Below are 57,671 nucleotides of genomic sequence, written 5' to 3'. Positions count from 1 at the left end.
AGCATAGCCATATAGCAACCTATTAGCAATTCAAAAGCTCTAGTATCTGTGCCATAATATACACGGCTAGGATCCAAACCTGGTTTATACATTATACCCATAAGTATTGCTGAACCTAAAGCTATCATAAAGACAAAGTTAGCAAACTTAAATTTATTTTTAAAGAACTTAAGACCTATTAATAAAACAACTGGCCAAATAATGTAGAATTGTTCTTCTATAGCTAAGGACCAAAGGTTTTTCAGTGGAGAAGGTGAATTAAAACTATCAAAATAAGAAACTTTGTGAAAAATGAACCACCAGTTACTTCCGTAGATAATAGAGGAGAGTCCATCTGATAAAACTGTAGTTATGAATTTCCTATTAAAAAGTGTTACCCAGATAAAGGTAGTGGTAATCATTGTGTACACGGCTGGTAGCAATCTTCTAATTCGCCTAGTCCAAAATTCTCGTAAACTAAATTTATCTCCACTTTCTAACTGTGATAGTATTTTTGAGGTTATGAGATAACCAGATATAACAAAAAACACATCCACCCCTAAGAAACCACCCATAGCAAAACTTAATTGGAAGTGGTAAGCAATAACTGCTAATACTGCAAAAGCACGAAGTCCATCTAAGCCAGGGATATACTGACCATTCTGCATATTTTTCAACATATAAACATCATCTCCTTAACTAGCTGTCTTTAAATATTATCTAAATATATATCCACAGGATTATATTTTTTTAGTTAAGTTTTAAAAATTAGCCATTTATAATATACGAAATGAGAATTGAGATTTTAGGGGGACAAATGAGTTTATTTAGCAAATCAAGTAAAATAATCCTATTGTCCAACTATTTTACTTACCACTAATATATATAATTTACTTTCTATAACTTCATATTGAAGAATAAGAACATATCTGGAATAATAAAAGAAGAAATATCAGGTTTCATGTTTATAAGGGAAGGGGAATATTAAAGATGAGTAATGAAAAGTGCGATCTGATTCACCCCAATGGTGTTAAAGAAAAGAAACTAGAAGTGATAGATGGATATACTATTAAATACCATGCAAAGGGTAACACCATTTGGTCTAAGGGTAAGATTGTAAATAATCAGCCAGAGGGATATTGGGAATGGTATCGACCTGATGGCACAATTAAACGCTCAGGATATTTTGAAAATGGAGAACCCACAGGTGAGTGGATTACCTACAATGCTAAAGGAGAAAAGCATAAGACCACTAAAATGGGAAAAAAAGAACTGTAGGTATCATAGATATAGAAGATATTTTATGTAAGATTCCTTTTTATACAAAGGTGTCTTAGTTCAAGGTAAAGCTACTTTAAATGTGCCTGAACATAATAAACGTATTAATTTAAAATACAAGTGTAAGAGGTAAAAAAATGAAACTTCGAGTACCAGATTATTTAAAAGAATTTAAATGTATAGCTTCACAGTGCGAGGATACCTGTTGTGCTGGGTGGGAAGTTGTAATTGATGAGGATTCCTATAAAAAATATAAAAAAGCAAAGGGTGAATTTGGAAAGAGGCTTCGTAGTGAGATAATCCACCGTGAGGGAGAAAACATATTCACTTTAAAAGGCGATAACTGTGCCTTTTTAAATGAAAATAAAATGTGTGATTTATATACCGAACTTGGAGAGGATAGTCTTTGCTATACCTGCAAAATGTACCCAAGACATATAGAGGAATTCGGAAATCTTCGTGAGATAGGAATATCACTATCATGTCCAGAAGCAGCAAGATTAATATTAAGACATAATAAAAAAGTGGAATTTGAAGTCAGTGAAATTCAGGAGGAAATCACTTCTTATAATGACATTGATGCTCTACTTTTTATAAATCTTCTGCAATGTAGAAAAGTAATTTTTCATATTCTTCAAAACCGTAATATTAAGCTAGAGCATAGAATTTCTTTAGTTCTTAAATTTACTAATGAAGTTCAAGAAGGAATAGATGAAGATAATTTAATGGGAATAAAACCTGTTATGGAGAAATACTTAGATATGAACTTTATAGAAGGTGTTATAAGTAACTTAGGTAAGTATAAAGGTAAAGATGAAGTTAAATATAACAATATGAAGGAGTTTCTTAAAGTCTTTAAAGAATTAAAACATATAAACCCTAATGACCCTTTGGGATTAGAGAAGGTTTTAAACTTCTTTTGGAACAGTGATAATGAAGAAGAATCCTATTTAGATAAACACAAACAGTTTAATCAGTATTATGAAGATAACTTATATAAGTTTGAAAATCTATTAGTTTATTTTGTATTTAGATACTTTATGAAAGCTGTTTTTGATTATGATGCAGCTGCTAAGGTAAACACAGCAGTGGTTAGCTACTTAATGATTAAGGAATTGTTTGTATTTAGGTGGACACAAAATGGAGAGCTTACTGAGGAAGATGCAGTAGACATAATGCATATGTACTCCAAAGACATTGAACATTTAGAAGAAAATATAGAAGCCTTAGCAGAGGTGTTTAAAACTAATCCAGTGTTTGAGTTAGAAGAACTTTTAAGTATACTTATGAATTAGAGAAAATTAAGGGGGGCATAATCATGAATAATATAATTGATATTACTTATGATGAAATTGAAGTAATTAAGGGTCTTTGGGAAAAAAATAGACAGTACCATGAGAACAGTTCAGAATACTTTAAGGAATCATATCGCTCAATGAACTTTGATGAGAGAATTAAAGCTTTTGCTGTGTTTAATAAGGATACAATGAAAATATCTGTTGCGAAAAGAAATGACGAATATATTGGGTATTGCATATCAACGGCAATCGATGGTGCGGGGGAGATACAATCACTTCACGTTGATGAAACTTACAGAGGTAATGGAATAGGAAAGAAACTTGTAGATAAACATATAGAATGGATGAATGAAAAGAAATGTAAAGTTATTGGGGTAACAGTATCACAGGAAAATGAATCCACAATAAGGTTTTACTCGAAATTTGGGTTCTTTCCGAATACCTTATATATGCAAAGAAAGTAATTACATTTTCTTATTTCATAGGACGTAACATCATATTTTATAATACTCACAAAGAAGGGTGAGAGCCTTGAAAAAAGAATAAAAAAGAAAACTTCTTAGGTGAGAGTAGTTATTGCTGTGAGAATTATGAATTACTTTAACTCAAAATAAAGGTAAATAATTTAAAATAAAAAAGTCCTAATCAATTTTGGTTAGGGCTTTCTTTTAATCATTATGAAAATAGTATCATCATGCTATGTATTTATTTGTATAGATTTAAGCGTAGCTAACTGCAAAAATAAAGTATAGCTTTGTTAGTTAATTTTAATGTATTCATTTATAGAAGCTTTTTAGTAAATAGGGTAGGCTCATATAAAAGTTAATTGCTATCATCTACATATAAATAAATCACTTTGGGGAAACCGTTGTATGGAGATTAAAGCAATTTCTCTATATGTAAAGGAGAAAATAAGTCAATTTTTATATAACATTACTTGGAAGCCAAGGCTTTAATATGTCAAAAGGTATCTTTGTATCAATAATACTTTCTCCCATTTTCACACTAGGCTTCAACTTTCCATGATAATCACTTCCACCACAGGCATAAAGGTTATGCTCCTTGCAATAATTAAGCAATTGTTTTGTTTTTTCAATAGAATGAAGGGAATGATAACATTCTACTCCATCAAGAGCATTTAAGGATATTATTGAATTTAAAAAATCTTCATAGTTATCTGCATAATATCCATAAAGGTGCGCAAGAAAAGACTTTCCACCAGCCTTTTTTATAGTAGCTGCAACTTCTTCCACTGTGAACCAATCCTTCAGCATATCAATGAAAAATGGACTTTCTACATTGTTTATACAAGTTCTATAAAATACATTCATGCTTTCATAGACTTCCGTGCCAAGATGCTTCTTATTTTCAGGATATTTTCTAAGATCATTATGAATGATTTGTGTTGCAAAATACTTTCCATCAATTGATAAATTATTGCTATATTTAAGGTTAAGATTTTTGCATATTTCAATTAATTTTTTTAGATAATCATTTTCCCTCTCATAAAAATTGGCATCTGAAATTAATCCCGATGAGGCTATTGTATCAAAATCAATACCATAACCTAGTATTTCGATTGGTTTCCCATTATGCACAGCTGAAAATTCACAGCCTGGGATAAGCTTACCTTGAAAGTAGTTATGAATATTAATATCTTTTAGCTTTTCATAAGCCCCAAGGGAGTTGTGATCTGTAATGGAAATATATTTTAAGTCAAGTTGTTGTGCTTTAATAAGGATATCTTTAGGTTCATCGGAACCATCTGAAGTTGTGGTATGTATATGTAAATCTATCATAGTTTTTGTAGCTCCTTTATTTGTAATTACATATTTAATTTTATATAACTTTAAAGGGTAATACAAGAAATAAGAAGTTTGTGAAGGTTTATTATAAGAATTTAACCAATGGTATTAAGTATGATATAATTAAGCTATTATTTGGAAAAAGTGTTTGAGGAGAGTAGTAAATGTATAAAATTCTTATAGTAGAAGATGATTTAATAATTGCTAAAACAGTAAAAAAACATATAAAGTCCTGGGGATATGAAGCAGAATGTATAACTGATTTTAAGGATGTGCTCTCTTTTTTTGCTTCCTATGATCCTCAGCTTATTCTTTTAGATATTACTCTGCCCTTTTTTAATGGCTTTCACTGGTGTAATGAAATTAGAAAGGTTTCCAAGGTACCTATTATCTTTATCTCATCTGCTTCAGACAATATGAATATAGTTATGGCTATGAATATGGGGGGAGACGATTTTATAGCAAAACCCTTTGACCTTAATGTGCTAACTGCAAAGGTCCAGGCACTATTACGCCGTACTTATGATTTTGCTGGACAGACTAATCTTCTTGAGCATAGAGGTGCAATACTTAATACCAGCGACTCCACTTTGAATTTTAAGGGGAATAAAATTGAGCTATCGAAAAATGAAAACAGGATACTGCAGATTCTTATAGAAAACAAAGGCAAGACTGTGTCAAGAGATACTATTATGACAAGGCTTTGGGAAACAGATAGTTATATAGATGACAACACCTTAACTGTCAATATAACAAGGCTGCGCAAGAAGTTGCAGGATATAGAATTATTGAATTTTATTAAAACTAAAAAGGGTGTAGGATATATGGTGGAATCATATGAAGAAAAAAGACGTTTTTAATCTTGTGCTTTTTTATTTAAAAGCTCGACTAAAAGGAAGTATTCTTTTGATTTTGTGCTGTTTAACCTTCGCACTGGTATTTTTCTTATATAATGTTCCTACAGAACCCATAGTCTATGCTAGTGTTCTCTGCGCAATTGTAGCAGTTGTTCTTCTAATTATAGATTTTCTAAGTCTATACAGGAAGCATAAACTACTTCAGGACTTAAAAAACAATATTGCTTTTAAATTTGATAATCTTCCTCAGCCTAAGGACATAATTGAAAGAGATTACTACGATTTGCTTACTATTATTTATAAGCAAAATCTTGGAATTACTCATAATGCAGAGGTAAATCAAAGTAACTTAATAGATTATTACACTTTATGGGCTCATCAAATTAAGACCCCTATTTCAGCAATACACTTAATCCTTCAGACAGAAGACAACGAATTAAGCTCAGAACTTTCTACGGAGCTATTTAAGATTGAACAGTATGTAGAATTTGTATTGCAGTACCTAAGACTTGAAAGCATGTCATCTGATCTTGTGTTAAAAAGTCAAAGTCTTGATAATATAGTAAAGCAAGCAGTGAGAAAATATGCAAGAATGTTTATAAGGAAGAGGATTAAGATGGACTTTAAAGACCTAAATTGTGAGGTTTTAACCGATGAAAAGTGGCTATTATTCGCTATTGAGCAGCTTTTATCAAATGCCTTGAAGTATACTAGGGAAGGCACTATTTCAATATATATGGATGGTGCTTCTGAAAAGACTCTTGTTATAGAAGATACGGGTATTGGTATAAAGGAAGAGGATTTAGCGCGTATATTTGAAAGAGGGTTTACAGGTTATAATGGGAGATGGGATAAGCGGTCTACGGGTCTTGGGTTATACCTCTGTAAGCAGATTCTAAATAAGCTTTCCCACGGTATAAGCATAGAATCAAGGGTTGATGAAGGCACAAAGGTAAAAATTAATTTAGAAACAATTCAGGTGGGTATAGAATAAATTTTTATTTCAACCTTACGAAGACGTAAGGTTAGGGGAAGAAGTGTAAGCCAAAGTTAAGGTAGACATTTCTTCCTTTTGTTATACTGAACAGGATAAGAATTTTGGAGGTTGAATAAATAATGTCAATATTAGAAGTAAAAAAACTTAAAAAAATATATACCAGTCGTTTTGGAGGAAATCATGTTCAAGCCTTATCTGATGTATCATTTTCAGTGGAAAAAGGTGAATATGTAGCTATCATGGGGGAGTCTGGATCAGGTAAAACTACATTGCTAAACATTATTGCAGCTCTTGATAAGCCTACAAATGGAGAGGTTGTTCTTAATGGTATAAGTAGCAGGAACATCAAGGAAAAGGAAATATCTAAATTTCGCCGTGACAATTTAGGTTTCGTATTTCAGGATTTTAATCTTCTGGATACTTTTTCATTGAAAGATAATATATTTTTGCCCCTTGTTTTATCTGGGAAAGCCTTTGATGAAATGAATGACAGGTTAAAACCTATAGCAAAGAAGCTTAGCATAGATGGTATTTTGGAAAAATATCCTTATGAAGTTTCTGGAGGTCAAAAGCAAAGAGCTGCCGTTGCTAGAGCTTTAATAACGAGTCCACAGCTTATCCTTGCAGATGAGCCTACAGGAGCATTAGATTCTCACTCTAGTGATGAGCTTTTGCGTTTATTTAATGATATAAATAAAGAAGGGCAAACTGTAATAATGGTTACTCACAGTACAAAAGCAGCCAGTCATGCAAGTCGCGTACTTTTTATTAAGGATGGAGAAGTATTTCATCAGCTCTATAGGGCTTCCATGTGTCAGGAAGAAATGTATCAAAAGATTTCTGATACCCTTACTATAATTGCTACAGGCGGTGATCGATTTGAGTAAGATGTTCTATGAAAAGTTGGCTGTAATTAATATTAAAAAGAATGGAAAGACTTACTTTCCGTATATGTTAACTTGTATCTGTATTACTGCTATGTTTTATATTATGGAGTTTATATCTGTAAATCAAGGCTTAGAAGTTATGTCTGGGGGAGACCAACTTAAAACTATACTGAAATTTGGAACTTATGTTATTGGGTTCTTCTCCGTAGTTTTTCTTTTTTATACCAACAGCTTTCTTATTAAAAGGCGTAAAAAGGAACTTGGTTTATATAATATACTAGGTATGGAGAAAAAGCATATTGCTAAAGTGTTGTTTTGGGAAAATTTTTTCGTAGCCCTTATAACTATGGCATTAGGACTTATTTTAGGAATTGCATTAAGCAAGCTTATGTTTTTAGTGCTTCTTAAGATTTTGAACTTTAAGGTACCCATGGGTTTTTTTATTTCGAATCAGTCTTTATTTAAAACCGCTGTTTTATTTGGGGTTACTTTTATCTTAATCCTTATGAATAATCTAAGACAGATCCATCTCTCAAACCCTGTAGAGCTTCTCAAAGGTGGTCAAGTTGGGGAAAAAGAGCCAAAGACAAAGTGGGTTCTTACACTAATTGGTCTTATCAGTCTTGGAACTGGTTACTATATTGCCCTAACTACAGAATCTCCTTTAGCAGCACTAAGTAGCTTTTTTATGGCTGTAATTCTTGTTATGGTAGGAACTTGGGCTCTATTTACTGCAGGAAGCATAGCTCTTTTAAAAGCACTTAGAAAGAATAAGAAATTTTATTATAAGACCAATCATTTTATAAATGTGTCTGGTATGATTTATAGAATGAAACAAAATGCAATAGGACTTGCTAACATTTGTATTCTTTCAACTACAGTTCTAGTGATGGTGTCTACTACAGTATCCCTATATATTGGTATGGAGGATGTGCTTAGAACTAGATATCCAAGAGATATTTCAATAAGTGCAAAAAACATATCAAAAGAAAGGGCAGAAGAACTTACTTCTATGATAAAAGAGCAGGCAGAAAAACAGGGCACTGCTATAAAAAATGTAGTTAAATATCGATCTTTAGATTTAGCTACAATTCAAGATAAGAATCATTTCACAGATTATCACAAAGATATAATCACAAAGGACTTGGGCTTCTTAGAATTTATACCCTTAAGTGAATATAATCACATGGAAAATAAGTCTATTACTTTAAAAGAAGATGAAGTGCTCATTTACACTTATAGAGGAGAAATAGCTGAAGATAGTATTAATATTTTAGGTAATGAGTTTAAAATTAAAGAGCGTATAAATACTATGACAGTAGATGGAATTGCTTCTTCAGTAGTTTCAAAGGGTTACTTTGTTGTGGTTCCCGACGAAAATACAATAAAAAAAATATTCAGTTCAAGTACTGAAGCTTCTAAAAATATTGGTGAGTTATCTTATTATTTTGCCTTTGATACTGATAGCAATGCTGAAGAGGAAATTGCATTGACTAAAGAGATTAATAGCAAAATAAAAGAGTTATCTGTTGATGGGAACTGTGAAGGTTTGGAAGAATCTAGAGTATCTTTCTTTTCTGTCTACGGAGGTCTTTTCTTCCTAGGTATATTCCTTGGAGCACTCTTTATTATGGCCACTGTGCTTATTATCTACTACAAACAAATTTCAGAAGGCTATGATGATAAGGAACGCTTTGAAATTATGCAAAAGGTTGGAATGAGTAAGGAGGAAATAAAGAAATCAATTAACAGCCAAGTGCTTATGGTATTTTTCCTTCCGCTTCTTACAGCTATTATTCATATTGCTTTTGCCTTTAAGGTTATAGTAAAGCTTTTGGAAGTATTAAATCTCACTAATGTTACACTGTTTGTATATTGTACAGCTGGAACAATTTGTGTCTTTACTATTTTTTATGGTATTGTGTATGTGCTTACTTCAAAAGTTTACTACAAAATTGTTAGTTGATTTATCCAGAAGCTTAAGGTCAAATGAAGAACATGGCAGAATCCCATTGTCTATGCAATACTTAGTATTAACTTCACCAAAAACTTTATTAAATTATATTAGTAGAAATTTTAAAAGTTCTAATGAATTTTCATTAGGGCTTTCTTTTTTGCAAAGTTTTTGTCTGTTAATTATATCCATGGATAAATATAATAGCGCATATGTAAGAAAAATCTTATCCTTAGGGCCTTATGTGGTGGTGAAATCTCCTGTAAGTGTGAGAAATAAGATTATTGATATGTTAAAACTTAGCCATCTGAAAATAAATAACAAGTCAAAGATGTGAAAGCTATTTTGTGTTCACAAGCAGGCTTGTGCCGACAAGGAAACAGGTTCCGCAGATAGTGGAGCTATCAAAGGGTTCTGTTGACGCAGTATAGCACAAAATAGATGAGCAGATTGACTTATTTATTTTTTGAAGATGCCTTAACTTAAAGCAGCTGAGATGAGGTATACTACAAACAATAGCATTATAATGTTTACTAGATGTATAATGGAGGTAAATTATACTTGTAAATTGTGATAACTTAAATTATGCTATATAACTAATGGATAAATATAAAGTTGGAGTTGATTAACATGAAAGAAGAATATAAAAACATAGAGAATTCTGAAGTAACACATAGTGATGCACAAGAGGTATGTATTGATACAAATGAAGAGGCATGGAATAAGGAAACTTATGATGCTTGGATACATAGGTTTGGAGAACCCTATGAAGCTGCCTCAAAAATTAAAATAAACCCTGAGAAAACTCTTTCTGTGCTTTATAGTAAATTTGTTGATGTGAAGGGCAAGAAAGTTATGAATTTAATGGGGTCAAACGGAAGTAAGGCAGTAGCACTAGCTCTTTTGGGTGCCAATGTTACTGTAGTTGATTTTTCAGAGGGTAACAAGCGTTATGCTTTGGAGTTAGCTGAAGCAGCAGGTGTAAAAATAGATTATATTTTATCTGATGTGCTAAAATTACCCCAAGACTTGTTTAGGGGTGATTATGATATAGTGTTTGCTGAAATGGGCATATTACACTACTTTACAGACCTGAAACCTTTTATGAATGTTATTTATAAGCTTTTACGTGTCAATGGAATGTTAGTAATTAGAGATTTTCATCCAGTTACAACTAAACTTATTTCTTCAAGGGGATCAACATCCAAAGTACGTAAGCATAAGGTAACTGGAGATTATTTTGATGTATCTCTACAGGAAAAGGATATATCTTACTCAAAATATTTAACTGATAATGAAGAACCAAAGAAAGTTCTTCTTCGTAAATGGAATCTGGGTGAGATAGTTACTTCTGTTGCTAAAGAAGGCTTTTTTATTAAAGGTTTAGATGAAGAACCTAACTTATCTTCAGATACTTTTGATAAGGGAATTCCAAAGACCTTTACTATAGTGGCAGAGAAGATTACTCCATAGGGAATGTTTATAGCAGCTGAACAGAAATGAGTTTAACTTAAATTAAATAAGTAGGTGTTTTTCCTATAAGATTTATTGAAAGCAAAAAAATTAAGGCTAACTTTAGTGTAACCTTATTTAAGAAAGAACTACGTTATATTAAGAAAAGCTATGTGACTACCACATAGCTTTATTTAATATAACGTAGTTATTTACTACTCAATTTTTTATTAAACTGAACTATTAAATAAGAAATTAAAAATAGTGTTGCTGCTACCATGAAAGAAATCTTTGGGTAGGTATCCATTAGGGCTCCTGAAAATAAGGAACCTCCCACCATACCCACAGAGTTTATGGAACTTTGTAGTCCCATTATTCTTCCATGCTGATTTTTACTATGCTTAGATACCATTGCTTGCAGTAAGGGGTTAAACATAGAAAGCACAAAGATAAATAATACAAACACACCTATAGTTGATTTAGCAAGTATATTTTCCTGCATACCAATGATCATAAGAGATATTCCAATTGCTAGAAAAACGTATTTTAAAGATTTCTTATCCCCAATTTTTCTAGATAGTCTTGGAGTTAGATAAATGTTTGCTATCATTCCGATGATACCTGTAAAGGCCATGTAGTAGCCTATCTGTAGTGGATTTAAGTTTAGATATTTCTTTAGGTAATAGTTTATACCATTTGAGTAAGTTGTATTTGAAAAGGAAGTTAAAAGCACTATTAAAAGTAAAACTCCTAAAGAAGTTGAAAGATAAGTTTTAAAGCTAGCTTTAAAAGATCCCTTTAAGTTTTCTTGTGAAGCTTCTTGTACCTTACTATGAACCTGACTCTTTGGTAAAAATAGCCTCATGAGTACAGCGTGAATAAGTAGTCCTGCTGCTTGAAAAGCAAAAGCATAATGATAATCCTTTGCTCCAATATAACCTCCAGTTAAATACCCTATGGATACCCCAAAACCAGTTATAGCTGTATAATTTGCAATTGCTTTGTTTCTTTCTTCAATATTTGTCTCATCTATAATATAAGCAATTGCATTTGTGAACACAGAGGAAGAGAATGCCCCTCCAAGGATTCTAAAGAAGATTATCATAGGCACTGAAGTAGAGAAACCAAAACCTAACTGAGCAAGGCCATAGCCTATGGTAGGTATGTACATAAATAGACGTCTATCTTTATATTTATCTGAAAGACTGCCCCAAATGGGTGACATAACAAAGCCAGCAATGGACATAGCAGCAAACATTACTCCATACATGAAGGAAGACATTTTTAAGCTTACTACCAGCTCAGGAGTAACAGGATGTCCCATATTAGCTAGAAGGCTCATAAGAAACATAGTACAGGTTAAGTAAATTATTTTTTTATTCAAGACAACACCTCATGTTAAATTCTAAATGAAAATTTTTTTTGTTTTAGGTTCTCAATGTTAAAATAATATGTTTTGAATTTTTACTTTTTATAGGGAAGCAAAGCCAGAACTTAACTTATACATGAGTTCTACCCTGGTTCCCTTAAGGGGTTATGAAGCTGAATAAGTTAAAATTCTATCATGGAACCCTTTAAATATCTTATTTCTTAGCTATTAAACAGAGCAAAACTGCCCACAATAGTTGAGAGCAGTACTTAATTGTTATTTATATCTATATATTAGCATTTTCAGTATACTTCAGCAACTTATATATTTATAAGACTTTATGAATAAAAATCCGTATAATCTTCATTGAAATCAATTTAGGTTTATAAATTTTAATCTATCTGTTCTAACTTGTTTGATAAATAAACTCTTCAAAGGTATCAAACAAAATTTCTGCTTATTCATCTCTTAATTTCAGAGTGAAAGCTAATTTTATTCATTTCTAAAGCATTATTGAAGCAAGAAAGCTTATAGGGTAGATATAATTGTGATTCACTACAATCAAAAAGCAACAAATTTAAGGAAGAATAAAATAATCATATAGGAAAAATCTCTGGAAAGTGCTAGAATAAACTGTGGAAATAGTAATAAATTAACATGAGGCATCTTCAAAAAATAAATGAGTCAGTATGCTTGTCTATTTTGTGTTATACTGCGTCAACAGAACCCTTAGATAGCCCAACTATCTAAGGAACCTGTTTCCTGGTCTAACTCAAAATATCCTTCGCATCTTTGACTAATTATTTATTTTCAGATGCCTAATTAAGGAGTAATAGTAAATGAGTGAGAATCAAATAGCTTATTGGCGAAATTGGATTAATAATAAACAGGAAATTCCCATCACTGAAGATGGTTATATAGTTAGGTATACCTTAGCAAATCAATACAGCAATAATTGGGTAAGACATTGGGTATGTTGCACTACTAAGAAAAATCTATATGCCTTTATTAAGTATGTGCTTATACCATCAATTATTATCTCAAAGAATATGGGGCTTAAGGATGGAGAAGTTTATATAGATGTGTGTGAATATAATGAAACCATAGGAATATTAGAGAATGCAGCACAAGAGGGCTATGAAAAAGCTGTAGAAGATTATATTAGATGGTTTGAAGAAGTGGACAACTTAGAGGATAAGGATGCAACTTTTGATGAAATTAAAAACTTTTTAAGTAAAATATCTTTGGAAAATGATTTTAGGGAAGGCTTATTTCTTGAACTTAGCGTATATGAGAATATAAGCTCTGTAGGAAGTGCTTTGATAAAGGAATATGAAGAAGATGATATGGTTGATGAGCTAGAGGATATGATGGAGCTTAGCTGTGAAGAAATAGAAACCTTATTTCATAATATTAATAGTAATAAGTTTATGCTGAGAAGGATTACAACCTTATTAAATGAGAAGTTATATTAAAAATAACAAAGATGTAAGTGTTTTCACACTCCTTTGGCTATGAAATGTGGCAGAGGTTAACTAAGCTAGTTGAGTATGTGGCAACTTCTAAAGATAGCTAAATCACCAAGGCAGGCATAAATAGAATTTGGAAATAAGGGATAGGAAAAATTGAAGCTTCTATAACAATTTAGGCTCTGATTTCATAGGATAAAATGAAAATTGACAAACTATTATAATTAAGATAAGCTTAAATTTAGTTCGAATAAAATTCATATATATGAACAAGATAGTTTATTTGTGATGTTTTCAAGATAAAAAGTCCAATAATATTTAGTTATGCTCTTATGGGTTATGATAATGTGAATTTGTTGGTTGAGGTAAGGTGAAAATGTAGCAGACAAGCTTTGGGTATATATTGTTTTAATTATTATAATTTAGAATTTGTCTAGGAGGTAGAAATGGGGAAATTTAGAAGTTTATTTACGGCTAAGGATATGACAGAAGGGACTCCTTGGAAGAGAATTGTAGAATTTTCAGTACCTATGTTAATAGGAAATATAGCACAACAGTTTTATAATACTGCTGACTCTATTATAGTAGGAAAATATGTGGGAGATAATGCTCTTGCTGCGGTGGGGAGTGCATCTCCAATACTAAATCTTTTACTAGTACTTTTCGTTGGAATAGCTACAGGAGCTGGGATTATGGTATCCCAATATTTTGGTGCAAAGGATAGGGAAAAGCTTTCTCATACTATTGGGGTATGTATTACCCTTACAGCTATTGCATCTGTAATAATTATGATTATTGGGCCTATAGTAACAAGGCCATTGCTTACTTTTCTGAATACACCAGCTTCTATAATTGATTGGTGTGCAGATTATTTAATTATTTATTTTGTAGGTATTGCAGGTTTTGCATACTATAACATTTTAGCTGGAGTTCTTAGAGGACTTGGAGACTCAGTATCTGCATTAGTATTTTTACTTGTTGCAACTGTACTTAATGTAATCCTTGATATTTGGTTTGTTGCAGGACTTAATATGGGAGTTGCAGGGGTTGCTTTAGCTACAATAATAGCCCAAGGTATATCAGCAGTACTTTGTATTATTAAACTGCTTAAGATGAGAAACATCTTTGATCTAAATTTAAAAATGCTAAAGCCTAACAAGGAATTTTCAGTTAAGCTTATAAAACTTGGACTTCCATCAGGATTTACTCAGGCAATATTTTCCCTTGCAATGATTGTGGTTCAATCTCTTACTAATAGTTTTGGAGAGATGGTTATAGCTTGTAATGTTATTGTAATGCGTGTAGATGGCTTTGCCATGATGCCAAACTTTACTTTTGGTAGTGCCATGACCACCTATGCAGGTCAAAATATAGGTGCAAAAAAGATGGACAGGGTAAATGAAGGAACTAAATCTGGAACTAAGATTGCTGTTGCAGTTTCCACTACAATAACTATTTTGATTTTAATGTTTGGTAGACCTCTTATGGGAGTATTTACTGACACAAAGGAACTAGTTGATTTAAGTATGCATATGATGCAAATCCTTGCAGTAGGCTATATTGCAATGGCAGTAACTCAAAGTTTATCTGGAGTAATGCGTGGCGCTGGTGACACCATGACACCAATGTGGATTTCCTTAATTACTACAGTTATCCTTAGGGTACCTGTGGCTTATGGTATTGCTTACTTAACTCGTAGTGATCTTTATCCTACGGGAAGGCCTGAATCCACCTTTATTTCTCTAGTGGTTTCCTGGACCCTAGGAGCCATAATAACTACCATTTTCTTTAAAAAGGGTAAGTGGAGAAAGAAAGGGTTAGTGGATTAGAATGACTCCAGTAGAAGTAGTTCAAAAACAATTAGATTTTTATAATAATCATAATTTAGAGGGTTTTGCCTCGACCTATAGCAGGGATATTAAAATTTATAATCTAGGAGAAGCTACTCCATTTTTAAGTGGTTTAGATGCCTTGCGTGAAAGATATGCTAAAAGATTTGAAACTCCAGGGTTACATGCTGATATTTCTAATAGAATTACTTTAGGTAATTATGTGATAGACCATGAAAATGTTACTGTACTTCAAGGAGAAGAAGAGGTTAAAAGTAGCGTTATAGCCATGTATGAAGTGAAAGATGATTTAATTATCAATGTTTGGTTTGCAAGAGAATAACATAGAGAAAAGGTATAAAATTCATTTTGAGTTTTATACCTTTTTACTTATAATATAATACTTAAATTTTTGTAGGGTTTCTAAAGGTTTTAGATTAATGTTAATAAGCTATATTAGAGTATTCATATTTCAGCCTAGCTATATAGGAGAAAACATCATCTCATTAAAAAACTATTGTCTTAATAAGCTAAAACACTACAAGCTAAATTAACTCTAACTCCACCACTGTATCAATTGGATTAGGAAGGGGATAAGTTGCAGTGTCAATAGGTCCGAAGTTAATAAATAAATCCTTTTCAAACTCTTTGGTGTTCCAGCCATCACAAAACTTTATTTCAGAACCATCGGATAAAAGTCTTGCCTTTTTCACTTTATTTTTTAAGCCTATAAGAGGAAGGGCACCGATATTACCTTCAAAGATATGAGCATATAACAAATTTTTATTCTGAGTGTAATAGCCCCATTCAGGTTTTTCAAATTGTGACTTCTGACAGTTGTAAATACCCTTGTTATTTGCCTTCATCCATTGACCTATTTCAGAAAGTAGTTGTGTAGCTTCTGGAGGGAATTCTCCAAGGGCGTTAGGTCCTACATTGAGAAGAACATTTCCATTTTTACTTACACATTCCACTAGTTTTCTTATTATTTGCTTTGTAGGTTTATAAAGGTTGTCTGTTGAGCAATATCCCCAGTGATTGTTCATGGTTATACAAGCTTCCCAAGGAATTGGATTTCCTACCTCATCTGTAACTCCTTCAGGAGGTATTATTTGCTCAGGAGAGGCAAAATCTCCAGAATAAATACTGGGATTTAAAGTTTTAATACTTCCATAGCTTTCACCGCTTGCTTCAAGACGATTGTCTAAAATTATTCCAGGTTGAAGTGAACGAACCATGTTTACCAGTTCTGTGGCACGCCACTTTTCACCTGCCATATCATCATAAGAAAAGTCAAACCACATAATGTCTATGTCTCCATAGTTAGTGCAAAGCTCACGGACTTGACCATGCATATAATCAAGGTACCTATGAAAATCATAAGATTTATCTTTATAAGCCTCATTACCACGCATAGGGTGGTGGCGGTCACCATAAGCAGGATAATCCTCATGATACCAATCAAGAAGTGAATAGTATAAGCCTACTTTAAGGCCCTCAGCTCTAAAGGCATCTAGGAATTCTTTTATAAAATCCCTTTTGAGTTTAGTATTAGTAGCTTTGTAATCAGTAAGCTTAGAATCGAAGAGGCAAAAGCCGTCATGATGTTTTGCGGTCATTACAGCATATTTCATCCCAGCTTCCTTTGCAGCTTTAGCCCAGAGCCTTGGATTAAAATTTACTGGATTAAATTCTTCAAAGTACTGCTGATAATCTTCTTTAGAAATTCTTTCTGAAGATCTAATCCATTCACCTCTAGCAGGAATTGAGTATAGCCCCCAATGGATGAACATGCCAAATCGTGAATTTTGAAACCACTGAATATGTTGCTTTTTATCTTTAATAATGCTCATTTTAATTCCCCCAATTAAACTAATAATCCCATGTTAATTATATAGTAATAAATATAATAGTAATGCTAGGCATTAGACTTTTCAATAGTTAAAAGTTAAAAGCTGCCATACCTTCATAAAGTTGTATAGCATACTAGGTTAATTTACTAAGAATACTAAATTAGTAATAGAAGATAAATATACTACTTTTATCCATTAATTACCAAGGTGTGATAAAAGTCACGGTGTTGCAAATTAATAATTGCTATAATACCTATAGATTAGTTAAATCTAAGTAAAGTAGGATTACATATAGGTTTCAAGGTGAAAGTTTGCTTTATTAACCATGAATTATATTTATGACGAACATAATTCGGCTTGAAAAGCTTAAGAGAACCTAGGAGTTCTTTTCATGAGGTAAGTTTTCACTTTGGTTTCCGATAAATGAGGAGGAGTAGAAATGGAAAAAACAAGAGTTGATTTTAGTAAGATGTATTATGGGTTTCCAGTCTTTCTTGTAAGCTTTTATGATGAAAAGGGTGTTCCTAACATTACTACAATATCATCTTCCTATAGCTTAATGGATATGGTAGCCTTAGGTTTTGGAAGAAAAGGTTTTGCCATAAATGAAATTAAAAAGGTTAAGGATTTTGTTATTAACATACCTGATAGAACAATGATGGAGGAAATAGATTATTGCGGCTTTGCTTCAGGGCGTAATGTGAATAAGTTTGAGGCATTAAATTTAACTCCTATAAAATCAGAGGTGGTAAATGCACCAATAATTGATGAATGTTTGGTGGCTATTGAATGTTCTTTAACAGATGTAATTGAAAATGATGAATATCCTCACATCACTAATATATTAGCAAAAGTTAAAGGTAGATGTGTTGCTAATGAACTTTTAGATGAAGAAGGACATTTAATTTATGAAAGCCTAGATCCAGTTCTTTATGTTGGAGATAGTGCAAAACGTGCATATAGATATACGGAGAAAAGAACTAAAAACTTTTCTAAAGCTTTCTTAAAGTAATTTTTTAGAATTAAGTGGCTGTTGAAGTTATTTCGCAAGTTTTTATATTACAATTAATATTAGAAGGTATAAGCTTCCTGGTAAGCTTGTACCTTTTTTATTTTATATTATGTACCTTTAAAGTGGTGTAAGTGCTAATTAATTGTAATTTATGGATTTTAAAAGGTGAAGTAATAGTGTTATAATTAACCTTGAATTTGGAAGAAACCGTAGATGTATTAAATAAAACTGAAAATTACTTTTTAGGAACAATTTAGTTTATTTATTATACCAATGATTTCTTCAAAAGGCCGTTTAGTGGAAAATGGCAATAATATAATTAAGGTGAAATTTTCACTGTAAGGCATAAGGGTTTATTGGAGGTGCAATTTTGAATCATAATATTTTAATTATAGATGATGATGTTGAACTGAGCCAGCTTCTTAAAAAGTACTTGGAGCTAGAAAACTATAAAGTTCAGGTGAAGCATGATGGGCAAGAGGGTTTAAATGAGGCTTTAAAGGATAATTATCAGTTAATTGTCCTAGACATTATGCTGCCTAAAATCAATGGCTTTGATGTGCTTTCAGAAATACGAAGGGTAAGTGGTGTACCTGTGCTTATGCTTACTGCAAAGGATAGGGAAGTGGATAAGGTTCTTGGACTTCGCCTTGGCGCAGATGATTATTTAACAAAGCCTTTTAGTACCAGTGAATTTGTGGCAAGGGTAGCATCTCTCATAAGAAGATATACCCACTTAAATTCCTTTGGCACTGAAAAACAGGAAGAAAAGTTAGTATTTGAAAATTTAGAAATTCATATACCTACAAGGGAAGTGCTAGTGAAAGGAGAAAAGGTTGATTTAACTGCTAAAGAATTTGACCTTTTAGCTTTTCTAGCAAAGAACAAGGGAAGGGTATTTACAAAAAAACAAATTTATAAAAATGTTTGGGAAGATGAGTATGCCTTTGATGATAACAATATTATGGTACATATTCGTAGACTAAGGAAGAAAATAGAGCTAAATCCTGATCAGCCTGCTTTTATAATAACAGTATGGGGTGTTGGCTATAAGTTTGGAGGAGAGTAGGGTTATGACAACAGCTATACTTGTTTTGCTACTATTATTAAACCTATATCTCATTTTCCATTCACTACAGAAAAGAAAAGAATCTAAGGAAATTTTAGCGGCTTTAAGATCTGTAAAAAAAGGTGAAAATCGCAAGGCCTTTGCTCAGGGTAGCGGAATATCTTCAGAAGTCTGCTTTGAAATCAATGAGATTTTAGCTCGTTATCAAAATCAAATTTCAAAGCTTGAAGCCGTGGAGAAATCTAATAAGGAACTATTAACAAGTCTTTCTCATGATGTGAGAACCCCTCTTACTTCTTTAATGGGATATTTAGATGCCCTAGAAAAGGACATTGTTTCTGGAGAAGAAAAGGAAAGATACATAAAGATTGCTAAAAAGAAAGCCTATGACTTGAAAAACTTTGTGGATGCACTATTTCAGTGGTTTAAGATTAACTCTAATGAAATGAAGCTTAATCTAGAGAAAATAGACATTAACGAAGTAACCAGAGAGATATTAATTGATTTTCTTCCAATGTTTGAAGCAAAGAACATAAGCCTTGAAGGAAGTATATCTGATGATGATTTGTTTGTAAGTTTAGATAAAGAAGCATATACAAGGATTTTATCCAACTTAATTCAAAATGCAATAGCTCATGGTGGGAAGCGGTTAAGCCTTTCTATAGAAAATACTAATGGCTGTGTTAGAGTAATTATTAGTGATAATGGAGAAGGCATCGATCCTGATAAACTTCCACATATATTTGACAGGCTTTACAAGTGTGATAGTGCTAGGAGTAGTGGAGGGAGTGGTCTTGGACTCTCCATTGTTAAAGGGCTTGTGGAGGCTCAAGGAGGAAATATATCTGCTGAAAGTCTTGTTGGTGAATATACAAAGTTTATAATAGAATTTCCATCAAAGGATTAGATGCTTCCAAAAATTAAGAAAAAAGTAAGAACTTCTAAAGTTATGTGTAAGTTTTCTTCTGTATAATTTAATTATGGAGGCGATGATAGTGGAATACATAATTGAAACTCAAGATCTTACAAAAGTATATGGAAATCAAATTAGTGTTGATAGAGTTAATATAAAAGTTGAAAAAGGAACCATCTATGGACTCCTTGGGAGAAACGGGGCAGGCAAAACTACTACAATAAGAATGTTATTAAGTCTTGCCAGAGCTACTGAAGGTGCGATATTATTATTTGGTGAGGATTATAGAAAAAATCCAAAACAAACTTATCGTAGAATTGGCTCAATAATTGAAACACCAGGATTTTATGAAAACTTGACAGGAGAAGAAAACTTAAGAATTATGGAGAAGCTTCGTGGGACACAAAAGAGAGGAGCAATTATGGAGGCACTAGAAACTGTTGGACTCCATAAAGAGAAGGAAAAGGTCTTTGCTAATTACTCTCTTGGTATGAAGCAGCGTCTTGGTATTGCAGCAGCAGTAATGCATGAACCAGAGCTCCTTATTTTAGATGAACCTATCAATGGACTAGATCCTGTAGGCATTAGTGAAATTCGTAATTACTTGGAGAACCTTTGTAAAGAAAAAGGAACCACCATATTAATTTCTAGTCATATTTTAAGTGAAGTTGAGCAAATTGCTGACACCATAGGGGTGATGCATGAAGGAAAGCTTCTTGAAGAAATTTCTATGGCGGAGCTACATAAAAGAAATAGGCGATATGTGGAGTTTCAGGTTTCTAATGAAAATAAGGCTGCACTACTTTTAGAAGAAAAGCATGGTTTCCATGATTATAGCGTACATGACAATGGACACCTCAGATTATATTCAGACTTTGAACTAAGAAGTAATTTCAACCGTTTATTTATAGAAAACGGAATTGAAGTTAGTAAGATTAATTTAAGTGAGGAAAAACTTGAAGATTACTTCTCAAAGCTTATAGGGGGTGGCACCATTGGCTAATATTTTGTACTGTGAATTTTTAAAGCTAAAACGTTCTAAAATGTTTTTAATCAGCATTTTAGGAGGAATGGTTGCACCAATTATGGTGTTTGCAGGACTTATTAAAGCTAGAATTAGTAAACCAGAGATGATTATAACCTATAAGGATTTATTTGATCAAACAAGCCTTTATGTGCTTTTACTTTTTGGTTTAATTGTTTATGGAGTTATTGCAGCTTATCTTTTTAGTCGTGAGTACACTGAAAACACTTTAAAAGCCATAATAACTATTCCAGTGTCTAAAACTTCCTTTATTTTAGGAAAGTTTTTAATGCTTTTCATCTGGATTATTATATTAACCTTAGTAGGGTGGGTAGGAACCTTGCTTTTAGGAGTGTTAGGAAGGGCTGAGGAATTTAGTTTTACCATTTTATTAATTTCTCTTAGGCAGTATATAGTTGGTGCAAGTCTTTTGTATTTAACTATGTCACCCTTTGTATTTATTACCTTATGGGTCAAAAATTTAGTGCCACCAATCATTGCAGTGGCTGCTGTTGCCCTAGGAAATGTGGCTTTATCCAATGAAGATTTAGCTGTGCTTTTTCCTTGGTCATCTGGGTATTTAATTGCAATGGATCTTATTGGGAATTTCAGCTATGGTATTGGCATTGCCATAACAATTATATTAATTACATTTGTAGTAGGATTTGCTGCTAGCATTTTATACTTCAAAAAACAGGATATAAAATAGGAGGAAAGAGAATGGAAATATTTGAAATATTAAAGGCCATTTTGTTTGGTATTGTGGAAGGAATAACGGAATGGCTACCAATCAGTAGTACAGGACATATGATTTTATTAGATGAGTTTGTAAAACTTAACGTATCTGAAGCTTTCATGGAAATGTTTTTAGTTGTTGTACAACTTGGTGCAATTTTGGCCGTTGTAGTGACTTACTGGAAAAAGTTATTCCCTTTTACCCTAGGTAAAGGCAAGTTACTTGTTAAAAAAGATATTATTATAATGTGGATTAAAATTGTAGTTGCTTGTATTCCAGCTGCTTTAGTTGGAGTGTTATGGGATGATAAGATTGAAGCCTTATTCTACAATTATAAAACTGTAGCTATAATGCTTATCCTGTTTGGAGTTTTATTCATAGTTGTTGAAAACAGAAATAAGGGTAAAAAGTCAAAGATTAATACAATTTCTCAGATTACTTTTAAGGCTGCTTTAATGGTTGGATTCTTCCAACTTATTGCTGCGGTATTCCCAGGAACTTCACGTTCAGGAGCAACTATCCTTGGAGGTATCTTCATAGGCATGAGCAGAACCATTGCAGCAGAGTTTACCTTCTTCATGGCAGTACCAGTAATGTTTGGTGCAAGCTTACTTAAATTATTAAAATTCGGTCTTGCCTTTACAGGATCAGAGGCAATAATTTTACTAGTAGGAATGGTTACTGCATATGTAGTGTCCGTTGTAATAATTAAATTCTTAATGCAATACATTAAAAACCGTGATTTCAAAATCTTTGGTTGGTACAGAATAGTTCTTGGAATTATAGTGCTACTATACTTTTGGATGGTATAATTTTTAAGCTTACAGAATAAAATTTTATTTTATTTATTAGAAAATAGCTTTAATGGAACCTAGGTAGGAGCAATATATTAGTTATATGCTGACTTTGTTTCCTTATATAAAGGTATAAAACTTGTGAGAGTTTTATACCTTTGTTTTTATTTATAATTATTTGTCTATAAAACTAAAGAAAATATAAATAAAATTTAATAATTTTAAAGGTTTAATTTGGCTTATATATATAAACTTCTGATTGCCACTGCTCTATCCAACCATCATAGACAAAGCCTAATTTAAGTAATAAGTTTTTTGATGGAAGGTTTTCTTTATCAGTCATAGCAACGATTTCACAATCAGCATAATCTACTCTTAGCTTTGTTAATAAGGCTTTTAAAACTTCTACCATATATCCTTTTTGAGAATAAAGAGGATTAATAGAATATCCAATTGTAATAGTTTTATCTTTTTTTGCCACATATAAGTCGCCTAAAAGATTATCTGTGGTTTTATCAGCAATGGCAAGTTGCATTCCTTTTTCAATATTTAAAGGCTTTAATAAAGCTTTTCTATATTCCTCTTTTGTTAGATTCTTAAAATCTTGATACTTCATCCACTTTTCATCATTTCTGTAAACCATGAATAAATCTAAATCTTTCTCTTCAAAATCCCTTACAATACATCTTTCAGTTTTTATCACAATGCCACCCCATTTAGAGTTATTTATTTTATTTATAATTTTTATTTTAAAATTTTCCTAGTATGATTTAATTTATGTAGAAATTCTTTAATAGCCTAAGGCTTTTCCAAGGATTATTACTTTTATTCTTCCTTTAATAAATTGACCTCGTATAATAGTGAAATCATTACAGATTCTTTCAGGACTTTTACAGTCTATACAATAACCTAATTTGGTACAAGGAGTATTTTTTCCTAATCTCTTAGCATCAATTGGAGCAGCAAAGTTTCTTGCTCTTTTTTCAGCTTCTTCTATATTCTTAACAATTTTATTTATTCCAGTTACTATAATAACTTGTTTAGGACCATAGAGCATTGGAGCAACTCTACTGCCATTGCCATCGATATTATAAAGTTCTCCTTCTTCAGTTAGGGCATTAGTACTGCACATAAAGGTATCTGCAGAAAAGTTTTCAATATAAATTTTCTTTTTATCCTCACTGGTAATACCTTCTTTATACTTATCTAAAAAGTTATAGTCTCTACTACGAAGAAAATCTATAACACCAGTTTGAAATAAGGTCATGGAATCTCCAACACCCACTACTGAGTTTTCAGCAATGAGCTGAATTAACAGTTCTTTTAGCTCATTTTCATCCTTTACGAAAAAGCCTTCCATATTACGTTTTTGCAAATTACTAATAGTTCTTTCAACTTGTTTTTCTAAGTACCATAAAACGTTGTTATCCATAAAAGTAAATATCCTTTCTAAATATTAAATTTGAAAAGCTCTAAGAAATGGTGGTAGTTTAAAAAGCTTATAGAAGGTCTTGTTCCTACCAGCAATTACTTGAGATATCAATAGATAGTATTGTATTTTTATTTGCTCAACATCAGTAAAACAATAAAATACTTCTTCCACAGCTGTAGAAGTTATTTTTCTATAATACCATGTAGTTTTGCGAGAATAAACTTATAAGTCTTTATACTTTCATCTATTTGCATTTTAGCATGTGGAATACTCAGTAACAATATAAGTTATAAGCATTATTATAGTATTTTTAATTAATGCTTTATAGTGCCTATTAAAATTCATAGGAAATTTTTACGACTTTTACAGTAAAAAGTATTTAACACCTAATCAAGAAAAACAAGAAAATGTCTATATATAAATAAACATAGTATAAAAATGTTTATTTATATATAGACAAATAATGAAATATAGCATAATATATATAATATAGATTAATTGAAAAGGTGATGAGAATTATGGAAACAAAATTGAATGAACTGTTTTGGGAAGCCTCCATAGAAGAGGTGAAAAGTGGGATTATAGAAACTGAAAAGGAGTATATATGTGTAGTTTGTGAGAAAATCTTTGAAAAAGGACGTATATATGAAATAGACTCTAATTTATATGATGCAAAAAAGGCGGCAGAACTGCATATAGCAGAGGCTCATGAGTCTATGCTTAGTTATTTACTTCAAATGAATTCAACTTTTACAGGGGTATCAGGGGTTCAAGGAGAAATTGTAAAGCTAATCTCAAAGGGACTTTCAGATAAGGAAATTGCAGCAAGTTTAGGGGTAGCTGGATCAACTATTAGAAACCATAGATATAAACTGAGAGAAAAGGAAAAACAAGCTAGGTTATTTTTAGCTATGATGGACCTACTTTCTGAAAGTTCAAGTAAGAAAATAAGTACTCTTGAAAAGGAAACTATTTGTGATCCTCACAAGTCAGCAACTGCTCTAGACGATAGGTATAACATTACAGATAAAGAGAAGGCTGACACACTAAAAACTTATATGGATGAAAGCGGAGCCTTGAAAAACTTCCCAGTTAAGGCAAAAAAGAAGATAATTGTCCTTGAGGAAATAACTAAGAGTTTTTCAAAGGGAAAGATGTATTCTGAGAAAGAAGTTAATAGGGTTTTAAAGAGAATTTATGAAGACCATGTAACCATAAGAAGAGCTCTAATTGAATACGGATTTTTTGATAGAAAAGATGACTGTAGCAGCTACTGGGTTAAGGAGTAGTAATTAAGTGGAAGGTTTAAAATAGAGAAGAGTATTCATTCTTAGCTTTGGCTATTCTGTCTATAATGCTAAAAGCATAGGAACTTTTAAGGAAGATCATAATGACATCCTTTGTTTTTAAAAAGGAACCAAGGTCAGAAAGTAACTTTTCAGTACTCCTAACTTGGTTCCATTAGAGTTTTTTTACTGAAGCAAAAAACATAGCTTTACAAAACAACATAACTAATAGAGGACCATAACTACAAGTTAATTTGTAGTTATGGTCCTGCATTAGTTATCTTAAGGCTTTTGGAAGATGAATGAGGTAGCTTTTCACTTTGTAAGCCTACAATATACTTAAATTTTTAAATTATACTTACTAGTTATTAACCTCGCAAATGTAAATGGATTATAACTCAAAGCCAAGTGAGTCAAGCCAACTTGCCACCTGTTCAGGGTCAACAATGCCATTTACAGCAATACCAGGTAAAATTATGGATTCTGAACATTCTTTAGCTATATCATCTTCAATTCTACTGAATCCACCACCTCCATGAGTACAAAAGGGGATTACTGTTTTTCCTGAAAAGTTATGTTGTCTAAGAAAACTCATAACTGGAGGAGCAAATGTTTTAAACCAGTTAGGTGATCCAATAAATATTGTTTTATAATCATCTATTGATTCATTCCCACTTAATAGTTTTGGGCAAAATCCGCGGGAAATTTCATTCCTGGCTTCTTTACAAGCAGTGTTATAGTCAAAGGAGTATTTCTTATCTGGTATAAGTTCTCTTATTGTGCCACCAGTTTGTTTTGCTATTTCTAAGGCTAAATTTTTTGTGGTTTCAAAAAGAGAATAATAAACAATTAGTGTATCTTTCATAATCTGTCACTTCCTTTTTTGCATTTCAGTTTATAAAGCTATTTATAAAGCTATTTATCAATAGGCTATTTAACATTTTTGGTATAATGCATAATTGCCTCGTAAATAAAGCTACTTAAATCTTTATCACTAAATTGATTAATATATTTTTTAAATCTATTATCATTTTTATAAGTATGTGCAATGCATTCTAGTATTTCTCTATCGCAAACCATGGACTTCTCTAGGTAACTTTTCCATTCTTCCATTAATTCTTGAATCTCACTTGATGAAGGAACCTGATTAATCCGGGAGGCTAACTTTTTAAAGATGTTTTCCATGTTTTGTGCAAATTCATCTTTAAAAACTTCTTTTTCAGCATCAGATAGTTTTTCTAGATTTTTCTCATATTCCCTATATTTTTCTGTATCACCATACACTATTTTGGCCTCGCGATTATATTGTTCTTGTAGTGGCAACACCGTTGAATTTTTAAAAATATTCAAGTTAAATATATCTTTTCCAGATATATAATCTTCTACGGCATGAATAATTGTTCCTAATCTCTGTTGTTTAAGTATTAAAGTTTGGTAATGCTGATTTAAGACTTTACGCTGCTCTTCCTTAGAAAGCCTCATAATATTCGATATTTCTTTTAAAGTTAGGTCCATTTCTTTGAAAAACAAAATGGTTTGAAGATTTTCTAGATCCTCTTTGTTGTAAACACGATAGCCATTTTCGGATTTTCCACTTGGTTTTAATAAGTTTATTTTATCGTAGTAGTGCAATGTTCTTGTGGTTACACCTGTTATCCTAACAATGTCTTTAACATTAAATGTTTGCTTTTTCATGCCAAACTCCTTTTGCCTCTTCTAGTATTAAATTTGTAGGTGCAATAACAGTCTCAATTACAGATAGTTCAAGGTTATCTGCTTTAGGAAATAGTAGAATCTTTTTATAATTTACGTAAATCATGAAAGAAGAGAATGCTTTTATATTTATTTTTGTACTTATATTTTATATTGTAAACTATGACGTAAGGTTGTAGTCAAGGAATAACTTTAAGTAAAAAGAAACTCATATAGCTTCCTTAAGTGTAATATAAAAATTCTCATAAAAAACTTATATTATTAGCATTTGCATAAAGGTTTAATTTAGTATAAAGTAAAAAGGAAAGTCTAGCTGACTTTCCTTTTATATATAAACATCTTTTATTAAGCTTATTATTCAATTCTATCCCTCACCTATATTATACCATAAATAAAATTTATTTAACAGTCTTACACTTTGATAACTTTTCCTATATTATGTTATAGTGAACCAAAATCAAGACTTTACAAAGATAGCTGACTGCTATACATAAAAATTTTTGGATAACATTTTAGTTACTATGTAAATTTATATACAAAATATATTCCAGGGAGGTTATACTTTATAAGTTTTTATTTCAAATTAAGTTATTATGGAGGTTTATATGAGTATTTCTATTGAAGAAAGAAGCTATGAAGAAGAGAGATTAAAGAAAACTATTAATACTATTAAAGAGCAACTTGCACAGGCTGAGGAAGATAAAGAAAGAGCTATAAATGAAGCTAAGGAAATTAAAAAAAGTTTCTGGGAAACACAACCTATTGTGCCTGAAAGCATGTCTGACTTAAATACCATAGTAGATATTACACAAAACATTCATGCTGTAAAAAGAGAAGAACAAAGGCAAGAAACAAAAAATGTTGCAGTTAAGAAGCTTAAAAAACTGCTATCATCACCTTATTTTGGCAGAGTGGACTTTTTAGAGCAGGGAGAAAGATCTCAAGATAATATTTATATTGGTGTTGGAACTTTAATTGATGAAGATTATGAAATGCTTATATACGACTGGAGAGCTCCAGTATGCAGCTTGTTTTATGAGAATGAAGAGGGTAAGGCTTCTTATAAATGTCCAGAAGGAACAATAGCTGGGGAAGTCACTTTGAAGAGACAGTTTGGAATTTCAAAGGGACATCTTGACTATGTGTTTAATAGCAGTCTTAAAATTGATGATGATATTCTTCAAAAAACCTTAAGCAAAAGTAGCGATGAAAAGATGAAGACCATAATAACTTCTATTCAAAAGGAACAAAACAAGGTAATTCGTGATGAAGATAACTCTGTGCTTATTGTTCAGGGACCAGCAGGTAGTGGAAAAACTTCCATAGCCCTTCATAGAGTTGCCTATATTCTTTATAAGTATGCCAACAAGAATGTAACCTCCGAGGATGTAGTGATTTTTTCTCCTAATGATATCTTTAATGATTATATTTCAGGGGTTCTGCCAGAGCTTGGAGAAAATAATGCGTACCAAACTACCTTTATGGAATATGTGAGAAATTCTTTAAAGGGAAATTTAAGAATAGAAGATTCTAATGAGCAAATGGAATATATACTTTCTGCAAAAAGAAATAGAGACTATTATTTAAGAAAAGACAATATTACCTTTAAAACCTCAGTTTTGTTTGCGGAAGTTATAAAAAGATATGTGGACTATATCGAAAGAGAGGGTGTAAAGTTTTCAGATATTAATTTCAAAGGCTTCCCAATTATTAAGGGAGAGGAAATTAAGTCCTTGTTTTACACCACTTACAGTAAGTGGCCAATGGATCACAGATTTAAGGAGATTATTCAGGATATAGAACAACGTATTAAACCTGTGGAAAAAGAAAGGCTTAAGCAAATAGAAGAAGAACTTAGTGAAAGTGATGATTTCTATGATGATATTAAGTCAATGAGCAGAGTGAAGCTTAAAAGCGAATTACAGGATTTGAAAGGTTATATTAGACGTACACTTTCAATAAACCCTTTAAGGAGCTATAAGAATCTTTTAAGTAATGAAAAGTTGTTCCTAAAGTTAGCTGAAGGCTTAGAGTTACCTGCTAATATTAGGGAAATCCTAAATCAATCCTTTAATTTTCTTCAAAGTGGCCTAATAAAGTATGAGGATATTACTCCACTGCTTTATATAAATTATGCCCTTGGCTGCGAAAGGGCAATGAATAGTATAAAATATGTAATCATAGATGAAGCTCAAGACTACTCACCTTTCCAGTATTTAATTATAAAGAAACTGTTCCCTAAAGCTGGTTTCACCATCTTAGGAGACATAAATCAGTCTATTAATCCTAATGTAAATACTTTAGATTATAATGTAATTGCTGATATTTTTGGGGATAGGAAATCCTCAATCATGAATCTTACAAAAAGCTATCGTTGTACCACGGAAATATCTAACTTTACAAGGGAAATTTTAAAGGCTTATAATTTTGAAAATACCTATCGCGAAGGGGAAAAGCCTAAAGTAATTAAGTCTTTAGATGAGGAAGGGAAGATGGAAGCTGTAATTCATGATATTGAAGCAATGAAAGCCTCTGGAATGGAATCCATAGGAATTATATGCAGAACTGCTTCCAAGGCCTCAAGGGTTTACAAACATCTAATGAAGATGGGTGGTATTGAAGAGGAAATACATTTACTTCAAAAGGATGACTCAGAGTTTAATTCGGGAATAACAGTAACACCTTCTTATTTAGCAAAGGGACTAGAGTTTGATGGGGTTATAATAGTTGATGGAGATGAAGGAGAATATAAGGAAGAAGGGGAGAGAAAATTATTTTATACTATTTGTACAAGAGCTCTTCATAGGCTTCATATTCATTTTGTTAATAAGGCATCAAGATTTATTCAGGACATAGACCCAAGATTATATACGAGTTCCAAGTCATACTAAAATGTTTAATATTACAAGAGATATAACAAAAAGATGCTTAGTAAAAGCATCTTTTTATATTTTAAAATTCTTTATCACAAAACTGTCTATAAAAGTGTACAGTTTTTGTTATTTTAAACCCTAATTTTTTATAAAGCTCTATGGCTTTTTTGTTCCAACCTAACACGGAAAGATGGACTGAATTTGGGTTTTGTGAGAAAAGTTAAATTGTTAACAATTGACATAATATTCTAAAAGGTGATACAATGAAAGTGGTTTAAAAATATGGTTAACTTGTATAGTTATTTAAAGGTTGAAAAGGGGATAAGGGGATATGTTAAATATTGATAAAAATACCGTTGATTTTTTAGTGACTGAAAACATGGTTACTGAAGTAAAAAGTTTAATGACTAATGATTTTCCTAAAATTGATGTTATTGTTAGGAAGATGATAGAAAGAAAAATAGATCGCGTTTATTTTGTAGCTTGTGGGTCACCACTTTGTGCTTGCCAAACTACAAAAATGCTATTTGAAAAATACTCGGAAATTTCCTGTGAAGCATACAGCGGTTTTGATTTCTTAGACCACCTTCCAGCAAAACTTGATGAAAGAACTTTAGTTGTTGGAGTTTCTCATTATGGAAAAACTGAAGAGGTTTATGAAGCTATAAATCGTGCTAGAGAAAAGGGAGCTTTAACCCTAGGAATTACTCGCGATGTTGCCAATACACCACTATCAGAGGCAGCAGAATTTGTAATTGGTTATGGAGCTGAATGTATTTGGGAAATTCATTTAATTTCTACTTATTACCTTGCATGCAGTTATATAAATGCTATAAAGGAAAATGCTGAGGTAACAAAGATTCTTCAAGATATGAAAAAGCTACCTGAGGTTTTAGCTGATCTTGTGGTTTCTGTTGAAGAAAAATCTAAAGAACTAGGAATGAAAGCAAGCAAGTGGCCTTTTATTTATACTGTGGCGGCAGGTCCACTTCGCCCATTAGCATATAAAGAAGGAATTATTACTATGTTAGAATTCACTTGGACTCATGGATGTATGCTTAATGCAGCAGAATTTAGACATGGTCCATTAGAAGTGGTAGAAAAAGGAGTACCCTATGTGTTTATCCTTGGCACAGATGAATCAAGACATACAACAGAAAGAACTATTAACTTTGTAAAACAACTTACTGATGACTACATAGTTTTTGATTATGCAGAGTTAAATTGTGATTTGCATCCAATGCTTTCACCTATGGTTTTATTTGTACCTTTAGAGTTTTTCTACTACTATTTATCAATTAGCAAAGATCATAATCCAGATGACAGACGCTATTATGGGGGATTAATGAAGTATTAACTTACTCGCATTTGTAATACTTTTACCTCTCTATAATTTGATATAAACTTCTGTATACCCACCTGTACAATAATATGTTGCTTTCAGGTGGGTATAATACTACAATTAATTAAAGGGTATATCTAAATTTAGGAGGCATTTATGGAGGAAAAATATAAAAATCATTTTCGAGATGAGGCTATTGAAAAAATAGAATATTATATTATTAAAAATAAAATAAGACCCCATGAAAAAATTCCATCTGAGAGAGATCTTTGTGAAATGTGGGGGTTTAATAGAACAACCCTTCGCTTTGCAATTCAAAGGTTGGTTATTGAAGGAAAACTTTATCAAAAGAAAGGTTCTGGAACTTATGTTTCTGAACCTAAGCTCATAAGAAACCTACAGAATTTAAGCTCCTTATCTGAGGAAGTTAGAGGTCATAACAAAACTCTTACTAGCAAAATATTGGACTATAGAGTAATAGAGAGCAATAAGGAAACTACTAAAAAGCTCCATTTAACTTTAGGGAGTAAAATTTTTGTGTTAACACGGCTGCGCTACATTGATGAAGAACCTGTCACTATTGAGACTTCTTTTATGGACTATGGCAGATTTTCAATGCTAACTAACCATGATTTTTCTAAGGAATCTTTATACTCTGTAATTGAGGAGGAGGGGGTTACCCTTACAAAAGGAGAAGAAAGTATAGGTATTACTTACGCTACAAATTACGAAGCAGAGCTATTAAATATTGAGCCTGGCAAAGCAGTGTTTTATGTTTCAGGAATAGTTTATGATGGTGAGGATCATCCAGTTGAGTATTTTAAGTCAATTGTTACAGCTGATAAAATTAAGTTTTCAAGTGTACTAACGTAAAAAGGGGGGAGATTATGAAGCTTGCAACTGTGGGGGATAATTGTATAGATTATTATAAATGTCTTAACAAAGGGTTTCCAGGTGGAAACCCAGTTAATGTGGGAGTTTATTTTACAAGATTAGGTGGAAAAGCTTCTTATACAGGAGTAATTGGAAATGATGAAAATGGAAAGTTAATTTTAGAGTCTTTAAGGGAAAAGAATATTGATATTTCTCATGTAAGAATATTGCCTGGGAAAACAGCAGTAGCTCAAGTAGAACTAATTAATGGAGAACGGGTATTTGGAGATTATGATGAAGGTGTTTTGGCAGAGTTTAAACTTTCAGAAGAGGATATTGAATTTTTATGTTCCCATGATATGGTGGTTACAGGAATTTGGGGAATGATAGAGGAGGACCTTCACAAGATAAAAGAAAAAGGTGCTTTAGTTGCCTTTGACTTTGCTAATAAACTGTCTCACCCTATTGTTGAGAAGGCAGTTTATCAAGTGGATTATGCCTTTTTTGCCTATGATAAAGGAGATAATGAATTTATTAGAAAATTTATGAAAGAGATTTATGAAAAAGGTCCTAAGGTTGTTACAGTAACCCTTGGAGATAAGGGGAGTTTATGTTACTGTGGAAAAAAATTCCTTACTTGTGGTATTGTGCCATGCAAAGTAAAGGATACCATGGGAGCTGGGGACTCTTACATAGCTGGCTTCTTAAAAAGCATTCTTCAAGAAGAAGATTTAAAGAAAGCTATGGAAGAAGGAGCTAAAAATGCAGCCATTACCTTGCAGTATAATGGTGCGTGGTAATACCTTAGGGGGAGGTGATATGTTGAGTAAAGAAAAAATTAATTATGAATCCCCAATATATTTACAGCTTCGAGAAGTAATTAGAAATAAGATTGAAGAAGGAGAGTTTCTTCCAGCCATGGCTATTCCTTCTGAAAATGATTTAGCTGAAACCTATGGAATAAATCGAATGACGGTGCGTAGTGGTATTGATGCCTTAGTAAATGAGGGAATATTGAAAAGAGTTAAAGGCAAGGGAGTTTACGTAGTTGGAAAGAAGGTGGAAAGGGATTTAGAAACCCTAGAAGGCTTTAGTCAAACCATGAAAAAGAAGAATTCTAAGCCACGAACTAAGGTTATAACAAAGATTTTACGCCCAGCAGGGGAGAAATACTCATTATTTTTTGAAATTAATCCCTTGGATGAAGTTTATTATATAAAACGTATGTGTTATGCGGATGAGGAACCTGTTTCCTTAGAGGAAATATTTATACCTAAATATTTGATACCAAACCTAGAGGAGATAGACTTAGGAGTGTTTTCAATCTATGACATATATGGGTTTTACGGTATAAAAGTTTCAAAGGCCTATCAAACCTTAGAATTGACTCAGCTAGATCAAAGGGATGCACGAATGCTTGGTATTGAGGGAAACTTATCTGTAATGTTGTTTGAATGTACTAGTTATGATGAAAATAATAGAGTAATTGAGTTTAGCAGAACTTACACTCGAGGAGATAAGTGTGATTTTACTGTACACTTTCAAAGAGAGAATTAAATATATAAGGATGCACATGAATAAGAGGCATAGCTAAAAATAAATCTAGCATAAAAAATAACAAACCTGAAAGTTTTTATTAGGAGAACTTTCAGGTTTTCTTTATTCAGTGATTGTAGCAATTGTTTTTAGATTTCTTACTTATACTATTGACAAAGATTCAAAATTATAATATGATATGAACATGGTTCATTTGAAAACTAATAAACTTTATAACTAATTTTATTTTATATCTCAGGATATAATTTTTTATTAAAATCAAATGAACGATGTTCATTATTAAAAATTTAAGGAGGTTTTTTTATGCAAGCTATCATGGAAACTTTATTTGATGCTATCTATCTGTCAAGTGTTATTATTTTAGGACTACAAATGATAATTAAAGGTAAGAACAATCAGTACATTAAATTGTTTGGATATATGTCAGTACTTTTAGGATTTGGTGATGCCTTTCATCTAGTTCCTAGATCCTATGCACTACTTACAACAGGCCTTGAATCTCATGCTGGAGCCCTTGGTTTTGGAAAGTTTATTACATCAATAACTATGACCATATTTTATGTGATTTTATATAGAATTTGGGAACTTCGTTTTGATATTAAGAATTCTACGAATTTAAGAGCAGTTATTGGGGTATTAGCAGCTATCAGGATAATTCTTTGTTTCTTCCCACAAAATCAATGGTTCATATATAATTCGCCAATTTCTTGGGGAATATATAGAAATATTCCTTTCGCAATAATGGGTATTATAATGATATACATTATGTATAGAGAAGCAGTGAAACACAAGGATAAGGACTATAAGTTCATGGCCTTAGCTGTATTTCTTTCCTTTGCCTTATATATACCAGTAGTACTTTGGGGAACAATTTATAGACCTGTGGGAATACTGATGATTCCAAAGACTTTGGCTTATGTTTGGATAGTATTAATAGGGTATAAACACTTTAAGAAAGAACTAAATAACTCTAAGAAAGTTACTTCTTCAGCAAATTAATAGTTCTTTGAAGCTTAAAGTAACTTATCTTAAACTGGAATAAATTTAATTATAAAAGAAGATGCTTTTCATATAGCATCTTCTTTTTTGTTTTTTAAGTATGATAGAATTAGTGCATAAGAAAACTTAGTTATTAGAAAGGACGTTGGAGTTATGTGTGGAAGATTTCTTTTAAACACCTCTTTAGAGGAATTACAGGAATATTATAATATAGTTAGGGAAGTACAATATAACAATGAACATAAATATAGTAAGGGAGAAATTTTCCCATCAAATGCCTCTCTAGTGATGTACAATAATGAATTGAAAGCTTTGAATTGGGGGTTTCCAACAAAGGATAAGCTTATGATCAATGGAAGATGTGAGACTATTTTTGAAAGGCCTATGTTTTCCTATGCCATGGAACATAGCAGATGTTTGATACCGGTGAATAGTTTTTATGAGTGGAAGAATGGAGAGAAACATTCCATTAGTATAAAAACCATGCCTATTTTCTCCTTTGGAGGTATAGTTAAAAGATTTGTAATGAAGGATGGAACATTTGAGGATAGGTTTTTAATATTAACTACAGAAGCAAATGAAGAAATAAAGTCTCTTCATCATAGAATGCCTTTGATTATTGATAGAGATTTAGAAAGAGAGTTTTTAAATTCTAAAGCTAACAAAGAATGTATTAGAACAATGTTAAAGCCTTATACCAAGAATACATTAAATATTACAGCCCTTAGTGAAGCTCAGCAGCTTTCTTTATTTTAAATTTAATCACAAAGGAAGAGTATTTAGTGAAAATCTATTCTGTTAAGATTTAATTTTTGTACAAGTAACTACAATATGAATTTCACTGGAAGGCACATTTTTTCTTTTGTAAGAAATTCTTAATAAATATAATACTTAAATCTTAGAAAGTCTATGCTATTATAAATATATAAAATGTTTATTATATGATGAATTTAGGAGTGAAGAATGCTATGTATAATATTCTTGTTGCCGAAGATGAGAAAGAAATAAATGATGCTATAGAAATATATTTAAGAAACCAAAATTATAATGTGCTTAAGGCTTTTAATGGTGAAGAAGCAGTGGAAATCTTTAAAAATGAAGAAGTTCATTTAGTACTTATGGATGTTATGATGCCAAAGTTGGATGGTATAGGGGCTATTATGAAAATAAGGGAAAAGAGCAATGTGCCTATTATAATTCTCTCTGCAAAATCAGAGGATATGGATAAAATATGGGGTCTTAATATTGGGGCAGATGACTATGTTACTAAACCTTTTAATCCCTTAGAACTACTGGCAAGAGTTAATTCAAATCTTAGAAGATGCAATAGTTATGTTAACACTGCTGCTACGGTTAAAGAAAATAGTATAAAAATTGGTGGAATTGAACTTAATGATAACAATAAGGAAGTGTTAGTAGATGGGTCTCCAGTAAAAATAACTCCCTTAGAGTATAAGATTCTTTATTTACTTATGAGCAATCCTAATAGAGTTTTTTCTATAGATGAAATTTACGAAAGAGTTTGGCAGGAGCCGGCATATGGTGGTGCTGATACAGTTACAGTTCATATTAGGAGAATTAGGGAAAAAATTGAGATAAACCCTAAGGAACCAAAATATCTAAAGGTGGTGTGGGGCATTGGATACAAATTCGAACAATAATAAAGAAAATAAGTTTATTAAATCTACCCTAGGTACCTTAATTTCAATACTACTTCTGACTTTTATTGCAGTAGGCAGTTATTTACCTTTGAAAAGTACTTTTTTACCTCATAAGGACAATACCAAGGAGTATTTAGAGAGCTATAATTTTTCAAATACTTTAGCCCAGTTAACAGCATATTTTACTAGTCCAGAGTGGTATGATAATAGATACGAAGATCTTAAAAGCATTAAGTATATTGTAAGTAAAGACAAAAGCACTAATACCTTTACCAATATGCAGGATATTTCAAAGGAAGCTGTGGATAGAGAAAAAGAGAATGGTGAGTTTTATCTTCAATTAAAAGTAGATGAAGTTGGAAATACCACAGTTGAAACTTCATCAGCTATAAAGTTTGACAAAAGTGATTTTTTAAATAACTTAGGTTTAAAAAATAAAAGTAACCTTATTAATAAAAATCTTTTCAATTTAGAAGCTACTTATATAGTTCCAAAAAACTTAGAGAGTTATAATGATTTTTTCGTTCAAAACATAAAAAGTAACAGTATTGAACCAAATATAATTTTAATTATGAGTATTGGAGCAATTGGTGTATTTATTTTAATGATTATAGCTTTTTCAGTTCCATATTCCTATCAGGAAAAGGTGGATATTTGTAATCTATATAACAAAATGTATTTAGAACTTAAGTTCTTCCTTTGGATGGTACTGGGAATAATCTTTCTTGGAGGACTAAGGGAACTAAATAATAATTTTATGGTAAATGGACCCTTAGATTTAGTTAATATAATATATAGTGGAAATCAATATTTTTATCTTATTGGTATACCAGTAACCTTTGTACTATTCTTATTAACATATCTAACCTTTGTGTATTTTAAGTATATTTATTTCAATGGCTTTAAAAATGGTTTTATTAGAAATAGTATTTTTGGCAGGTTGGCCCTTTATACCCTTAGAAAACTAAGGAGTTTAGTTAAAAGAATATTCTCTTTAGATTTAAATAAGAAAGAGGATGAAAAACTTCTTTTTGTCCTTGTTATTAATTTATTTGTTTTATGGATTATTGCTGCCACATCTTTTATGGGTGCCATAATAGCAATTGGTTATACAGCTTTCTTATTTAGATATTTGCACAATGTGATTAATAGAATTAAGGCTTTAAATGAAGGCAGTAAGCAACTGGCTCAGGGAGAGTTTGATGTGGTAGTTGATGAAAATATAGGAATTCTAAGCCCCGTAGCTACAAACCTAAATAATATTAAAAATGGGTTTAAATTAGCTATAGATAAGGAAATAACTAGCGAAAAAATGAAAACTGAACTAATTTCCAATGTTTCTCATGATCTAAAAACCCCTCTGACTTCAATTATCACTTATGTAGACCTATTAAAGAGTGAGAACCTTACGGAGGAAAATAGAAAAGAATATATTGATATTCTAGATAGAAAGTCTAAAAGATTAAAGGGTTTAATAGAAGATTTGTTTGAAGCTAGCAAGGCAAGTAGTGGGAATGTAGAATTACAGCTAGAAAAATTAGATGTAGTGGCATTGTTTAAACAAACCCTAGGAGAACTAGAAGAAAAGATAAATAATAGTACCTTGCAAATGAAAATTGCTGCACCTGAAAATAAAATCTTATGCAACTTAGATGGAAGAAGAACCTATAGAATATTTGAGAACATAATGACTAATATTTTAAAGTATTCTATGGAAAACACTAGAGTCTATATTACCATTGTAGAGGATGAGCAAGAAGTAAGTTTTACTTTTAAAAACATTTCATCTTATGAAATGAATTTTAGTCCAGAGGAAATTACAGAGCGTTTCACAAGAGGGGACAGAGCAAGGAATACTGAAGGATCAGGGCTTGGCCTAGCTATAGCTAAAAGTTTAATTGTACTTCAAAGGGGAACTTTAAATATAGAGGTGGATGGAGACTTATTTAAGCTAAAAGTCACTTTTCCAAAAGCAAAACAAATATAAATAAAAAGGTAAAAGGAGGTTGCCAAGGACTGGTAATCTCCTTTTATGCATATAAGGACAGTTTTCATTATAAAACATAAATTAAATTATGATATGAAAATTTTATTTATTGATATTCTTATATATTTCTTCAGGAATGTTTATATACAAGTAGCTATTGAATTCATCATTATTGGATAAATTACGGTTTCTAGGAATATTAATATTGCTAGTTCTGTATAATACCTCATACAATCTTTCTAGGCTCAATTTTCCAAAACCCCACTCTTGATTTGGATATATCTTGTCATCATCTTTAACTGCAGAAGCAATTAAATAATTCTTAACTCGTGGAGGGGTGAGCTCTGGGTAATTACCTTGGACTATACCCCACTGAAAAACTAATGCTACTGCTCCAGCTAATATGGCACCAGCCATAGCTGCACCACTACCAAGTATTAATGAGTCTTCCAAGCCACAGGTTAGTAAATTTAGTCCTTCAATAGTTATGGCAGGCTCAATTCTTCCATTCCTGGGATAACCCCTTCCGGAGTTTTCTGCTATAGTATTTTCTATTTGATTATAGTAAGAAGTTACCATAGCATTTATTGAGGTAGATGGAGTCAATAAAGTTGTATAAGGATCAGGATTTAAAAATCTGGTATCACCTTTTAATAATTCAGACTGTGGTATCCAGGCATCATATATACCACTTACAATATAATCTCCCAAAAGGCTTATTTTCCAGAGGCCTTCAATGGTATTCTTAATTAAAATATTTATATTTACTGCTCCAGTTAAGGTTTCTTGCGCAAAATAGTCAATCCTAATGCTATTTTCTTCAAAGGTCAAGTATTTATTTTGCTCAGCAATGGAAGGTATAGGAATTTTACTTATAGTATCTCCCTTTGGAGAAGTAATACTTATGGATATAATATCTGGTCTTCGAGTGAAAATTGATATATTTAAAGTTCTTTGTAATTCACTTATATTTACAAGGATATCCTTTGTATCTCCAGTAGAGGAAATGGTCCCACTGGTATGGGTTCTACCATTTCCCTGGTTACCTGTGTTTGTAGCCACTAGAAAGTTTCTTCTTTGTGTCAAGTTATCAATGTATCTTTCTAGTATACTTTCACCATCACGCCCTCCGAAGTTGCTACCAAGGGGTAGATATACCACCATAGGTTTTCTTAGCTTTACCTGTAAATCAGAAAGATATCTTATTGCTGAAGATATAGTAGTAGATTGGTATACATTTTTAGTAGCTTTTTCTATTCCAGCTGATTCCAATACGGATTCCTGTGCTTCCTCAAGTTTAACAATAGCAAATTCACACTTAGGAACAATGCTTTTTAAGCTATCCTCACCACCTAAATTTCTACCACCAATAATACCTGCTATTGCTGTTCCATGACCAATATCATCTTTATGGGAAACTATTTCATATGGGGATTTTCCAAGAGCACTGGTTTTAAGTGCAGTATCTATGTTTTCTTTAGTGTATTCTGTGCCATAGGGAAAAAACTCAGGACTAGGACCTGTATTTATGGTTTGATCCCATATAGATAGGATTCTACTATTCCCTGCTTCTGTAATAAATCTTGGGCTTAAGTAATCCACACCAGCACCAACAATCCCAACTACCACACCTTCACCATTGAGGGGAATACTATCTGGATAAAAAATAGACTCCTTGCTAATATCCTTATCAATTATAAGTTCAGAAAGAGTATAAGTGAAATTTTGTTGTATTGCAGTAATTTCAGGAACACTTTGAAGTAGTGTGTTAAGCATGCCTCTTTCTACAAATAGTATTGCAAAGAATTTATCAGTAATGTACACATCAGCATAGTTAATTTTAGACAAGGCAGAAGCAATATCTCCAAAGTATTCTATAAAGTAAGTCTCATAATTACCACTGGTGTAGTATTCATTAAATGCTTCTGTGGACAATACGGTTTTGTTTTCTATACCTAATTCTCTAAAGTCATTATTCGAACAATCCATGCTATGAATTTTCATGTTATTTTATCACCCTAATACATTCTTTTACTCATATTATATTAAGTTAAAGGCTAATAGTTCACGTGGGAAATATGAAAGAAAAACTTATTTTATTCATCTTCAAAAGCAGCGAGGAAATCAATGAGAATAATTTACAATTATTTTTAAATACAGCATTTAAAATCATGTGAGGAATGTAGAAATGTTTTATAATCGTTCATAATGTAAACAATTATTTAATATTTCAAAATTATTAGTCACATTACCGCAAAAAAATGTATAATTATATATGGAAACATGTCTTATTTAAGTGTCATTTAAAATACAGTTTATAAACACAATCTATTTTAAGAGAAATCACATTTGTTTGTAATTCATATATTATAAAATAATGCATTATAATAATAAATCATATTATTAAATATAAAGTTTTCATGCAAAAGCAGTCACCTTCATACAACAATATAATTACTTTAAGAAAGGAAGATGATAATGACTGAAATCTTATTACTATCAGGTATAGTATTACTAGCCTCTGTATTATCTAGTAAATTATTGTATCGATTTGGAATCCCCACTCTTTTAATTTTTCTTACCTTAGGTATGCTCCTTGGCTATGATGGTATAGGTGGTATATATTTTGACGATTCTGTACTTACCCAGCAAATCTCTAATATAGGCCTTGTGTTTATTATGTTTTATGGAGGCTTTGGAGTTAACTGGAAGTCAGCAAAATCAATAGCACCACAAGCTATACTCTTATCTACAGTGGGAGTAGTTCTAACAGCAATTTTCACTGGAGTGTTTGCTCATTTTGTTTTAAAGGTTACACTTTTAGAAGGAATGCTTCTAGGAGCTATTGTTTCTTCTACAGATGCAGCCTCAGTGTTTTCAGTTCTTAGATCAAGAAAATTGAACTTAAAAGGTGGTCTTGCACCTATGCTAGAAATAGAAAGTGGTAGCAATGATCCTGTTGCTTATATGCTTACAGTGGTGATTTTATCTCTAATTACTAGTAGTGGAGGACAATCCATATTACAGTTATTAGGGAAACAAATTTTCTTCGGGTTAATAATTGGGATTATTTTAGCAGTAATATCCGTATTTCTTTTAAGGCACATTAAGTTTGAAATTGATGGCTTATATCCAATTTTAGTTATAGCTATTGTAATTCTAGGCTATGCTCTAAGTGATTTTACGGGTGGAAATGGATTTTTAGCTGTATATATAATTGGAATTGTTATGGGGAATAATAAAATTCCTCATAAGAAAAGCATGGATCACTTTTTTGATGGTGTGTCTTGGCTTATGCAAATTATATTATTCTTCACTTTGGGATTATTAGTTTTTCCTTCTCAATTTTCATCAGTTCTTGGTAGCAGTATCCTTATTGCAATATTTTTAGTAGTAATAGCAAGACCTATTGCAGTGAGTAGCATACTTATATGGTTTAAAACTCCAATAAAGCAACAATTGTTAGTGTCTTGGGTCGGTCTTAGGGGAGCAGCATCCATCGTATTTGCAACCTATGCCTTAACTAATAAAATTCCAATTGCAAATGAAATATTTAATACTGTTTTTATAATTGCATTACTTTCTGTTAGTGTGCAAGGGGCTCTTCTTCCAAAGTTAGCAAATAAGCTAGATTTAGTGGAAGAGGAAGTATCTGAGTTTAAAGTATTCAATGACTATGAAGATGAAATTTACACTCAATTAATAGAAATGGTTATTAAAGAAGATAGTCCTTGGGTAGATAAAATGATAATGGATGCAGATATACCTGAAGAAATTTTAGTTGTAATGATAAAAAGAAAGAATGAGGTCATAACACCTAAAGGCTCCTCTGTAATTAAAAAAGGGGATACCCTTGTGCTTACTGGGAATAATTTTCAGTTGCTTAAAGATATAACTGTAATCTAAATAGTGAGAAAACCTTAGGTGGAAAAATTACTACCTAAGGTTTCTTTGTTGGAATTAAGTTTACTCTTTTTTTAGAATTAATATTATGATTGTAGTTTTATAATGGAATAATAATAGAAACAACCAGTACCAAGCATTTCTTAATCCCTAAGGCTTTTCAGCTTGAAGATTAACTTAAAGCTGTTTATCACAAAACTGTCTATAAAAATCTACAGTATGAAGAACTTCAAAGCCCAAGTCCATATAAAGTTTTAGAGCTTTTTTATTCCAAGTTAATACTGTGAGGTGGATTGATTCTGCAGGAACTTTTTCTAAGGCTTTATTTATTGCAAACTGAGTGACTTTTTTTCCAAGTCCTTGTCCTTGATATTCAGGAGCAACCACAATATTATCTAAATATCCATTTTGAACTACTACAGTTGCCATAATATGATCTTTATTAAGTAATAAGTATATATCACTTTTATAATTTAGCAGGTATTCTCTATATTTTTCATTAAAATCACATTTATAAGGTTTTATATCATTTTCTTTTCTTAATTCATAAAAACCTTCCTGAATAAGCTTTGTATAACTATTAAAGTACTTATCTTCGTAATTTACAAAATTTAAATCCATATTAGGTTGATAGGAACCGGTATAGTAAGCTTCGTGACAGCCCCACCATCTTTTATAACCTAATTTTCTGTAGAAACCTTGAAAATCTTCCTTACCTAATCTAAAATAAGTGGTCAAAAGATTAGGGTTTAGTTTTTTTAGGGAAGAGGTAAGATTATTATAAATTGCAGTACCAATGCCTTTTTTTCTCCAGTGTGGATGAACATAAATTAATATGCAGTATTCCTTAGATTCTTTGTTGGTATTTTTTAAATATCCAAACCCCCAGATACCACCTTCATCATAAACCATTAATTTTCTGTTTTGGTCTTGAAAAAAACTATCTATATCACTTTGATCTAATATAAAGCCCTTGCTTAGAATCTCTATAATATTATCCTTATCTTCAGGATTAAACTCTCTTATCACAATAAATTCCCCCCAAAAAAATAGTATTAATCAGAATGTAAAAATGATTTTCACATAGGTAAAACCTAAAATTTACAATTGCATGAATTTCATATATAAACAATTTAAGGTTTAATTTACTTTTTATAGATAATTTAATAATCAAAATGCCAACAAGTAAGTAATTATTAGTTAGTGGTTTTTAAGGGTAGCATGATTTTAAACTTAAGAACTTTTGACCTTCCTCGTTAAATAGCATAATGCCTTCAATAGATTTTTCAACGTTACTTACAATACCAAAAAAATCCTTTAATTCAGCCTCGGTTTCGAAGGCTTTAAAACTATTAAAACCTAATACACCTAAGGTAGCCTCGGTGGGCTTAATGTCTAGGCACAATATATAGTTCTTGTTATTAAATTCATTTTTAACAAAACGGTAGAATACCCTTTTATCTGCTTCTCTTTTTTCAGGAATATATAGTGGGAAGTTAATCATTTTTATTCTCCTTTGCATAAATATTTTTCTATAATTTTATGTGGCAAATTCCTTTATAGAACTAGTTTTACAAAGGGAAGTTTAGGGGTGATGAGAAGTTTTTTAATTTGTTGACAACTTAATGAAGTTGTTATAATATAATATAAATAAAATCATATATAGCGATGATGAGAAGAGTAAATATATAGGACTTTTACAGAGAGCTCTGGTAGCTGAGAAGGAGCAGATAAATATATATTGAAACAAGCCTCTGAGCTCCATACCGAAGCTTTATAAATATATTTGTAAAGGGGAGGCTATGGCGGTTGCTCCCGTTACAGAGCTAGGGTATTAACGTTTTGCAGTACCCGAAGAGGTTAATATGGCAACGTATTAATAAACTGGGGTGGTACCACGAAGGCAATATCTCTCGTCCCCAAGACTAAAAGTCTTGGAGGTGAGAGTTTTTTTATTGCTTTTAATTAGGTTTATCAATTATTAACCAGGAGGTATTAATATGTGTGAAAAGAATTTAAATATGGAGTCAAATTTTATTCAAAGATTTGTTGAAGAAGATATAGAAGAAAAGGTGTTTACTAGGAATATAACTACCCGTTTTCCACCAGAACCAAATGGATATCTTCATATTGGTAGTGCTTATGCTTTTAATATTAGCTATACAATAGCAAAAAAATATGGTGGTTTTTTTAATTTGCGTTTTGATGATACTAACCCTCTTAAGGAGGATATGGAGTATGTTTATTCAATAATTGAAGATATGAAATGGTTAGGTTATGATCCAGAGGATAGAATTTTTTATGGATCAGATTATTCAGAGGAAATATTTAATCTAGCTGTGAAACTTATAAAAAAGGGGAAAGCTTATGTTTGTGATTTATCTCCAGAAGAAATAAGAGCATATAGAGGAACCCTAACCGAAGGCGGAGTAGATAGCCCTTACAGAAATCGTAGTATAGAAGAAAACTTAGATCTTTTCTATAGAATGAGAAAAGGTGAGTTTCCATCTTCCTCTAAAGTATTAAGAGCTAAGATAGATATGAGCTCTCCAAATATTAATTTTAGAGATCCGGTAATTTATAGAATTCAACATGCAAATCACTATAGAACAGGGGATAAGTGGTGTATTTACCCTATGTATGATTTTGCCCATCCTCTTCAAGATGCTATTGAAGGTGTAACCCATTCTCTTTGCTCAGTGGAATTTAAGGACCATAGACCTCTTTATGATTGGTTTTTAAGTGAGTTAGATTTTGTTGAGCCTCCAAGACAAAGAGAGTTTGGAAGACTTAATCTAACTGGGGTTGTTACAAGCAAAAGATATTTAAGGGAATTAGTATTTAATGGTTTTGTGGATGGTTGGGATGACCCAAGACTACCAACCTTAAAAGGACTTAGAAGAAGAGGATTCACTCCAGAAAGCATTAAAGCCTTTCTAGGGGAAATTGGAGTTGGAAAAAGTGAAAGTACCATAGATATATCAATGCTTGAACATTGTTTAAGAAATGATTTGAAAGCAAAAGTACCTTCTGTTATGGCAATTTTAAATCCTCTTAAGGTTATAATTACGAATTATGAAGAAGGTAAAGAAGAACTATTAGACATTCAAAATAACATGGAGAATCCAGAGCTGGGAAGTAGGCAAGTTCCTTTTTCAAAGGTTATTTATATTGAAAAGGATGACTTTATGGAAAGCCCTGTTAAGGGATTTCATAGGCTGGCTCCACAAAAGGAAGTACGTTTAAAGGGAGCTTATTTCATAAAATGTAATGAAGTAATAAAGAATGAAGAGGGAGAAATTATAGAACTACATTGTACCTATGATCCAGAAACTAAGAGCGGTTCTGGCTTTGAAGGGAGAAAGGTAAAAGGAACTATTCATTGGTTGTCCAAGGATCATGCAATAAAGGCACAGGTTAATATTTATGATAAGCTCGTTTCAAAGGAGGAATTATTAAAGGATAGCTCAAAAACTTGGGAGGAAAAGATTGATCCAAGTTCTTTAATAGTACTAGAAAACTGCTTAGTAGAGAAAGCTTTAAACGGTGCATCAGCAGAAAGCAAGTACCAATTTATCAGACATGGATATTTCACTGTAGACAAAAAATACTCCTCAGAAGGTAGCCTTGTTTTTAATAGGATTGTTCCGCTAAAAGATTCATGGAAAAATAAAAAGTAAAGCATTATAATAACCTTTCAAGGGTAAACTCATATTCTCTATTCTTCAATTTTAAGAAATTCTTAAGAATTATTTAATAATTTGTAGCTAACTTTTCTATAGAAATAACGTATAATTAAAGGTATGAAAAATTAAAATACTCCTCAGGGTTTTCCTAAACTTATTATTGAAGGGGTAAGGGGGATAAAGAATAATGAGTAAAGTAAATGAAATTTTTCCAAAGGTGGCAGTTTGCTTTGTGTTTTTTTTAATCGCTGCTACTATTATTTACAATGCAGATAAAATGGGCAACTTAGCGAGAAGTACGCCAAGTGAAACATTAAATATAACAACTCAGAAATAAGAAAATACTTAACTAGAGATTTATTTATAGGGTTCAAAGATACCATAACAATTCTTTCATAATAGTTATAGCTTTAACTTATACATGAGTATAAGTAAGTTCACTTAAAGAGCTATGGGAGAAAGGAAATAAAGTATATTTAAAAATCTATAATCAGTTTAAAAACTATATTTACGACACCATAAGTTTTAATATTAAAAATCCATGAGTCTATGCATATAGAGTTTGCAATTTCTATATGCATAGACTCATGTTTTTATATAATTTTTTCCTTTTGCATATAATACATATAATACTAGCAAAGATTTTTAGGAGGTACCTATGCAAAAGGCAATTAAGTTCTTAGGATTAAGCAAGGAAGCAGTTTTATTTGATGCAAAATTATATATAATAAAATCTATGTTAGCCATAGCAACGGGATATGTAATAGGAATATTTTTTCCTATTACTAGATTAGATATGATATCTGTACTTTTAGGTGTAATGTATAACTTAGAACCCATTAACGTCATGGGAATAAGAGGAGGCATTAGTCAGCTGGTAGCATCTACCATAGGAGCTGCTTGTACAGGGATTTTAATATTAATTCTTGGAATTAATGTGGTTACTATTGCTCTAGGAATGGCATTAACCTTGTATGTATCCCTTAAAATAAATTGGAGAATGGTATCACCAGTAGCTATTTTTACCTGCATCTATATGACTCAGTATGTACAAAAGGATGTATTTGGAGTACCAAGTATTTGGCTAACCTTTAGATTAAGAATTGCAGCTTTAGGTCTAGGGGTTATAATTGCAATCTTTTATAATTATGTATTTTCCCACTTTTATTATAATAACATGGCAAATAAAAGATTAGAGTTTGGTAAAAAATCAGTACTCTTAGGATTAGAATATACTTTAAATCAACTAAAAAACCCATCAGAAAAGAGAGATAGATCATATATAAGACTTTTCCCTGGAATTTTTAATGATTTAGACTTGGTTCATGCTAATGTGGAAATAATGGTTAAAGAATCTAAATTTCTTTTTCATTTACTAGAACCAGAGAAATTAGATAGAATTCATAGAATCCTCCAACACTTTAAGGATATTAATCATTTAACCTACGATATAAACTATACAATATGGAGAGAGGGAAACAACTTAAAATTAGAGAATAACATTCTCCTGGTTTTAGAGGAGGTTATAAATACCTTAAATTCAGTAGATTTTACCACAATAAAATCTCTTAAGCATAATTTAGATATAATATCCACCTTGGATGAAGACTTTAATGGTAATAGAGTCACCTCAAATATGAACTCTATTGTATATTATGTAGAGGAAATTCTTATGGAAACAAAGGCTTTGCAGTAAACTATGTGGTAAAAGCTTCAGGAAATCAATCCTGAAGCTATATTTTTATATCGGTAAATGTTATAATATGCCTTGGATTAGTTTATAGGGAAATAGAGTCAACACTTAAATTATATATACCTACTTTGGTTTTTAGAAGAAAAAATAAACATAATAAGGTTTTTATGTTGAAAACCCATAAATAAGGTGGTTTTTAAATAGTGTTAGTGGAGGTCTTGGCAATGAGCTTACATAAGGCGAGTTTTTTTAGTAAATACAATATTTTAGAAGAGGATTTGACTAAATATAATATTAGTTGGAACACATTAAATGAAATATATGAGGATTTTAATCAGTATGGAACCTTATATCAAACTCAGGCAGATTTTATTGCAAGTACCTTAAGAAATCATAAAAAGATTCACTCTGTTAAATCTAGAGTAAAAGATTCTGAGCATTTAATAGAAAAGATTATTAGAAAAACTGCTAGTAGAAAAGAGGCCTATGGAGGAGATTTTCAGTTTACAACTGACAATTATAAAGATCAAATAACGGATTTAATCGGAGTTCGTGCTATCCATATTTTTAAGGAAGATTGGGAAGATATACATAATTTTATAAGCAATACTTGGAAGGTAATTGAGATAACTGCTAATGTAAGAGAGGGAGACGATACTGATAGATTTGAAGAGCTTAATATAGAAATTAATTCTAGAAAAACAGGGTATCGTTCCGTACATTATTTAATAGAGTCTTTTCCTACAAATCAAAGGGTCATTGCAGAAATACAAGTAAGAACCATATTTGAAGAAGGCTATGGAGAAATAGATCATCAACTTAGATATACGAGAGATGAGATTCCTCAAGTATTAGCTTTAAATTTATTACTTTTAAATAGAATTGCAGGTAGTTCAGATGAAATGGCTTCAGTTATTAATCTTTTGAATAGAAGTCTTATGGAAACTGAAGAGAAAGAAAAAGCAATCCACTCAAAAAATAAAGAAATATTAACCCTGAGAGAAAGAATAGAAAAATCTAACTCTATGGACTCTATAGAAAAACAAGAGATTTTACTAAGTTTAGATAGGATAATTGTGAAAGAAGAGTTATGAAATTTAAAAGATGACTTGAGTAAGACCTTATAGGCAATTATGGAAGCTATTTAGCTATAGCTAAATATATAAAAAATAGGAGGTAGTATTATGCCAATGTTAAAATTTAATGGCGTTGAGGCTAAAAAGCTTTGCGCAATAAGTAAGGAGTTAGTTGATGAACTAGAAAGTTTATTACAATGCCCTAGAGATTACTTTACCTTAGAAGTGGTACAAAGGTTATACATAAAGGATGGAGAGTTTGTTGGAGTGAGTCCTAGAGTTGAAGTAGATTGGTTTGAAAGAGGACAAGAAATACAAGATAAAGCTGCAAAGATAATTACAAAACATATTAATTCTATAGATTATCCAAATGTGGATGTGATATTTACAGCACTAGAAAAAGAAAATTATTATGAAAATGGGGAACATTTTTAACGAGGTGACGTAATTGAAAAATATAGCTTATTATTTTGTAAAATACAATGTACTATTGGTAGTATTATTTCTCTTAGATAGACTTATTTTAAGTTCTGATAATTTAAGCATAATTAGAGCGGTGGGAATCGTAATACTTATATCAATTATTGATATTATAAGGTTCTCGAAACGAAAGTATGATAGATTAAACAAAATTGAAAATAATAAAGCCAAACCTAATAAGAAAAAGTAAAAAAGGAATAGCGACAGGGGTTACTTATCTGCCGCTATTCCTTCTATTTTTTTCCATAAATCAAACTCTTCATGTATTATATCTTTTGGAGTTAAAGCTTTGGTGTATACTTCAGTTCTGTTACGGCCCTTTGCTTTAGCTCTATATAAGGCAATATCTGCATGATGAATAAAGTCTTCAAAAACAGAGCTAAGATTTGGAGCTTCACAGCAAAGTCCAATACTAATTGTTATGTAAGGTAAAGCTTTAGAATTTTCATTGGGAATTTTTAGTTCTTCTATAGCTTGAACTAACTTATCAGCTATGATTTTTCCTCCTGCTTCGTTTGTATCTGGTAAGATTATAGCAAATTCTTCACCACCAAGTCGCGCTACTAAGTCAGTACAGCGATTTACAGTGTTTGACAAAGTTGTAGCAATGGTTTTTAGGCACTCGTCGCCTTGGACATGTCCATAAGTATCATTAAAGGCTTTAAAATAATCTATATCCACCATTAGTAAAGTTAAGGGTTTAAAAGTCCTTTGAGCTCTTTTCCATTCCTTTTCTAGAGACACCTGAAAATACCTTCTATTAGCAATTCCAGTTAAGCCGTCTGAAAAGGATAATGCAGTTAGAATTTTATTTTTTTCTTTTAATTCCTCATTAGCTTTTTTTAGCTGACTTTCCATAGTCAATAGTTTTTCTTCAAAGGCTTTTCTACTAGTAATATCATTCATCATTCCTATAACAAGTGGAGCACCATTAGAGTTATCAGGGGGCAATAGGGTTACAACTGCATCTGCCCATAGAGTGGTTCCATCTTTTTTTATATATCTTTTCTCAATTCGATAAGAAGATATTTTCCCAGACAATAAATCATTCATAAGCTCCTTATCTTTTGTTCGCTCTTCATAAGGAACAAAATTAATAAATGACTCTACTTCTTTTTTATTGTCATAACCAAGCATATTAAGATATGTATTATTAGAATCTATAAGTTTTCCATTTGTATCTCTAATAGTAATCCCTGTACCACCATTATCAAGTATAGCAATCAATCTATCATTAGTTTTTTTTAATTCTCCTTCCATTTTCACCCTAGCTGTCACATCACGAGAAATAGTCAAAATCTTATTAATAGCGCCATCTTTATTGGTAAGAGCATGGATTTTACTTTCAAACCAAATATAATCACCTGATTTCTTTTTATACCTATAAGCTTTAGTAGTTATATTTCTGGTTTCTAATAAGTGAGCATGCTGTTCCTTAATATAATCCACATCCTCTGGATGCAAAAGGTTACAAGCATATTTTCCAATGGCTTCCTTTGGTGAAAAACCTAACAAGGTTTTAATAGAAGGGGAAACATATTTAATTTTAGAATTTGAGTCATGAACGCATATTAAATCTAATGAGCTATTTACAATTAATTCATAGGAAGATAATTGTTTGTAATTCTCATAGGATTTATAAAGATATTCACATACATAGTAAGATAAAATACAAGTTACAAAGGATATAATTATAAAAGAACTATAAGCCTTCATAAAGGTTTTAGTAAACCCTAAGTTTAAACTAAGGTTATAGAGCATGTATATAGCACTTATGGAGTTTATAAGGATTAACTTAAAGGCTTTAGATTTATTTAAACTACTTATATAGCTGAACAAAATCCCCATTAAAATTATGCCAATAAAAGCAATAATAGAGGAGGAGTTAATTCCAAAGATAAAAAGCCTAGCAGTAGCAATAATAGCACTGCTAATAATTGCAGAGAGGTAAGAACCATAAAGTCCAGATATGGCGATAATAATATGCTTTAAATCAATCAGAACCTTATCTGCAATACTGATAGAATAAAACATAAGCAGGGATCCACTAAGGCCAGAAGCCAAACCTATAAATAAAATAATTAATTTTGGATTATTATTAAATTTATAGGTTTTCAATAGAAACTGTAATCCTAAAAACACAAAGGTTATTATAATAGCAAGATTTGCAAATAAGCTATGTATCATGATATCTCCTTATAAAATATTTATGTTAAATAATGAACAAGTTCATTTGTTAACAACTTTGGAAGCAAATTAAGACTTCCACCAAGGTAACCTACCTCGGCTGAGCAACTGCCACTTTAGAAGATGGCAGACTTGAAGCTTCCAAAATGTTGTTAAAAATTCGTGAAAATTAAAACTAGTCTAATGAAAAAAATTATCTAAATAAGCGTTAATTTACATCTAAATATCTTTATCAGTTATAAAATTATAAATTTTATAACTTTAATTTTCTTTATTTTAATATAACAAATTAATAAATTTAAGGTTTCAACAATAAGTTTAGTGAAATCTAATTAAAGAATTTTTAAATCAGATTTCAATTTAATTAGGATTTATTTTGAGTGAAGTATTTATAGGTAAAAAGTGCAGAAATATTATACCTTCAAAATATTATTGAACCATTGTAAAATCATAATAATTATACTACAAGAGCATTAAAATGGTAAATAGATTTTAATAGTCAATTAATAGCTATTAATTTTAAATATAAATTATTTATAAATAACGAAAGTTAAAAAGAAATTTGCAAGAAAGCTTCATGTTAAAATCAGTTATGAAAATGGAAATTAATTTGGGAAACAAATGAATATTTGAAAAATGTGGAATGGATTAGATATCCATTTATAAAAAAAATCTAACATTCAATGTTAGCAATATCAATACTTTTAGCTAATGGTGGATTAATCTGTAATTTTATTTATATAATCGCAAGGTTTTTTTTCATTATTCATATCAATAATTTAATTTAGTAGATTATTATAGAAATCTTACTAGTAATTTTGCAACATATAGTTTTGAAATTTGCAGAAACTATTAATAAGATATAAAAGCAAAAATAAGAATTCAATTTCATCAGAGAATATCCTAAACTAAAAAGAAATAGAAAGGATGGTGCAAGATGAAAAAATTACTAACAATTATTTTATGTCTAATGTGTCTTAATAATGTACCAACTTTTCATTTTTCTGGGACAAACTATACCAAAAATCAGGTAGAGTATATAAATACTAACAAGGAAACTATGCTAGATAATATCTTAAATTTCTTTGATAAAAAGGAGAAAATATATCATAATGCTGATTTGGTTTAAAGAAGAATATAAAAACTAAAACATAAAAATAAGGAAGAATAAAATCTTTCCTTATTTTTATGTTTTTATTCATATTTGTATATGTTAAAAAATATAAATTATAATAGTATTTTTACATTAATGGTAATAATAATTAATTGAATTTGAAAAAAAAATTAAACTATGTTATTATCATTTATATAAAACTAAACCACCGAGGGGGTATACTAATGGATTCAGGTCCGGATGGTAGTATAACTTTACAACTACTATTAATATTAATTCTTACAATGATTAATGCTTTCTTTGCTGCAGCTGAAATGGCAATAGTGTCATTAAATAAAAATAGGCTGAAAATGCTAGCAGAGGAAGGCAACAAAAAAGCAATTCTTTTAGAGAAGCTTCTAGAAGAACCAAGCAAATTTTTATCAACTATACAAATTGGAATAACTCTAGCAGGGTTCTTTTCTAGCGCATCTGCTGCAACAGGAATTTCAGATGATTTTGCCATGGTGCTAAGTGGAATAGGAGTTCCTTATAGTAGTCAAATAGCTCTTGTAGTTATAACAATTATACTTTCCTATATTACTTTAGTATTTGGAGAATTATATCCTAAAAGGATAGCCTTACAACGAGCAGAAAGTATTGCTATGTTTGCAGTTACACCAATTATGTTTATTTCAAAGGTTACTAAACCTTTTATAAGGTTTCTTTCTTTTTCAACAAATCTACTAGTTAAGATCACTGGTCATGAAACAGACAATTTAGAAGAGAAGGTTTCTAAAGAAGAAATTAAGTCTTTAATTGAAGTGGGTCAGGAACATGGGGTTATAAATGAAACTGAAAAAGAGATGATAGAGAGTATCTTTGAATTTGATAATAAAAGAGCAGAAGAAATAATGATGCCTAGAACAGAGGTGTTTTTAATAGATATAAGCTGGTCATCAACTGAAATATCTAAAAAGTTGCTTGAAGAACAATATTCTAGAATACCAGTTTATGAAGAAGACTCAGATAATATTATTGGTATACTGTACATGAAGGATTATTTCTTAGAAGCTAGTATACATGGTTTTGACAATGTGGATATTAGAAAAATTTTAAGAACTCCGTATTTTGTACCTGAAACTAAAAATATTGATGATTTATTTAAGGAATTACAGAAATCCAACAATCATATGGCCATTCTAATTGATGAGTACGGCGGGTTTTCGGGGATAGTAACCATTGAAGATTTAATTGAGGAAGTTATGGGAAATATCTTTGATGAGTACGATGAAGTAGAGTGTGATATTATGAAAATAGACAATAACACTTTTATAGTGAATGGTCTTTTATCTATAGATGAGTTTAATGATTATTTAGACACAAAGTTACAATGTGAACATTCGGAAACCATTGGTGGATTTGTAGTAAACCTGCTGGGAAGTATTCCAAATGACGAAAAAGATGAAATAGTTGAATTTGAAAACCTAATTTTTAAAATTGAAGATGTAAAAGAAAAGAGAATTGAAAAAGTTAGAGTTTCTATAGTAAGATAAAAATTAGAAGGAAGGCGAAATAGCCTTCCTTTTTTATTTGTCAAACCAGCCTTTTCTTTTAAACCATAATACCATGGATATACTAATTATAAACATGACACCAAGTGCAATAAAATACCCATATTTCCATTCTAGTTCAGGCATATATTTAAAGTTCATTCCATAAACTCCAGCAATAAAAGTTATAGGAATAAATACAGAGGTTATAACAGTTAACAACATCATATTAGTATTCATTCTATTAGAATTTATGGAAATATAACTGTCTCTGATGTCTGAAGTCATATCTCTACTAGCTTCTACCATATCAGATAGTTTTAGAAGGTGATCGTAAACATCTGAAAAGTAAAGTTTGTGATCCTTAAAGCTATTTAAGCGTTCAGAGTTTAAAATTCTATATAACAAATCTCTCATAGAATAAATAACCCTTCTTAATTTTAATAAATCACTTCTAATAGCAAAAATCTCATCTATGAGTTTATGAATAGATTTATTTTCAGGATTATTATCAATTTTGTCTAGGGCATCCTCTATCTCATAGATTGCTGGAAAGAATTGATCTACTATCTCATCTAGTATTTGATGATTAACATACATAGGTCCTTTATCCCAGTGTTGAGGAGTATTTTTAATTCTGTTAAAGGCTTCATCCATTTCTGAAAGTTCAACATCATGATAGGATACAATAAAATTATCACCTACAAAAAGAGAAACCTCAATAGGGCTTAGGTCTTTCTTTTTCAAAGCATTAAGTATTAAAAAGTTGTAGCCTTCATAGTAATCTAGTTTAGGTTTGTTTAAAGCATGGATACAATCTTCAATAGCCAAGGGATGAAATTTGAAATAAGTAGATAGTAGTTTTATTTCCTTTTCACTTGGATTATGAAAATCTACCCAATACCAAGCTAAGTTGGCTTTGTTTAAATCTTTTACGGTTAAATTTTTTACTAACTGTAAGTTTTTATCTATTGCAAATATACGAAGCAAGTTTATTCCCCCAAACATGAAAATTAATCAACAAAGCTTAAGGTTTTTATAAGTCTATCCTCACCTAATAAGGTGTTCGGAAATAAATCCTTAGCATTATCTACATGCATTTCCGCGCTAGCCATGGCAGGACTAAAGTGAGTAAGAAGTAGTTCTTCTACATTCCCCTTTTTAGCCAAAGCTGCTGCTTCTCTAAAGGTCATATGTTTATTTTTTATAGCTTTTTCTATATCTTCATCATTTCCATAGGTACCTTCACATATGAAAAAGTTACTGCTTCTAATGAATTCTGGAATGGTTTCTATAGGTCTTGTATCTGTGATATAACTAACTTTAATGCCTTTTCTCTCTACACCAAGTACCATTTTCGGCTCATAAGTTTTGCCATCATGAATTACTTTATCACCTTTTTGAAGTTTATTCCATAAAATTTTAGGAACTTCATTTTTCACAGCCTGTTCCACACTAAACTTTGGCCTTCTTTGAATGTAAAAATTATAGCCTAAGCAAGGGCAGGAATGATCTAAGGGTAATGTTGAGATTATCATATCAACACTAGAGTTACTTTGGGTATAACCCTCTTCAAATGAAACTTTAGTTCCTTCTTTGTCTACGGATAAATAAAAAGAATTAGAAGGATTTTCAATGATATTTATCTCATAAGGAAGATAAGGAGCTACAACTCTAAGACCATTAACAATACTTGTTATTCCTTCAGGTCCAATAATAGTTAATGGTTCAGTTCTGCCACTATTCCCTATAGTAGCTAATAATCCAGGGAGACCAACAGTATGATCTCCATGACCATGGGTGATACATATTATGTCAATAGACTTAAATCCCCAACCCAAAAGTTTCATAGAAACTTGAGTGCCTTCTCCGCAATCTATTAGAAGTTTTCTGCCTTTATAACTTATAAGCAAAGAAGAAAGATATCTTTCTGGAATTGGCATGCCACCACCACAACCTAAAAGAGCTATATCAATCATGACGAAACGCCTACTTTCATTTTTAAATTTTATATTTATACCATTAGTTTTAACCACATTTTTAAAGTGTAATTCATTGCAAAGACATTGAAAATGATTCTAGATATATTATACACTGACTTACTTTACTTAATAAATTCAAAGATATTAATTTTTTCACATGTTTAATTTTTTTAAAATAAGGAATGATTTAGTATGAGAGAAATTTTATGCAGAAGTACTAAGGAGACAAAAATGAATAAAAACAACGTGCCAAAATCCATGGAAGAAAAATATAGAGATATAATGGCTCTTATAAATAATTTTTGTGTTGAAAATTTAAATGGAGAGTATGCAAAGCTTGCAGGAGAATTATGCGCAGTCCTATGTAGGAAGAGACCATCGCCACTTTTAAGAGGCAGAAGTAAGACTTGGGCTTGTGGCATAGTTCATGCAATTGGAACAGTGAATTTTATATTTGACCCTAGCCAAAGTCCACATCTTAAGGCAAGTAAACTTTATGAAGGGTTTGGAATAAGTAGCAGTACAGGTTCGTCAAAATCCAAGGAAGTCCAAGAACTTATGGATATAATTCCCTTTGATCCTAAGTGGACATTGCCAAGTAAAATCTATGATAATCCCTTTGCTTGGCTAGTATCAATTGATGGAGTTACAGTAGATTTACGCGATGCTCCAAGGGAATTACAAGAACTAGCCTTCAATGAAGGAGTCATTCCTTTTATACCAGATGATAGAAAACAAATGGTGGAAAAGACAGAAGGGAATAAAGGCGGCAAAATAATACAATTCTCTGAAATACTCAAGAGAAAAAGTGAAAGAGAAGAAAGTTTATAATTAATACTTTTATCACTTTTTTGACACCTCATTGACATATAAGCTGGGTAGTATATTACCATAAGATAAATAAAAAAATAAATATAAAAATAAATTATATGGAGGAATGAATGATGAAAAAAAATTTAATTGTTGCTGCTTTAGCTTTAACTTTATCTATTGGTATAGGAACCTCGGTTTATGCTACTGATAACTCAACAGACAAAGCAAATAATAATCAAAGTACGGAAATAACCGCACCTAACAAGGGTAAAGAGAAAAGGAATTTCAAGGCAGTAAAGCATGTTAAAATTGATGAAGTGCTAAGCGAAAAGTTTGGAATAACCAAAGAAGAGTTAACTGCAGCTAGGAAAGAAGGAAAAACTTTAAATGCCTTTTTAACAGAGAAGGGAGTCTCCTTAGAGAGCTTTAGAGCAGCTTTAATAGAAAAACATAATGCCGCTATAGATGAAGCAGTTTCAAATGGGAAAATTACTACTGAAAAAGGTGAAGAAATAAAAACTAAAATAAAAACTAAAATTGAAAACAATAATTTTGATAAGGTAAGACCAGAGAAAGGTAACAAGATAAAAGGGGACAGAGGCTCAAGAGTTCACCAAGGAACAGAGAGTGAAAGTTCTAAAACAGAATCTTAAAGGTATATAAAAGAATCTTAATTTATTATAAATATGCAGATATAGGTAACCAGAGTTAACACTTAACTTATACATTAGTCCTACCCTGGTTCCCTTAAGGGTCTCAGGATATGGATAAGTAAAAAATTCATCAAGGAACCCTATATAGGGTTCCTTGGTCATAACTTAACTTACACCAGGAAACTTCTAGCATATGCTAGTGAACGAAGTTGTTCTACATCAGAATTAAGTTCGTCAAATATCATCTTGATATC

53 protein-coding genes and 1 other annotated feature (1 of these 54 running past the window's edge) are annotated in these 57,671 nt (G+C 31.3%); of the genes, 38 read left to right on the top strand and 15 right to left on the bottom strand.

What is annotated here, in order from left to right:
- A protein-coding gene (locus C661_RS24460; RefSeq protein ID WP_017416541.1) for an acyltransferase family protein crosses the window boundary here: on the bottom strand, positions 1 to 659 show its start. Its footprint begins 1,174 nt before the window's first position; the window shows 659 of its 1,833 coding nt (coding positions 1-659); its start codon is at positions 657 to 659; its stop codon lies off the left edge, out of view.
- A gap of 310 nt (positions 660 to 969) precedes the next feature.
- Between C661_RS24460 and C661_RS0116935 the strand changes: the two genes are divergently transcribed.
- From C661_RS0116935 to C661_RS0116925, 3 genes are all read left to right on the top strand, one after another.
- On the top strand, positions 970 to 1,257 hold the full coding sequence (locus tag C661_RS0116935; protein WP_017416540.1) for a toxin-antitoxin system YwqK family antitoxin: 288 nt from the start codon (positions 970 to 972) through the stop codon (positions 1,255 to 1,257).
- A gap of 137 nt (positions 1,258 to 1,394) precedes the next feature.
- Complete coding sequence (fliB, locus tag C661_RS0116930; protein WP_017416539.1) at positions 1,395 to 2,552, top strand: flagellin lysine-N-methylase; 1,158 nt, start codon at positions 1,395 to 1,397, stop codon at positions 2,550 to 2,552.
- Between the two features lie 23 nt (positions 2,553 to 2,575).
- Positions 2,576 to 3,019 carry a GNAT family N-acetyltransferase gene (locus tag C661_RS0116925; protein ID WP_017416538.1) on the top strand — a complete coding sequence of 148 codons (444 nt, stop codon included), beginning with the start codon at positions 2,576 to 2,578 and terminating at the stop codon, positions 3,017 to 3,019.
- Positions 3,020 to 3,478: 459 nt separating this feature from the next.
- On the opposite strand, the gene C661_RS0116920 is transcribed toward C661_RS0116925, so the two are convergent.
- Complete coding sequence (locus C661_RS0116920; protein ID WP_017416537.1) at positions 3,479 to 4,354, bottom strand: PHP domain-containing protein; 876 nt, start codon at positions 4,352 to 4,354, stop codon at positions 3,479 to 3,481.
- Positions 4,355 to 4,524: 170 nt separating this feature from the next.
- Here C661_RS0116920 and C661_RS0116915 point away from each other — a divergent pair, with 170 nt between their 5' ends.
- The 5 genes from C661_RS0116915 to C661_RS0116890 all read left to right on the top strand — a co-directional run bounded on the left by C661_RS0116915 (position 4,525) and on the right by C661_RS0116890 (position 10,528).
- Positions 4,525 to 5,220, top strand: coding sequence for a response regulator transcription factor (locus C661_RS0116915; protein WP_017416536.1), 696 nt, complete (start codon positions 4,525 to 4,527; stop codon positions 5,218 to 5,220).
- Positions 5,198 to 6,211, top strand: a complete 1,014-nt coding sequence (locus C661_RS0116910) for a sensor histidine kinase (protein ID WP_017416535.1) — start codon at positions 5,198 to 5,200, stop codon at positions 6,209 to 6,211. The genes C661_RS0116915 and C661_RS0116910 overlap by 23 nt, the downstream gene beginning before the upstream one ends.
- Positions 6,212 to 6,333: 122 nt before the next feature.
- On the top strand, positions 6,334 to 7,101 hold the full coding sequence (locus tag C661_RS0116905; RefSeq protein WP_017416534.1) for an ABC transporter ATP-binding protein: 768 nt from the start codon (positions 6,334 to 6,336) through the stop codon (positions 7,099 to 7,101).
- A complete protein-coding gene (locus C661_RS0116900) occupies positions 7,094 to 9,067 on the top strand; it encodes an ABC transporter permease (RefSeq protein ID WP_017416533.1) in 1,974 nt (657 codons plus the stop codon). The genes C661_RS0116905 and C661_RS0116900 overlap by 8 nt, the downstream gene beginning before the upstream one ends.
- Positions 9,068 to 9,685: 618 nt before the next feature.
- Positions 9,686 to 10,528, top strand: coding sequence for a class I SAM-dependent methyltransferase (locus C661_RS0116890; RefSeq protein ID WP_017416531.1), 843 nt, complete (start codon positions 9,686 to 9,688; stop codon positions 10,526 to 10,528).
- A 187-nt stretch (positions 10,529 to 10,715) separates the two neighbouring features.
- On the opposite strand, the gene C661_RS0116885 is transcribed toward C661_RS0116890, so the two are convergent.
- Positions 10,716 to 11,891 carry an MFS transporter gene (locus tag C661_RS0116885; protein WP_017416530.1) on the bottom strand — a complete coding sequence of 392 codons (1,176 nt, stop codon included), beginning with the start codon at positions 11,889 to 11,891 and terminating at the stop codon, positions 10,716 to 10,718.
- 824 nt (positions 11,892 to 12,715) lie between these two features.
- On the opposite strand from C661_RS0116885, the gene C661_RS0116880 reads away from it, so the two are divergent.
- From C661_RS0116880 to C661_RS0116870, 3 genes are all read left to right on the top strand, one after another.
- The gene (locus C661_RS0116880) at positions 12,716 to 13,351 is read left to right on the top strand and encodes a hypothetical protein (RefSeq protein ID WP_017416529.1); all 636 of its coding nucleotides are present in this window, start codon (positions 12,716 to 12,718) and stop codon (positions 13,349 to 13,351) included.
- A gap of 440 nt (positions 13,352 to 13,791) precedes the next feature.
- Positions 13,792 to 15,174 carry an MATE family efflux transporter gene (locus tag C661_RS0116875; RefSeq protein ID WP_017416528.1) on the top strand — a complete coding sequence of 461 codons (1,383 nt, stop codon included), beginning with the start codon at positions 13,792 to 13,794 and terminating at the stop codon, positions 15,172 to 15,174.
- A 1-nt stretch (position 15,175) separates the two neighbouring features.
- Complete coding sequence (locus C661_RS0116870) at positions 15,176 to 15,517, top strand: nuclear transport factor 2 family protein (protein WP_017416527.1); 342 nt, start codon at positions 15,176 to 15,178, stop codon at positions 15,515 to 15,517.
- Between the two features lie 202 nt (positions 15,518 to 15,719).
- Here the strand turns inward: C661_RS0116870 and C661_RS0116865 are convergent, their stop codons facing one another.
- The gene (locus C661_RS0116865; RefSeq protein ID WP_017416526.1) at positions 15,720 to 17,027 is read right to left on the bottom strand and encodes an alpha-L-fucosidase; all 1,308 of its coding nucleotides are present in this window, start codon (positions 17,025 to 17,027) and stop codon (positions 15,720 to 15,722) included.
- 439 nt (positions 17,028 to 17,466) lie between these two features.
- Between C661_RS0116865 and C661_RS0116860 the strand changes: the two genes are divergently transcribed.
- The 6 genes from C661_RS0116860 (at position 17,467) to C661_RS0116835 (ending at position 22,593) form a co-directional block, all read left to right on the top strand.
- Positions 17,467 to 18,039: a flavin reductase family protein gene (locus C661_RS0116860; protein WP_017416525.1), complete on the top strand. Its 573-nt coding sequence runs from the start codon at positions 17,467 to 17,469 to the stop codon at positions 18,037 to 18,039.
- Positions 18,040 to 18,409: 370 nt separating this feature from the next.
- A complete protein-coding gene (locus C661_RS0116855) occupies positions 18,410 to 19,108 on the top strand; it encodes a response regulator transcription factor (protein ID WP_017416524.1) in 699 nt (232 codons plus the stop codon).
- A 4-nt stretch (positions 19,109 to 19,112) separates the two neighbouring features.
- Positions 19,113 to 20,015 (top strand): sensor histidine kinase, encoded by a 903-nt coding sequence (locus C661_RS0116850; RefSeq protein WP_017416523.1) that lies wholly within the window; start codon positions 19,113 to 19,115, stop codon positions 20,013 to 20,015.
- A gap of 85 nt (positions 20,016 to 20,100) precedes the next feature.
- On the top strand, positions 20,101 to 21,024 hold the full coding sequence (locus C661_RS0116845; RefSeq protein ID WP_026051101.1) for an ABC transporter ATP-binding protein: 924 nt from the start codon (positions 20,101 to 20,103) through the stop codon (positions 21,022 to 21,024).
- Positions 21,017 to 21,754, top strand: a complete 738-nt coding sequence (locus tag C661_RS0116840; protein ID WP_017416521.1) for an ABC transporter permease — start codon at positions 21,017 to 21,019, stop codon at positions 21,752 to 21,754. Before C661_RS0116845 ends, C661_RS0116840 begins: the two co-directional genes overlap by 8 nt.
- Positions 21,755 to 21,765: 11 nt before the next feature.
- Positions 21,766 to 22,593: an undecaprenyl-diphosphate phosphatase gene (locus C661_RS0116835; RefSeq protein WP_017416520.1), complete on the top strand. Its 828-nt coding sequence runs from the start codon at positions 21,766 to 21,768 to the stop codon at positions 22,591 to 22,593.
- Positions 22,594 to 22,804: 211 nt separating this feature from the next.
- Here the strand turns inward: C661_RS0116835 and C661_RS23235 are convergent, their stop codons facing one another.
- Together C661_RS23235 and C661_RS0116825 are read right to left on the bottom strand one after the other, a co-directional pair.
- Complete coding sequence (locus tag C661_RS23235) at positions 22,805 to 23,278, bottom strand: GNAT family N-acetyltransferase (RefSeq protein ID WP_017416519.1); 474 nt, start codon at positions 23,276 to 23,278, stop codon at positions 22,805 to 22,807.
- Positions 23,279 to 23,365: 87 nt separating this feature from the next.
- Positions 23,366 to 24,007, bottom strand: a complete 642-nt coding sequence (locus tag C661_RS0116825) for a lactate utilization protein (protein ID WP_017416518.1) — start codon at positions 24,005 to 24,007, stop codon at positions 23,366 to 23,368.
- 518 nt (positions 24,008 to 24,525) lie between these two features.
- Between C661_RS0116825 and C661_RS0116820 the strand changes: the two genes are divergently transcribed.
- Positions 24,526 to 25,296, top strand: coding sequence for a DUF2087 domain-containing protein (locus tag C661_RS0116820; protein WP_017416517.1), 771 nt, complete (start codon positions 24,526 to 24,528; stop codon positions 25,294 to 25,296).
- Between the two features lie 388 nt (positions 25,297 to 25,684).
- On the opposite strand, the gene C661_RS0116815 is transcribed toward C661_RS0116820, so the two are convergent.
- The 3 genes from C661_RS0116815 to C661_RS24030 form a co-directional block, all read right to left on the bottom strand.
- Positions 25,685 to 26,158 carry a flavodoxin gene (locus C661_RS0116815; RefSeq protein WP_017416516.1) on the bottom strand — a complete coding sequence of 158 codons (474 nt, stop codon included), beginning with the start codon at positions 26,156 to 26,158 and terminating at the stop codon, positions 25,685 to 25,687.
- Between the two features lie 65 nt (positions 26,159 to 26,223).
- Entirely contained in the window at positions 26,224 to 26,988 is a 765-nt protein-coding gene (locus C661_RS0116810; RefSeq protein ID WP_017416515.1) for a MerR family transcriptional regulator, read from the bottom strand.
- Positions 26,969 to 27,112: a hypothetical protein gene (locus C661_RS24030; protein ID WP_017416514.1), complete on the bottom strand. Its 144-nt coding sequence runs from the start codon at positions 27,110 to 27,112 to the stop codon at positions 26,969 to 26,971. The genes C661_RS0116810 and C661_RS24030 overlap by 20 nt, the downstream gene beginning before the upstream one ends.
- Positions 27,113 to 27,611: 499 nt before the next feature.
- Here C661_RS24030 and helD point away from each other — a divergent pair, with 499 nt between their 5' ends.
- The 9 genes from helD (at position 27,612) to C661_RS0116755 (ending at position 38,298) form a co-directional block, all read left to right on the top strand.
- The gene (helD, locus tag C661_RS0116795) at positions 27,612 to 29,897 is read left to right on the top strand and encodes an RNA polymerase recycling motor HelD (RefSeq protein ID WP_017416512.1); all 2,286 of its coding nucleotides are present in this window, start codon (positions 27,612 to 27,614) and stop codon (positions 29,895 to 29,897) included.
- 313 nt (positions 29,898 to 30,210) lie between these two features.
- Positions 30,211 to 31,236 (top strand): fructoselysine 6-phosphate deglycase, encoded by a 1,026-nt coding sequence (gene frlB / locus C661_RS0116790; RefSeq protein ID WP_017416511.1) that lies wholly within the window; start codon positions 30,211 to 30,213, stop codon positions 31,234 to 31,236.
- A 141-nt stretch (positions 31,237 to 31,377) separates the two neighbouring features.
- Positions 31,378 to 32,094: a GntR family transcriptional regulator gene (locus tag C661_RS0116785; protein WP_017416510.1), complete on the top strand. Its 717-nt coding sequence runs from the start codon at positions 31,378 to 31,380 to the stop codon at positions 32,092 to 32,094.
- A gap of 14 nt (positions 32,095 to 32,108) precedes the next feature.
- Positions 32,109 to 32,894 (top strand): fructoselysine 6-kinase, encoded by a 786-nt coding sequence (frlD, locus tag C661_RS0116780; protein ID WP_017416509.1) that lies wholly within the window; start codon positions 32,109 to 32,111, stop codon positions 32,892 to 32,894.
- Positions 32,895 to 32,913: 19 nt separating this feature from the next.
- Entirely contained in the window at positions 32,914 to 33,651 is a 738-nt protein-coding gene (locus tag C661_RS0116775; RefSeq protein ID WP_017416508.1) for a GntR family transcriptional regulator, read from the top strand.
- Positions 33,652 to 33,954: 303 nt separating this feature from the next.
- Complete coding sequence (locus C661_RS0116770; RefSeq protein WP_017416507.1) at positions 33,955 to 34,650, top strand: hypothetical protein; 696 nt, start codon at positions 33,955 to 33,957, stop codon at positions 34,648 to 34,650.
- Positions 34,651 to 34,803: 153 nt separating this feature from the next.
- Positions 34,804 to 35,406, top strand: coding sequence for an SOS response-associated peptidase (locus C661_RS0116765; RefSeq protein ID WP_017416506.1), 603 nt, complete (start codon positions 34,804 to 34,806; stop codon positions 35,404 to 35,406).
- A 212-nt stretch (positions 35,407 to 35,618) separates the two neighbouring features.
- Positions 35,619 to 36,311, top strand: a complete 693-nt coding sequence (locus C661_RS0116760) for a response regulator transcription factor (RefSeq protein ID WP_017416505.1) — start codon at positions 35,619 to 35,621, stop codon at positions 36,309 to 36,311.
- Positions 36,289 to 38,298: a sensor histidine kinase gene (locus tag C661_RS0116755; protein WP_017416504.1), complete on the top strand. Its 2,010-nt coding sequence runs from the start codon at positions 36,289 to 36,291 to the stop codon at positions 38,296 to 38,298. Before C661_RS0116760 ends, C661_RS0116755 begins: the two co-directional genes overlap by 23 nt.
- A gap of 102 nt (positions 38,299 to 38,400) precedes the next feature.
- Here C661_RS0116755 and C661_RS22200 read toward each other — a convergent pair whose 3' ends face one another.
- Positions 38,401 to 40,287: a S8 family peptidase gene (locus tag C661_RS22200; protein ID WP_192812673.1), complete on the bottom strand. Its 1,887-nt coding sequence runs from the start codon at positions 40,285 to 40,287 to the stop codon at positions 38,401 to 38,403.
- A 489-nt stretch (positions 40,288 to 40,776) separates the two neighbouring features.
- Here C661_RS22200 and C661_RS0116745 point away from each other — a divergent pair, with 489 nt between their 5' ends.
- Positions 40,777 to 42,204, top strand: a complete 1,428-nt coding sequence (locus C661_RS0116745) for a potassium/proton antiporter (protein ID WP_017416502.1) — start codon at positions 40,777 to 40,779, stop codon at positions 42,202 to 42,204.
- 174 nt (positions 42,205 to 42,378) lie between these two features.
- Here the strand turns inward: C661_RS0116745 and C661_RS0116740 are convergent, their stop codons facing one another.
- Both C661_RS0116740 and C661_RS0116735 read right to left on the bottom strand, forming a co-directional pair.
- A complete protein-coding gene (locus tag C661_RS0116740) occupies positions 42,379 to 43,230 on the bottom strand; it encodes a GNAT family N-acetyltransferase (protein WP_017416501.1) in 852 nt (283 codons plus the stop codon).
- Positions 43,231 to 43,411: 181 nt separating this feature from the next.
- A complete protein-coding gene (locus C661_RS0116735) occupies positions 43,412 to 43,705 on the bottom strand; it encodes a hypothetical protein (protein WP_017416500.1) in 294 nt (97 codons plus the stop codon).
- A 155-nt stretch (positions 43,706 to 43,860) separates the two neighbouring features.
- Positions 43,861 to 44,125, top strand: a binding site (T-box leader).
- Positions 44,126 to 44,201: 76 nt separating this feature from the next.
- On the opposite strand from C661_RS0116735, the gene C661_RS0116730 reads away from it, so the two are divergent.
- From C661_RS0116730 to C661_RS0116705, 6 genes are all read left to right on the top strand, one after another.
- Positions 44,202 to 45,881, top strand: coding sequence for a glutamine--tRNA ligase/YqeY domain fusion protein (locus C661_RS0116730; protein WP_017416499.1), 1,680 nt, complete (start codon positions 44,202 to 44,204; stop codon positions 45,879 to 45,881).
- Positions 45,882 to 46,074: 193 nt separating this feature from the next.
- Positions 46,075 to 46,224, top strand: coding sequence for a hypothetical protein (locus C661_RS23735; protein WP_017416498.1), 150 nt, complete (start codon positions 46,075 to 46,077; stop codon positions 46,222 to 46,224).
- Between the two features lie 321 nt (positions 46,225 to 46,545).
- Entirely contained in the window at positions 46,546 to 47,583 is a 1,038-nt protein-coding gene (locus C661_RS0116720) for an aromatic acid exporter family protein (protein WP_017416497.1), read from the top strand.
- A 221-nt stretch (positions 47,584 to 47,804) separates the two neighbouring features.
- On the top strand, positions 47,805 to 48,674 hold the full coding sequence (locus C661_RS0116715) for a RelA/SpoT domain-containing protein (RefSeq protein WP_017416496.1): 870 nt from the start codon (positions 47,805 to 47,807) through the stop codon (positions 48,672 to 48,674).
- Between the two features lie 90 nt (positions 48,675 to 48,764).
- Positions 48,765 to 49,091 carry a DUF1904 domain-containing protein gene (locus C661_RS0116710; RefSeq protein ID WP_017416495.1) on the top strand — a complete coding sequence of 109 codons (327 nt, stop codon included), beginning with the start codon at positions 48,765 to 48,767 and terminating at the stop codon, positions 49,089 to 49,091.
- A gap of 13 nt (positions 49,092 to 49,104) precedes the next feature.
- A complete protein-coding gene (locus tag C661_RS0116705; protein ID WP_017416494.1) occupies positions 49,105 to 49,326 on the top strand; it encodes a hypothetical protein in 222 nt (73 codons plus the stop codon).
- A gap of 20 nt (positions 49,327 to 49,346) precedes the next feature.
- On the opposite strand, the gene C661_RS22890 is transcribed toward C661_RS0116705, so the two are convergent.
- Positions 49,347 to 51,323, bottom strand: coding sequence for a diguanylate cyclase domain-containing protein (locus tag C661_RS22890; protein WP_017416493.1), 1,977 nt, complete (start codon positions 51,321 to 51,323; stop codon positions 49,347 to 49,349).
- A 937-nt stretch (positions 51,324 to 52,260) separates the two neighbouring features.
- Here C661_RS22890 and C661_RS0116695 point away from each other — a divergent pair.
- The gene (locus tag C661_RS0116695) at positions 52,261 to 52,452 is read left to right on the top strand and encodes a hypothetical protein (protein WP_017416492.1); all 192 of its coding nucleotides are present in this window, start codon (positions 52,261 to 52,263) and stop codon (positions 52,450 to 52,452) included.
- 209 nt (positions 52,453 to 52,661) lie between these two features.
- Positions 52,662 to 53,972, top strand: a complete 1,311-nt coding sequence (locus C661_RS0116690; RefSeq protein ID WP_017416491.1) for a hemolysin family protein — start codon at positions 52,662 to 52,664, stop codon at positions 53,970 to 53,972.
- Positions 53,973 to 54,005: 33 nt separating this feature from the next.
- On the opposite strand, the gene corA is transcribed toward C661_RS0116690, so the two are convergent.
- Positions 54,006 to 54,959 (bottom strand): magnesium/cobalt transporter CorA, encoded by a 954-nt coding sequence (corA, locus tag C661_RS0116685; protein ID WP_017416490.1) that lies wholly within the window; start codon positions 54,957 to 54,959, stop codon positions 54,006 to 54,008.
- Between the two features lie 23 nt (positions 54,960 to 54,982).
- Positions 54,983 to 55,948: a ribonuclease Z gene (locus C661_RS0116680; protein ID WP_017416489.1), complete on the bottom strand. Its 966-nt coding sequence runs from the start codon at positions 55,946 to 55,948 to the stop codon at positions 54,983 to 54,985.
- 234 nt (positions 55,949 to 56,182) lie between these two features.
- Here C661_RS0116680 and C661_RS0116675 point away from each other — a divergent pair, with 234 nt between their 5' ends.
- Both C661_RS0116675 and C661_RS0116670 read left to right on the top strand, forming a co-directional pair.
- Positions 56,183 to 56,782 carry a DUF6398 domain-containing protein gene (locus C661_RS0116675; protein WP_017416488.1) on the top strand — a complete coding sequence of 200 codons (600 nt, stop codon included), beginning with the start codon at positions 56,183 to 56,185 and terminating at the stop codon, positions 56,780 to 56,782.
- 110 nt (positions 56,783 to 56,892) lie between these two features.
- A complete protein-coding gene (locus C661_RS0116670) occupies positions 56,893 to 57,417 on the top strand; it encodes a hypothetical protein (RefSeq protein WP_157785706.1) in 525 nt (174 codons plus the stop codon).
- The last annotated feature ends 254 nt before the right edge of the window (positions 57,418 to 57,671 follow it).

Origin of the sequence: Clostridium tunisiense TJ, assembly GCF_000300195.1 — a bacterium.
In the GTDB taxonomy this organism is placed as follows: domain Bacteria; phylum Bacillota; class Clostridia; order Clostridiales; family Clostridiaceae; genus Clostridium_J; species Clostridium_J tunisiense.
This window is presented reverse-complemented; position numbering and strand designations above follow the sequence as displayed.

Coding starts and splice junctions, on each gene's coding strand:
- C661_RS0116935 (WP_017416540.1), top strand. CDS start 970: ATGAGTAATGAAAAGTGCGATCTGATTCACCCCAATGGTGTTAAAGAA.
- fliB (WP_017416539.1), top strand. CDS start 1,395: ATGAAACTTCGAGTACCAGATTATTTAAAAGAATTTAAATGTATAGCT.
- C661_RS0116925 (WP_017416538.1), top strand. CDS start 2,576: ATGAATAATATAATTGATATTACTTATGATGAAATTGAAGTAATTAAG.
- C661_RS0116920 (WP_017416537.1), bottom strand. CDS start 4,354: ATGATAGATTTACATATACATACCACAACTTCAGATGGTTCCGATGAA.
- C661_RS0116915 (WP_017416536.1), top strand. CDS start 4,525: ATGTATAAAATTCTTATAGTAGAAGATGATTTAATAATTGCTAAAACA.
- C661_RS0116910 (WP_017416535.1), top strand. CDS start 5,198: ATGAAGAAAAAAGACGTTTTTAATCTTGTGCTTTTTTATTTAAAAGCT.
- C661_RS0116905 (WP_017416534.1), top strand. CDS start 6,334: ATGTCAATATTAGAAGTAAAAAAACTTAAAAAAATATATACCAGTCGT.
- C661_RS0116890 (WP_017416531.1), top strand. CDS start 9,686: ATGAAAGAAGAATATAAAAACATAGAGAATTCTGAAGTAACACATAGT.
- C661_RS0116880 (WP_017416529.1), top strand. CDS start 12,716: ATGAGTGAGAATCAAATAGCTTATTGGCGAAATTGGATTAATAATAAA.
- C661_RS0116875 (WP_017416528.1), top strand. CDS start 13,792: ATGGGGAAATTTAGAAGTTTATTTACGGCTAAGGATATGACAGAAGGG.
- C661_RS0116870 (WP_017416527.1), top strand. CDS start 15,176: ATGACTCCAGTAGAAGTAGTTCAAAAACAATTAGATTTTTATAATAAT.
- C661_RS0116865 (WP_017416526.1), bottom strand. CDS start 17,027: ATGAGCATTATTAAAGATAAAAAGCAACATATTCAGTGGTTTCAAAAT.
- C661_RS0116860 (WP_017416525.1), top strand. CDS start 17,467: ATGGAAAAAACAAGAGTTGATTTTAGTAAGATGTATTATGGGTTTCCA.
- C661_RS0116850 (WP_017416523.1), top strand. CDS start 19,113: ATGACAACAGCTATACTTGTTTTGCTACTATTATTAAACCTATATCTC.
- C661_RS0116835 (WP_017416520.1), top strand. CDS start 21,766: ATGGAAATATTTGAAATATTAAAGGCCATTTTGTTTGGTATTGTGGAA.
- C661_RS0116825 (WP_017416518.1), bottom strand. CDS start 24,007: ATGGATAACAACGTTTTATGGTACTTAGAAAAACAAGTTGAAAGAACT.
- C661_RS0116820 (WP_017416517.1), top strand. CDS start 24,526: ATGGAAACAAAATTGAATGAACTGTTTTGGGAAGCCTCCATAGAAGAG.
- C661_RS0116815 (WP_017416516.1), bottom strand. CDS start 26,158: ATGAAAGATACACTAATTGTTTATTATTCTCTTTTTGAAACCACAAAA.
- C661_RS0116810 (WP_017416515.1), bottom strand. CDS start 26,988: ATGAAAAAGCAAACATTTAATGTTAAAGACATTGTTAGGATAACAGGT.
- C661_RS24030 (WP_017416514.1), bottom strand. CDS start 27,112: ATGATTTACGTAAATTATAAAAAGATTCTACTATTTCCTAAAGCAGAT.
- helD (WP_017416512.1), top strand. CDS start 27,612: ATGAGTATTTCTATTGAAGAAAGAAGCTATGAAGAAGAGAGATTAAAG.
- frlB (WP_017416511.1), top strand. CDS start 30,211: ATGTTAAATATTGATAAAAATACCGTTGATTTTTTAGTGACTGAAAAC.
- C661_RS0116785 (WP_017416510.1), top strand. CDS start 31,378: ATGGAGGAAAAATATAAAAATCATTTTCGAGATGAGGCTATTGAAAAA.
- frlD (WP_017416509.1), top strand. CDS start 32,109: ATGAAGCTTGCAACTGTGGGGGATAATTGTATAGATTATTATAAATGT.
- C661_RS0116775 (WP_017416508.1), top strand. CDS start 32,914: ATGTTGAGTAAAGAAAAAATTAATTATGAATCCCCAATATATTTACAG.
- C661_RS0116770 (WP_017416507.1), top strand. CDS start 33,955: ATGCAAGCTATCATGGAAACTTTATTTGATGCTATCTATCTGTCAAGT.
- C661_RS0116765 (WP_017416506.1), top strand. CDS start 34,804: ATGTGTGGAAGATTTCTTTTAAACACCTCTTTAGAGGAATTACAGGAA.
- C661_RS0116760 (WP_017416505.1), top strand. CDS start 35,619: ATGTATAATATTCTTGTTGCCGAAGATGAGAAAGAAATAAATGATGCT.
- C661_RS22200 (WP_192812673.1), bottom strand. CDS start 40,287: ATGGATTGTTCGAATAATGACTTTAGAGAATTAGGTATAGAAAACAAA.
- C661_RS0116745 (WP_017416502.1), top strand. CDS start 40,777: ATGACTGAAATCTTATTACTATCAGGTATAGTATTACTAGCCTCTGTA.
- C661_RS0116735 (WP_017416500.1), bottom strand. CDS start 43,705: ATGATTAACTTCCCACTATATATTCCTGAAAAAAGAGAAGCAGATAAA.
- C661_RS0116730 (WP_017416499.1), top strand. CDS start 44,202: ATGTGTGAAAAGAATTTAAATATGGAGTCAAATTTTATTCAAAGATTT.
- C661_RS23735 (WP_017416498.1), top strand. CDS start 46,075: ATGAGTAAAGTAAATGAAATTTTTCCAAAGGTGGCAGTTTGCTTTGTG.
- C661_RS0116720 (WP_017416497.1), top strand. CDS start 46,546: ATGCAAAAGGCAATTAAGTTCTTAGGATTAAGCAAGGAAGCAGTTTTA.
- C661_RS0116715 (WP_017416496.1), top strand. CDS start 47,805: ATGAGCTTACATAAGGCGAGTTTTTTTAGTAAATACAATATTTTAGAA.
- C661_RS0116710 (WP_017416495.1), top strand. CDS start 48,765: ATGCCAATGTTAAAATTTAATGGCGTTGAGGCTAAAAAGCTTTGCGCA.
- C661_RS22890 (WP_017416493.1), bottom strand. CDS start 51,323: ATGATACATAGCTTATTTGCAAATCTTGCTATTATAATAACCTTTGTG.
- C661_RS0116695 (WP_017416492.1), top strand. CDS start 52,261: ATGAAAAAATTACTAACAATTATTTTATGTCTAATGTGTCTTAATAAT.
- C661_RS0116690 (WP_017416491.1), top strand. CDS start 52,662: ATGGATTCAGGTCCGGATGGTAGTATAACTTTACAACTACTATTAATA.
- C661_RS0116680 (WP_017416489.1), bottom strand. CDS start 55,948: ATGATTGATATAGCTCTTTTAGGTTGTGGTGGTGGCATGCCAATTCCA.
- C661_RS0116675 (WP_017416488.1), top strand. CDS start 56,183: ATGAATAAAAACAACGTGCCAAAATCCATGGAAGAAAAATATAGAGAT.
- C661_RS0116670 (WP_157785706.1), top strand. CDS start 56,893: ATGATGAAAAAAAATTTAATTGTTGCTGCTTTAGCTTTAACTTTATCT.